Consider the following 55297-nt stretch of genomic DNA (forward strand, 5'->3'; position numbering starts at 1 on the left):
TATGGTCAGCGATCGCAATGACCGAGAGCCCGTTGCTCACTGCCGTTTGGACGATCGCAACTGGGGTAGCACTATTGTCTTGAACATCGTGCGACCCGCCAAAACTATGAATGTGAAGATCACCACGGAGAAACTGGGCTCCATTTGTTAGCGACCACACTTCATCAAAATATTCGGCGGGCATTAGTTTCTCCAACTATCTGTCTCAAAATCCCTTTAGTTATCGCCTTTTGAGCCAATTATTCAATTCCCCTTCCCTACAACTCCCCACCCATGCTTCCCTCCCGGGCATGACCCAGCAGAACCTCCCCACGCGCACCCGCGCCACGCCCGACCCTGTTTGTCTGGAGGCGCCCGAGGCCCGTCCCTCCGAGACGGACCCCGCAGCCCCCTCCCACCAGCCTCGCCGCGAGGACCCCGCCACGCGCGCCCGGTCGCGGGCCACCTCCTACGTCACCGCCCCGCCCTCGCCGGTCGATGCGGACGATCCGCTGCTCGACTTTGCGCCCGTCCCCCATGTCGCGCCGCGCAGGAACTCGATCACGCCGGACCGGCAGCGCAAGTTCATCGCCCACCTTGCCGCCACCGGCGTCGTCAAGCAGGCCGCGCTCCACATCGGGGCTAGCCTGGAGGCGCTCTACAAGCTGCGGCAGAAGCCCGGCGCCGAACAGTTTCGCGCGGCCTGGGACATGGCGGTGGATCGCGGCGTCTCCCGCCTGGAGGACTGCGCCCTCGCCCGCGCCATCGAGGGGGAGGAGCGGCTGGTGGTCTCTGCCGGCAAGGTGCTGGGCACCGAACGGCGGCACAACGAGGCGCTGGTAATGTTCTTCCTGCGCCAGCGCCGCGCGGACCGCTACGGCTCCGACGTGCGCCCCGGCCACCCGCTCTACGAACGCATTCGCCGAGAGGTGCTGGAAGAGGTCCGTCGCGAGGAGGAACTGGACGAGGAGAGCGTGCTGGAAAGCCTCAACGACAAGCTCGAACAGATGCGCCAGCGCGAGCTCGCGGTGCAGGCGATGCTGGAAGAGGATGAGGGGTATTGAGGGCGCGGCGCCGGGGCACGAGCGGGGGCACGAGCGGGGGCACGGGAGGGGGCACGGGAGGGCACGGGGGCGCGCGCAACAATGGGCTCCCCAACCGAGTCGTTTCGAACGCCAGCCGCGTCCCTGTTGGAATCAAACAACGGTGCGGCGCAGTCTTTCCAGCCCGGAGTGTATTGGAATTGCGGCGTGTTATTTTCGGTCTTTCTTTGTGCGGAAATTGCAATTGTGACCGCGTGCCTCAATTCGCACCCTTGGCGGTCATATAGAGCCGCGGTCGACCTTGTTCCGCAGACGCAAGGCGATGTGATCGACTCAGGAGCGAACTCGTCCCTCGTTTGAGGGGGTCGCGTCTGGCGGGAATAACTCTGCGGCCGATCATCTTTTTTGGGGAAAGGATGATCTCATGAAAAATCTGATGAAAGTAACGCTTGCGCTCGCCATTATGGGGACCGCCACGGGCGCTCCCCTGCATGCGCAGGACCGCGATCCCGGCGGCAGCCGGATCGTGGTGCAGTCCCAAACCGCCTTTGCCGAGCGGGTGGGCCATGAACTCAACAACCAGCTCTTCCGGATCCGCTACCCGGGCGACCATGCTGGCGTGGTGCGGGTCTATTTCACCGCCAACGGCCATGGCACGGCGGAGGATATCCGCGTGATCGAAAGCTCCGGCATGAGCTGGGTCGACCGGGCCGCGCTGCGGGCGGTCGGCAACATGGACCGGCTGGGGCAGGCCCCCGGCGGGCCGTCAAGCGGCCAGCCGGTGCTCGCCACCATCGTCTTTGCCAGGAGCGAAAGCGAGCTGCGTCGGCTTTCGCGCGACCTCGACGAAGGCCTCGACGCGATCCTGGCCTCGGGCGAGCTTGACCCGCGGGTCCTGGCGCTGACGCTGGCGGCGCCCGCGCGCAGCTGATCACGGATCGCAACACCGGATCTCCGGCACCCTGTCCCCGCGCTGCGGGCGGACGATGGGGTGCCGGAGTCATGTCCGGCGACTTTTTCGATGCGCGGAGGATTGAGCGGGCGATGATTTTGTCCTAGGCTCGGACAAAATCAATCTGGCCGAAAAAAGCCGACTGGGGAGAACCAATTCGATGTTCCGCAAATTCGCCACCATGCTCGCCGCCACTACGGCGCTGGCGCTGTCCGCTCCGGCTCTTGCGCAGGAACGTCCCGACGACCTGACCGAGCTGCCGCCGGTGCCCACCGATTACGAGCCCGACCGGCTGCCCTGGGGCGACTACGATTTCACCGGCACCTGGCCGATCGAGCCGATCAACAACGGCCACATCCTGTTCCAGCGTCCCGCCGCCTATGGCGACCGCTTCTGGGTGACCGACGAGGAATTCGAGCGCCGCCTCGCCGCCGCGCGCGGCAATGACGGCAACTTCACCCAGGCCAACGAAAGCGGCATCGGCGCCGGCGGCACCACCGGGCTGGAACAGTGGTTCCTCGACACCGACTGGGCCAAGTCCACCGCCATGCTGGTCTCGCCCGCCGACGGCCAGCTGCCCGATCTCACCCCGCATGCGCGCGAGCTGTTCGAGGCTGGCCGTTCGGGCTGGGTGCCGGGCCAGGGCTACGACTGGGTCGACGATTTCGATTCGTGGGACCGCTGCGTGTCGCGCGGCTTCCCCGCCTCGATGTACCCGTTCCGCTACAACAACGGCATCCGCGTGTTCCAGTCGCCGGGCTACGTCACCATCATGCTGGAAATGCTCGGCACCCGCGTGGTGAAGATCTACGACAGCGAGGAAGAGGCCCGCGCCGCCAAGTGGGACGAGCGGACCGAGGCCTGGATGGGCAACTCGCGCGGCTGGTGGGACGGCCGCACGCTGGTGATCGAGACGACCAACATCGTCTCCGGCGATAGCGCGACCGAGAACGTCTACGAACGCTCGGCCAGCCCGCTCAACATGGCGACGCAGTTCACCGGCACGACGACCGTGCCCGCCTTCAACACCGTGCCGATGAGCACCGAGGCGATGACGGTCGAACGGCTGACCATGACCGGTCCCAACACCATCATCCACGAGCTGACCTATTCGGACCCGCAGGTCTACGTGGAGCCGTGGACCACGCGCCTCGCCTGGGTGCGCGACGATGACTACCAGTTCTTCGAATACGCCTGTCACGAGGGCAACTACATGCCGCGCGACTACATCAGCGCCAGCCGCGCGCAGCAGGAACGCATCGCGCAGGGCCTGGAAGAGCCGGTGACCGCCGAGAACGACGACCGCAGCCGCTTCGCCCAGCCGTTCGACCACGATCCGGGCACCGGCCCGCGTCCGGGCTTCGGCGGCCCGCCCCCGCCGCCCCCGTCGGATGACGAGGCGGACCCGGCAGAAGGCTGATGCGCACGGGGCTTCGCCTCGCCGCGGCGCTGGCACTGGCCGCGCCGCTGGCGGGCTGCGACGGCTCCGTGTTCATGTCGCCCGAGGAACGGCTGGACGAGGAAATCGCTGCCGATCCCGCCCTGGCGCAGCTTTACAGCACGCTCGAGGAGGAGTTCCCCGAGGACTACTCCGCCCTGCGCCAGACGCTGCTCGATTCGTTGGAGACCGACCGCAGCGGGCAGTCCGGCTATTACGGCGCGCAGAGCTTCATGTTGCAGTTCATGAGCCGCAACCTGCACCACTTCGCCGCATCGCCGCAGGAACACCTGTTCGAAGTGCGCGAGCATTCCATCCGGGCGATGGAGATGGTGGCCAGCGAAGGCCAAGGCATGTGCGCCCGCTACACCATGTCCGGGCTGGCCCATGACGACGTCCTCTCTTCCCGGACCGAGATGCAGCTGTCGCGACTGACCGTCGCCCAGGTGCGGGCCATGGCGGCCGGACGCGACCACCCGGTCAAACGCGGCGAAGCCACCGAAGCCGACTGGGACGCCTATGCCCGGAAATTGCAGGAAAACGGCATGACTGCAGAGGAAGTCGACGCCTTCTTCTACGGCGGCGCTGGCCTGCTGGGCCTCTCCGAAGCCGCCCAGTGCCGCCTGGGACGGGCGATCTACAACGCGCTCGCAGACCTGCCGGACGACGTCTCCGAACGGCTGTCCGCCGTCATCCTGTTACCCGCCGCCTGATCCCGGCCTGCGGGCCAAACAAGCAGGGCGAGGATCGCTCCCCGCCCTTGCCCGTCAGTTTGTCAATGGCCGATCAGCCGTTGGGCCGAAGATGGATCACTCGATGCCCCAGCTATCGGAGGCGCGCGGCTCCATGCCTTCGGTGATGGTCAGCGTGTAGGCGCCGGCCGAGCCACCGAAGCCCTGGGCGCGGATGCGCAGCATGTCGAGCAGGCCGGGATTGTCGGCAATCGGGCCGAGGTCGATCGGCAGCAGCGAGTTGAGGTCGCCCGCGCCATCGTCGTCGGCGTCGATCACGGCGAAGCCCAGCGGCGTGTCGTAGCCGATTTCCACATAGGGATCGATCGAACCGCCGAAGTCGGCATCGCCGCCACCGGCCGAGGTCATGCGGATGGTAATCTCACCATTGCCCGAAGCGATTGCAGCCCGGGCAGCATCGTTCAGCTGGTAGTCGATATGCGTCAGGCCCAGGCTGTCGTCGCCAGCCCAGCCGGAGACCAGCTCGCCGCTGGCCTCGTCATCGATGCCGATCATCTGGAGCGGCAGCTGCGCCGTGGCAGCACGCTGCGAACGGACGCGCAGCCGGTAGTCGCCCGTTGTGTCGCCATAGCTGGTGGCGACAATGGTATAGGTGCCGCTTTCCTCGAAGGTGTGGCGCAACAGCGAGTTGAGGCTGTCGCCGCCATCGTCGTTGGAGGCAATGGTCTCGCCAGCGGCATCGCGCAGCTCGAGATAGGGATCGAGATCGTCGCCTTCGGCGATCATGGCGATCTCGACCATCTGGCCCGCTTCGCCCATGAAGGTGTAGAGGTTTTCCGAACCGCAGATGGAGCCGCGTTCGCTCGCCCCGTAAGTGATGGCCATGCCGCCGCTCGAGGTGCAGTTGCTGATCGACAGGCGCAGGTCGAAGGAACCGCCGTATTCGTCACCGTTCTCTGCCCAGTCAGCGGAGTAGCTGTCGACTTCGATGACGATGCGCCGCGAAGCCTCACCGCTGATCGTAACGCGCGAGTTCAGGCCTTCGCCGCCGTCGTCGTCTTCGGCAATGGTCTCGCCGCTGTCGGCGTCACGGACGCGCACCACCGGATCGAGATCGCCGGAGGCAAGCACGTCGATCACCAGCGAACCTTCGGCCGGGGTGGTGACGTAAAACACGGCCGGTTCGCCCGCGACGCGGCCCTGGAAGACGCGCACGTCGCTGGCTTCGTTGTCGAGGTCGCGCACCTGCGCCAGCGCAGGCGTTGCCAGCAGCGCGGAAGCGCTCGCCAGAAGCATGGAGTAACGGATGGACTTGAGCATTTATGGAATCCCCCTGTGGATATTCAGTCGGTTGGATCGTAACCTTTTCAACTGTAACTGCCCTGTGGCAGCACATCTGGCGTAACGCGTCAAAGCTTAATCGGGCCTAATGTGGCCATTCATCTGCCAGCAGTCCCCACATCCACGTGTCGGCCCAACCGATGTGCGTCTTCATGGTGTGGCGCAGGTGCCCTTCGCGGGTGAAACCGAGCCGATCGAGCAAGGCATTGGAGCGGCGGTTGCGCGGATCGACATCGGCGAAGACGCGGTGGAAGCCCTCCACCCGGAACAGGTGGGTGATGAGCGCGGTCACGCATTCGCGTGCTATCCCCTGACCTTCATTGCCGGGCACCAGGATATAGCCGATCTCCGCGACCTGCTCGACGTTGCTGCTGGCGACCATGCGGAATACCGGCGCACCTCCAGCATGCGGTTCGCATATCCACGTCCGCCCGCCCCATTCGCCACCGCTGTCGAACAGGTAATCGCGAAACTCGCCGCGATCACCGAACGGACCGCGCGACCAGTAGCGCATTTGCTCTTCGTCGGAGAAGGCCGGCCACAAGGCGCTTTCGTCACCCTGCTGCAACGGGCGGCAGGTAAAGCGCGGCGTGGTCAGCGTGGGTGTGTCAGCCATTGCCCGTAAGGTGGGCGACCAGCGCCTTCACCTTTTTCTGCCGCCACTGCGGGCGCGGAGCGAGCAGCCAGTACGACCGGCGGCAATCCTCGGGTTCGCCGATAGCCTCCAGCCGTCCGTCGGCGAGGGCTTCGGACACCAGCGGCAGCGGCAACCATGCGCGCCCCAGGCCGGCGATGGCCGAAGACAGCACCTGCCCGGCATTGCCGACGTGCAGCGCAATACGGGCGCCTTCGGGCGGCTCGTAGGTGGGCCAGGAGATCCAGCTTTCGGGAGCCCCCGGCGCGGCCACGCAAACCTTGCATCCGCCGACCAGCTTTTCGCCCTCGAGCTCGTCCGGACCCTCGACCAACCGGATGGCAAGGTCGAGGTTGGCCTCGGTGAAGTCGGCGTTTTCGTCCGCGGTCAGGTGCACCGTGACGTCGGGATTGTCCTTTCGGAATGCCGCGAGGCGCGGGGCGAGCCACTGGGCATAGAATTCGCGCGGACAGGCAATGGCGTAGTTCGACGAGCTCTGCCCGGCCTGCATGGCCTGCACGCTTTCCTCGAACTTGAGGAAGCCGTCACGCAGCGAATCGAGGCCCGCTTCGGCCTCTCCCGTCAGCTCCAGCCCCTTCGAGGTGCGGCGGAACAGCACCACGCCCAGCACGTCTTCCAGCGCACGGATCTGCTGGCCGACGGCGGCAGGCGTCACCGCCAGTTCGTCTGCGGCGCGTGTGAACGAGAGGTGCCGCGCGGCGGCATCGAATACGCGCAAGGCGTTCAGGGGCAGGTGCGTTCGTTTCATGGTGCTTGGAGGTGCACTTAGGGAGGCGAGCGGCTGGCGGCAAGATTCTTGCACAACAGCTTGACCGCACCCCCGCCGGCAGACAGTTTCACCTGTAACAGGGAATCCTTGGAGTCATTGATGATCCGCATGTTCGCCGGCCTCTTGGCCGCTATTGTCCTCCCCGTGCTGGCTCTGACCGCTCCGGCACAGGCGCAAAGCTTCATCGACGGCACTTTCGACCCCGCGATTCCCACGTTGGAAGAGGCGGTCGGCCACCCCACCGGAGCGCAGATCAGCCGCCCTGAACAGGTGATCGCCTACATGCAGGCGCTGGCCGAGGCGGCGCCCGAACGTGTGCGGCTGGTGGAATATGCGCAGAGCTGGGAGGGGCGTCCGCTGGTCTATGCGGTGATCTCCAGCGCAGCGAACATGGCGCGGATCGAGGCCGTGCAGGCGGACATGCAGCGCATTGCCGCCGGCGGCGCGCCCGCCGCGGATTCGCTGCCGGTGACCTGGCTTTCCTACGGCGTGCACGGGGACGAGATCAGCAGCTCCGACGCCGCGCTGGCGCTGGCTTACCACCTGCTGGCCGCGCAGGGGGACGAGCTTGTCGACACCATCCTCGGCAATAGCGTGGTCATCATCGATCCCATGCAGAACCCCGACGGTCGCGCGCGCTTCACCAACAGCTACTACGCGCAGCTGGGCATCGCGCCTTCGGGCGACCGCTATACCGCCGGGCACGACCAGCCGTGGCCGGGCGGGCGCTACAACCACTACCTGTTCGACATGAACCGCGACTGGTTCGCGCTGACCCAGCCGGAAACGCAGGGCAAGGTCGCCGCCGTGCGCGACTGGCAGCCGGTGGTCTATGTCGACGCGCACGAGATGGGCGGCGATTCGACCTACTTCTTCCCGCCGAGCGCGGACCCGTTCAATCCCTACATCACGCCAGACCAGCAGGCGAAGCAGCACGTGCTGGGCCGCAATATCGGCGCCTGGCTGGACCGGCTGGGACAGCCCTATTTCACCCGCGAGGTCTTCGACGCCTTCTACCCCGGCTACGGCGACACCTGGCCGACGCTGAACGGATCAATCGCCATGACCTTCGAGCAATCGTCGTCGCGCGGGCTCGTCTGGGATCGCAGCAACGGCGAGGTGCTGACCTACGCCGACACCGTGCGCAACCACTTCGTCTCGACGCTGGCAACGGCGGAGACAGTGGCGCGCAATGCCGACATGTTCCTCAATGACTATGCCGCCTACCGCCGTACCGCCGCGCAGGGCGATGCGGGCAGCGGCTGGTTCGTGATCGACCTGGCGGACCGCCGCTGGAACGCCGAGCAACTGGCCCGCCGGCTGGCGCACCAGGGTGCGCGCGTGGGGCGTGTGGACGGCCCGGTCAGCGCCTGCGGGCGGAGCTACCCGCGCGGCTACCTCTCGGTCTCCATGCGCCAGCCCACCGCGCGGCTGATCCGCAGCCTGCTGGACCGCGACGTGGAACTGCCCGCCGACTTCATCGACTCGCAGGAAGAACGCCGCGCCAGCGACCTGCCGCACGAGATCTATGACACCACCGCCTGGTCGGTCGGCCTGATGAGCGGGCTGGACGTCGCCGAATGCGCCAATGCCGCACAGGGCACGCTGATCGCGGCAGATGAGCCGGTGCCCTCGCTGGCCAGCGCCGACGGAGCCTTTGGCGTGGCCGTGCCGTGGACCGACAGCGGGCAGGTCCAGCTGGTGGTAGAGGCGCTGAAGCGCGGCCTTGTCGGCCGGGCAACCGACACCGCCTTCACTGTCGATGGCCGCACCTTCCCGCGCGGTACCGTGGTCTTCTCCCACGGCGACAACCCCGACATGGACAATGCCCTCACCACCCTCGCCGCCGCCATCGGGGCCGAGACCGCGCCGCTCGACAGCGGCTGGGTCGAGGACGGGCCGAACCTCGGCAGCGAGAGCTTCGTGCGGCTGGCCGCGCCGCGTATCGCCATGGTCTGGGAAGACGGCGTCTCGCCGCTGTCGGCGGGCGCCACGCGTTACGTGATCGAGCAGCGCTTCGGCTTGCCCGTCGCCCCGATCCGCAGCGGCACCGTGGCGCGCGCGCAGCTGGACGACTGGGACGTGATCGTGGTGCCCGACGTCTACACCCTGCCCTCCTCCGCCCGCTCAGCCCTCGTCACCTATGTGCGCGGCGGCGGGGTGCTGGTGGCCTATGGCGACGCCCTGGCGAGCTTCGCCAGCGGCGACGACGCGCTGTTCTCCACCAGCCGCGAAACCGTGCTGGGCGGCGATCCCGACGAAGAAGAGGCGGGGGACACCGTGGCCGGCACGGCGATCGAAAGCGAATCGGAATACCGCGAAGCCATCGTCGATCCCTCGCGCCGTCCCGACACCCTGCCGGGCGCGCTGCTGAACACGGTGGTCGACGGCGAGAGCTTCCTCGCTGCCGGTTACGACGGCAATCCGCCCACCGTCTTCGCCGACGGATCGCTGATCCTGACCCCGCTCAACCTGACTAACGGCACCAACGTGGTGCGCTACGCCGGGCCGGACGAGTTGGTCGCGTCAGGTTATGTCTGGGACGAGAACCGCCGCCAGATGGCCTACAAGCCCTACATGATCGCCGAACAGACTGGCCGCGGCCTCGCCATCGGCTTCGTGCACGACCCGACCGTGCGCGGTTACCTCGACGGGCTGGACCTGCTGCTGGCGAACGCGGTGATTATCGCACCCGCCAGGGTGCGCTGATTACCCCTCCTGCTCCGCCGGAGCAGCGAGGGTAAAGTGGGGAATGGCGACTTCGAACAGCGTGCCGTCGGCATGGGTGAAGGTGTAGTGGCCTTCCATCGCGCCCATGTTGGTGGTGAGTTCGCAGCCGGACACGTAGTCGTGCGTCTGTCCGGGCTGGAGCACCGGAGTCTCGCCTACAACGCCCTCGCCATCGACGAGGTTCACCATCCCGTTCGAATCGCTGATGCGCCAGTGGCGCGTCTTCAGCTGGATCGTCTCGTCGCGACCGTTCTCGATACGGATATGGTAGACCCAGAACCAGCGCCCGGCCCCCACACGCGACTGTTCGGGCATGAAATTCACCGACACGCGCACGGTAACCCCGGCGGTGATCGCGACATGCTGGAACAGCGAAGAGATGGCGGCCTGAGTCATTACCCGCGCAGCGTAACGGGATTCCGTCCCGTCACAAGGGGACTCTCGCATCAGTCCGCCGGATTGTGCCGCGCGAGGAAGTCGACCAAGGCATCGTACCAGGCCTGCCGATCCTCATCGCTGGTGAAACCGTGGCCGGATTCCTCCAGCGACAGGGTCTCCAATTCGACTTCGGCATCATCGGCCCGGTCTTCCATCAGTTCGAACTGATCGTACGGCACGCGGCTGTCGCGTTCGCCATGAGCCAGCAACACAGGCCTCGTCAGCCGCCCCACCTGCACGGCAGGCGAGATATCATCGAGGTCGAAGTCAGTCTGGTCCCCGTCGTAGCGTTCCGTGTGCCGCCTGCGGGAACGGCCGTAAAGGTAGTCCCGATTGTGCGCGAGCTGCCGTTCCCAGTGCATGACTCCGGCGAAACTCGCGGCACAGCGATAGATTTCCGGATTGCGGATTACGCCCCAAACAGCGGCAAATCCGCCATAGCTGGCCCCGACGATACAGACCCGCTCGGGATCGACCGTGCCGTCTGCCACAAGGTGGGCCACAGCGTCGTCGAGGTCGTCCTGCATCAGGCGGCCGACCTGTCCGTCCCCCAAGCGTTCGAACGCCTCTCCATAGCCACCGGAACCGCGGAAATTGGGCTGGATCACGGCATAGCCACGGTTGGCCAGCAGCTGCACCGTATCATCGTAGCGGTCGGTGTCGCGAATGCCGTAAGGGCCGCCATGCGGATAGACGACCAGTGGCAGACTCCGTGCCTCGCGTCCGCGCGGCAAAGCAAGGTAGGCATGGATCGAGGTGCCGTCACGCGCGTCGTATCGGATCGATCTCGGCTCCACCAACAGTTCTGCGGCGACTTGCGGTCGGATTTCCCCGAACAGGTCAAGCTGCCGGTCCTGCGGGCTGAAAACATAGAGCGCACCCGGGTCTGCCGACCCCGATTGCACCACCAGCATGCGGCTGCGATCCTCGCTCCAGTCGAGAATCGTCACCTCGCTGCCCGGCAAGGCCTCGGTCAACCGTGCTCGCCAGCGACCGACCTGTGGATCCAGCCAGACGCGGCGACGGCTGTCGCCGGAGAAGGTGACGGCAATCGGCTCGCGGTTCTCATCGAACGTGACCGCATCGACGTCCTCGTCGGGCGAACTGAAGATGACTTCTCCGGGCTCAAACCGGCTGAAGTCGAAGGCGATCAGTGCATAGCGATCTTGTCCTTCCGGGATCGCCAGCGCGTAGCCCGTGTCGCTGCCGGCGCGCAGTCCGAGGAAATCCCAGTAGGCCAGCGCGCCCTCGTCGTCGCGCCGCACTCGGACAACCGTTTCCCAGTCCGCTTCGGCATCGCGGCGATAGCGCAGGCCAACCCTGCCCCGGGTGCGGCTGGCGATACCGATCCGGATCACGCCCGTCTCGTCGGCGATCCAGGAGGAAACGGCACTGTCTCGCCTTTCCACCAGCTCTCCGGGAATGGTTTCCTCGGCATCGGAGTTCAAATCGAAGCGCCAGACGTCAGGCGGCGCGAACAGGTTCTCGGAAATGGAGACCAGCACGTATTCACCATCGCGATTGTAATGGATGACGTTGTCACCATCGAAGCCCATGCGGGGAACGGCGAGCATGCGCATCCGGCGGGGTTCGAAATCGAAGGCCACCAGCCGGCTGTATGGCAGGCCATAGGTGGGATCGTTGCCGGTCATGGAAATCAGCAGGCGATCGTTGCCCAACCAACGGAACCACTTAAAGTTGTCGGGATTGCCCAGCCCCATACCATCGACCAGCTCCAGCGTGCTGCTGTCGAACACGCTGATGTACTGCCGTTCGTCCCGGATGGCCGACAGGGCGAAGCGCGAGCCGTCGGGCGAAAGCTGCGCGTCATACAATTGGGACTGCGCGGCAAAGGCGCTGGTGGGAATTTCCTCGGGTATCTCGTCGGCGGCGCGCGGCTCGATCAAGGTCTCGGCCTGTGCCTCCACCTGGGCCGCTGCCGGGAAGCCTTGGGCCAGCAAGACCGCCACAATGCCAAAGGCAAACCGCCTGAAACCCGCCACGCTCATAGGTCCCTCCCAAAACGAAGGAAGCTTAGCGCAAACAGAAGCTTGGGCAATATGCCCGGCCTATCAGAGGCCCACTTTCCCCAGCGCCTGGTCGAGATCCTCGATCAGGTCGGCCACGTCTTCCAGGCCCACGTTGATGCGCAGCATGCCATCCTCGATACCTGCTTCCGCGCGGCCCTCGACGCCCATGTTGTAGTGCGTGGTGCTGGCCGGGTGGCACATCAGCGACTTCGAATCGCCGATGTTGTTGGAAATGTCGATCAGCTCCAGCGCGTTGCACAGCGCCATCGCCTGCTCCTGCCCCTTGGGGGCAATGAACGAGAATATCGGGCCGGCGGCGACCATCTGCCGCTGGCACAGCTCGTGTTGCGGATGGCTCGGCAAGCCGGGATGCAGCACGCGCAGGCCGCGCTCCTCGAGGAACTGGGCCACCTGCAACGCGCTCGCGCTCTGCGCGGGCGCGCGCAGCGACAGGGTTTCGAGGCCCTTGAGCACCACCCAGGCGTTGAACGGCGCGCAGATCGGCCCGGTGTTGCGCTGGAAGGGGGAAAGCTTCTCCTCGATCCACTGCTTCGAAGCGCAGACGGCCCCCGCCATGACGCGGCCCTGTCCGTCCATCAGCTTGGTGGCCGAATAGGCGACCACGTCGGCGCCGAAGTCGATCGGCTTCTGCAGCACCGAAGTGGCAAAGGCATTGTCGACCACGGTTGTGATGCCCTTCGACCGGGCGAGGCTGCAGACGAATTCAAGGTCCACCAGGTCCATCGTCGGGTTGGCGGGCGTCTCGAAGAAGAAGGCCTTGGTGTTGGGCTGCACGGCGGCTTCCCAGGCGGCATTGTCCGTGCCGTCCACCACCGTGTGGGTGATGCCGAAGCGGTTGAGCACGTTGTCGAGGATCCAGCGGCACGAGCCGAAGGCCGCGCGCCCCGCGACCACGTGATCGCCGGCCGACAGCATGCACAGCAGCGCAGAGGTCATGGCCGCCATGCCGCTCGCCTGCGCCAGGCAGGCCTCGGCGGCTTCCATGGCGGCGATGCGATGCTGCAGCATCTCGACCGTCGGGTTCTTGAAGCGCGAGTACTGCATCCCCTCGGCCTCGCCGGCAAAGCGCGCGGCGACTTCCTCGGCGCTGTCGTAGGAATAGCCCGAGGTGAGGAACAACGCCTCGCTGGTTTCGCCGAACTGGCTGCGTGCGGTGCCCGCGCGCACGGCCTGCGTGGCAGGACGCCATTTCGCGGTGACGGAAGGATCGGATCCGGTGGTTTTCTTCATTGCCGTGCCGATCTACGGACAGCCTTTCGTCACGGCAAGCGGTGAAACGCGGGAACAGGACCAAGCAGGCAAAACGCCATCAGGACACCGGTCAACGACCATGGATGGATACACGGCGGCGCTGCGCCGATGTTCGTCGGTGCCTTTGGCGACACGTTGGTCCAGTGGTTTGCACGGTCTGGCGGCTAAGGGCGGCATCCTGGACCGGACCTATTGCTTACCGGCGCGGCGGCGCTAAACCCCGGCCTGCATGAGCGTTCCGCCAGACCAATCCCGCGACCCGATCCTGTGGAATTCCGCCATTGCCCTGGCCTTCCTCGTGCTGTGCCTGGTGCGTATCGGCGTGCCCAGCGAAGCCTACTTCGACGAGGTGCACTACCTGCCCGCCGCGCGCGCCGTGCTGGATCTCGACTGGGCGACCAATATCGAGCACCCACCGCTGGCCAAGCAGCTGATCGCCCTCGGGATTGCGCTGTTCGGCGACAATCCCTTCGGCTGGCGGATCATGTCGGTGCTATTCGGCACGCTGGCGCTGTTCGCCACCATGCGCGGCATGTGGTTCGCCAGCCAGACCCGCGCCGCCAGCCTGCTGACGGGGCTGTTCGTGGCGACCAATTTCCTGCTCTTCGTCCACGCGCGCATCGCCATGCTCGACGTGTTCATGGTGGGCTTCCTGATGCTGGCGCTGTGGATGTGCGCGGGCGCGGTGCGCGAGAACGAGACGGCGCGCTGGCGGCTGGCCATTGCGGGCCTGGCGCTGGGTGCGGCCATGGCGAGCAAGTGGAACGCCATCCCCCTCGCCGTGCTGCCGGGGCTGACCTTCCTTGCCGCGCGCCTCTACGCCGGACGCCGCCGCCCGGTGCGCTCGGTGCGCGGATGGCCCGTGGGCGGCATGAGCCTGTGGGAAGCGGCAATCTGGCTCGGCGTGGTGCCGCTGCTGGTCTATGCCGCCACCTTCTGGCCCTTCCTCTTCTGGCAGGTGCATTCCGGCCAGCCGGAGGGGCTGGTCGACCTGCACCGCACCATGCTGGCCATGCAGACGCAGGTGCCCGAACCGCATCCCTACCAGAGCCAGTGGTGGGACTGGGTCATCAACAGCCGGGCCATCTGGTATCTTTACGAGCCGATCGACGGCGCCCAGCGCGGGATCATGCTGATCGGCAACCCGTCGACCATGTGGTTCGGCCTGTTCGCCCTCGCCTGGTGCGCCTGGGCGGGCTGGAAACAGCGGCGCAGTGACTGCATCGCGCTGGTGGTGCTCTATGTCGCCAGCCTCGCCCTGTGGGTGGTCGCTCCCAAGGCGGTGCAGTTCTACTTCCACTATTTCCTCGCCGGCATGGCGCTGAGCGCGGCACTGGCGCTGGCCGTCGAACGCCTGTGGCAGCGCGGCGAGCGGATGGTGCCCTTGGCCATCTGCCTGGGCGCGGTCGGCTTCTTCGCCTTCTGGTACCCGATCCTGACCGCCGCCCCGCTGGGGGACGATCAGGACTTCCTGATGTGGGCCTGGACCGGCGGCTGGCGGTAACCTCCCAAACGACAACGGCCGGCCCCTTTCGGGACCGGCCGCCTTTGTCTTGGAGTGTCGTTGTCGTTTAGGCGACAGCGCGGCCCGAGCCACGCGGACCAGCCACGAGCCACACGATGAAGCCGATGACCGGCAGCACGATGATGCCCAGTGACCACAGCGCCTTGGCGGGCAGCGAAGAGCCGCTCACGAGCACGTTGTAGATTGCGTAGATGTCCAGCAGCAGGACAAGAAGTCCAAGGATTTCCATGATTTGCTCCTAACCTTTAGACGCCGGGGGGTGTGCGTCCTTCTTGAACCTAGGAACGGGTGGAAATCGGGATTGGTTCCGATTTTGTCGATCCGCAGGCGCGGACAGGCGGCCTAGCGGCGGAAACGGCCCCAGACGAACTTGCTCGACAGGGCGTAGTTCCAGACCGAGGCAATCGCCACGCCGACCAGCGCCGCGCCCCACCAGACGAGGCCCTTCTGCTCCAGCAGCGTCGCCACCGCGACATTGGCGAAGGCACCCGCCGCGCAGGCGCCGCAGAACTTCAGCCAGCCCCAGAACATGTCCTGCGCGCCCGACAGCTTCTTGTCGCGGTAGGTCAGCAGGTTGTTGAGCCAGAAGTTGAAAGTCATGGCCACCATGGTGGCAGTCGCCTGGGCGAGGCCGAAGCCGACCTCGTCGGGCCAGTAGATCGCCGCCAGCACGGCCATGTGGACGAAGACGCCCAGCCCGCCGACCACGCCGAACAGGGCAAAGCGCACCGGCACCCAGCGGCCCAGGTAGCGTTCGATCAGGCCAGCTGCGAAATCCAGCACCACGCCGTGGTCCAGCTTGCTTTCGCCGGTCAGGCGTTCGGCGAACTTCAAGGGGAATTCCTTCACTTTGAGGCGCGGCTCGGCAGTAGCGAGGATGTCGAGCATGATCTTGAAACCGATGCCGGAGAGGTTCTCGGCCTGCTTGCGCAGCTGGTCGGTGCGGAGCAGGAAGAATCCGCTCATGGCGTCGGTCAGCTCGGTGCCGGTCAGCTTGCGGGCCAGCGCATTGGCCACGCGGCTGCCCTTCTCGCGGCCCTTGCTCGACAGGCCATCGGCATTGCCGCCCACGGCAAAGCGGCTGGCATAGGCAAGGTCGTATTCGCCCGATTTCACCGCTTCGAGCATGTCCTTCAGCAGCGCGGGATCGTGCTGGTGGTCGGCATCCATCACCGCGACGAAAGGCGCAGCAGTGGCGCACATGCCCTCGATCGCGGCGCTGGCGAGGCCGCGGCGGCCGATGCGCTGGATCACGCGGATACGCGGATCGGTCTGCCCGATGCGGCGGGCTTCCTCGGCAGTGCCATCGTGCGAATTGTCGTCGACGAAGACGGCTTCCCAGCCCGAGGGGCCAAGCGCCTGCTCCAGCCGTTCGACCATCGGCGCGATATTGCCGCGCTCGTTGAGCGTCGGCAGCACGACAGCCAGCTCCAGCGGACGGGTAGCGGCATTCGCGCGGGTCTGAAGGTCGTCGAGGCTCATGTCCATGCAGGCGGGTTACGGCGTAATATTAACCATAAGGTTACCGCCGCACCACTTACAGCCGCGCCAGTACCGCGTCGCCGACTTCCGTGGTGCCTGCCGAACCGCCAAGATCCGCGCCCGTCACGCCGTCTTGCAGCGCCTTGCCGACGGCGGCTTCGATGCGCGCGGCCTCGGCTTCGAGGCCCAGCGAGTGGCGCAGCAGCATGGCCAGCGAGAGGATCATGGCCATCGGATTGGCCTTGCCCTGCCCGGCGATATCGGGCGCGGAGCCGTGGATCGGTTCGTACATGCCGAAGCTGCCGAATTCGGTCTGCCGTTCGCCAAGCGCGGCGCTGGCGAGCAGGCCGATCGAGCCGACGCACATGCTCGCCTGGTCGGACAGGATATCGCCGAACAGGTTGCCGGTGACGACGACGTCGAACTGGCCGGGATTGCGCACCAGCTGCATGGCGGCATTGTCGACATACATGTGGCTGAGCTCGACATCGGGGTATTCCGCGTGGGTTTCGATCACCACGTCGCGCCACAGCTGGCTGGTTTCGAGGACATTGGCCTTGTCGACGCTGCACAGCTTGCCCCTGCGGCCCTGCGCGGCGCGGAAGGCGACATGGGCGATGCGGCGCACCTCGTCCTCGGCGTAGGACATGAAGTCGTAGCCCTGCCGCCGCCCGTCATCGAGCACGCGCATGGCCTTTTCGCCAAAGTAGACGTCGCCGTTGAGCTCGCGCACGATCAGCAGGTCGATCTGGCTGGCAACTTCGGGACGCAGTGCGGACATGTCCTCCAGCCCCGGGAACATGGTGGCGGGGCGCAGGTTGGCGAACAGGCCCAGCTGGCTGCGCAGGCCGAGGATGGCCTGCTCGGGACGCAGGTGGCGCTCGAGGTTGTCGCAGGCGGGATCACCCACCGCTCCGAACAGCACGGCATCGGCGGCCTTGGCCATTTCCAGCGTTTCGGGCGGCAGCGGGTGGCCGTGCGTACGATAGGCCGTACCGCCCACGTCGCCTGCGAACAGCACCAGGCCAGGCAGGCCCAGCGCGTCGAGGACGCGGCGCGCCTCGGTCATGATTTCGGGTCCGATCCCGTCACCGGGGAATAGTGCGATTTTCATCAGTCTTCTTCTTCAGGCCATCCGTCCAAGCAGTTCGCGCAAGCGCTGCCGCGCGGCCATAACGCCTCCGGCGCGGTCGGCAAGCAGGTAGTGGTCCAGCGAAGGGCCGATGGCGTCCATCGCCTCCAGTACCTGCTCCATGTTGCCTTCGGGCCGCTGGTCTGCCCCGCCATAGCCCATCTCGCGCATCAGCAGGATCTCGTAGCCGACCAGCGCCCCGGCCCAGCCCCGTGCGGACGGCGCGTGGCAGATCGCCGTCAGAGCGCCCCCGAGCGCCTCGTAGAGTGGCGGATAGGGCTGGCGTTCGGGCAAGACGGCGGCTGTCAGCGCGGTAAGCCAGCCGATGGCGGCAGCGGGCAGCGGCTCGGCCAGCCACGGCCCGCGGCTCTCGGTGAGCTCGACCTTGGCGAAGGGCAGTTGGCTGTCCGACTTGGCGGACAGCTGCACCTCCACCGCGTTGCCGGGGATCATTACCGGCCGCAGGTTGCGCCCGCGCCCGCCCGCGACATAGCCCGCGACCAGTCCGAACTCGTCGGTCAGGAACCGCGCAACCACGGCCGTCTCGCCATGCTGGCGGGCGGCAACGAGGATGGCGGGGGCGCGGACATGCATGGCCAAGGCTCTGCAAGCTGGCGGCTTTACAAGCAATGGGTTATGTTGCCCGCGACAACAATCTGGGGAGAGGTACATGCGGAAGGGATGGGCAATTGCCGCCGGACTGGCGCTGGCTGCAACATCGATGACAACACCGGCCGCACTGGCGCAGGACGGAGCGCCGGTGGATCAACAGGTCGAGCTACTGTCGGAAATGTGGGCGATGGCTGGCATCTGCTCGCAATATGGCCGCTATGTCGTGCGCACCGACGACCTTGCAGACCGGCTGAACGACGAAATCGCTGCGGTCGATCCGGACCGGCAGAGCGCGATCATCAACCGCAAGGAAGACAAGCTCGAAGAGATCACCGCGACGATGAACGGGCTGCTGGAAATGCCTCCCGGCGGACGCCGCGAACGGGCGATCGAGGAGAACCAGATGGCGCTGATGACGCGCTGCCAGCGGCTCGCCAACCACGACCTGGCAAGCGAATTCTTCGATAGCCGGATCTAGCGGCGGGGTTAGCCCTGCTTGGCTTCCAGCGCGGCGATCCGCGCTTCGAGGTCGTCGACCTTCTCGCGCGCCTTGGCGGCCATGTCCTTCACCGCGTCGAATTCCTCGCGGCTGACGAAGTCGAGCCCGCCCATGGCTTCCTTCATGCGTTCGCGCGCGCCATCACGCGCTTCACGCGTCATGCCTGCCAGCGTACCTGCGGCGGAGTTGGCGACCTTGACGAAGTCGGAGATGATCTTGTTTTCGCTTTGCATGGGTAAAGAATGGTGGCGGGAGCGCGGGAAGGCAAGCGAGATTGTTTGTTTTTCGCAGCCGCGGAGGCGGCTGCGAAGAACTAAAGCTCTATCCTCTGAATTGCTCCGCTCTCCTCGACCTCGCTGGCGTCCGGATTGGCTTGCAGGAACTGGTAGTTGAGCAAGGTCGCGAACAGCACCCAGGCGAGATAGGGCAGCAGCAGCACGCCCGCCCATTTGCGCACCTTGAAGAACAGCACCACGGTGATCAGCAGCACCACGTCCAGCGCGACGATGATGATCTGCGCCAGCATGATGTCATGCATCGCGAAGAAGGCGGGCGACCAGGCGAGGTTGAGCGCGAGCTGGACGATGAAAAAGAAGACCGCCCAGCCGCGCCGGCGCGATCCCCAGGCCGCGCAGACCATGGCGAAGGACAGGCCCATCATGAAATAGAGCGCCGTCCAGACGATGCCGAAGGTGGCCGGCGGCGGGAACAGGTCGGGCTTTTCCAGCGCCTGGAACCACGGACTGCCCGCGCCGCTACCGCTCAGCTGGCCGGACAGGAAGCCCAGCAGCATCACCAGGGGCACGAGGAACAGTGCCCAGCGTATCAGGCTGGCGCGCAATTGCGCGGGACTGGCGAGGCGGTTCATCGGGAAAGCAACTCCGTGATTCGTCTTGGCAAACAATCTGACGGCGGCCTGTTCTACTGGCAAGCGTCCCGAAGTCCTAATGCGCCGAGTAGATTGTCAGCCCCCGCGGCCGAAGCCGCGAGAGGCGCTGACGAGGAACTCGACATTGCCCTCGGTGCCGGTGATCGGGCTTTCGGTCAGGCCCTCGATGGTCCAGCCGCCCTCCTCCAGCCAGGCGCAGACCTCGTCGCAGACGCGCTGGCGCAGTTCGGGTTCGCGGACGATACCGCCCTTGCCGACCTCGTTCTTGGCAACCTCGAACTGCGGCTTGATCAGCGCCACCAGGCGGCATTGCGGCGCAGCCAGCGCCAGCGGCACTTCCAGTACCTTGGCGAGACCGATGAAGCTGGCATCGCAGACCACCCAGTTGCACGGACGGTCGATGATCTGAGGCGTCAGCGCGCGGGCATTGGTCTGCTCGAGCACGGTGATGCGCGGGTCCTGCCGCAGCTTCCAGGCCAGCTGGTTGGTGCCGACGTCGACGGCAAAGACATGCTCCGCCCCGTGGTGCAGCAGCACCTCGGTAAAGCCGCCGGTGGAGCTGCCGATATCCATGGCCACGGCGCCCTTGGGGTCGAGCCCGAAGTGCTCGATGGCATGGGCCAGCTTGACCCCGCCGCGCCCCACCCACGGATGATCGCGCCCGCGCACTTCGACCGCCCAGTCTTCAGGCACTTGCTGGCCGGGCTTGCCAATCCGTTCGAGCTTTCCCGGAGGCCCGCCGAAGACCAGCCCGGCCATCACCAGCGCCTGCGCGCGGGTGCGGCTTTCCGCTTCGCCGCGCTCCACGAGCAACTGGTCGATCCGGCGGCGAGATGGCTTGCGCTCGTTCATCGGCAAGGCGATAGAACCGGCAAAGGCAATCCGTCCAGATGGATCGAATCCCCAAAGGATATAAACCCATGCAATTCCGCCATGTCCTGCTGGTATCCCTCGCAAGCGCCGCGCTGGCCTCCTGTGGCAGCAGCGACGACGCCGAAACATCCGATGAGCTCGCAGCGCCCGAACCGGTGCTGACCAGCGCACCCACCCCCACGGCCGCGCCCGATGGCACGGCGCTGGTGCCCGGCAGCTGGACGGTAAACCAGAGCGCGGAAGGCGGCTTCGCGGCCTTCGGGGAAGAAGGCGCCGAACCCGCCCTGCGCATCGATTGCGACCGCGCCAGCGGCGCAGTCACCCTCACCCTTGGCCGCGCCGCCAGCGCGGACGAGGCATGGCGCATCGACGCCGGCGGGGAAGCCGCGCGGATCGACATGATGCCGGTCGCTGGCGGTCTCACCGCCCAGATCGAAGGCAGCCTCGCCATCTTCCACGCCATGTCCAACGCGGGCGAAGTCGTGGTGCTCACCTCGCCGACAGGAGAACGCATGCAGTATCCCACCCACCCCGGCATCAGCCAGGTGCTCTACACATGCAGTTGATCCGCCACTTTGCCGTCGCCGGTGCCGCAGGATCGCTCCTGCTGGCCCTGCCCGCCGCCTGCTCGCCCGCCGCACCCGAAGCGCCTGCCGCTCCCGGGCCGCAAGCCTCACAGGCCGAGGACCACAGCTGGATGGACGAGGCGCAGACGCCGGGCGACTGGCGCTACGTCGCCGAGACCACCGAGACGGCGGCCATTTTCGGGACGGGCCAAGAAGACGGCGTCCAGTTGATCATCGCCTGCGACATCCTCGCCAGCCGCGTCAGCATCAGCCGCATTGGCGCAAGCGAGGGCGAGACCTCGATGATCATCCGCACCGAAACGCAGACCGGCGCCCTGCTGGCCGAGCCTGCCGTCAGCTTTGCCCCGCTGCTGCTGGCCCATGTCGATGCGCGCGATCCGCTGCTGGATGCCATCGCCTTCTCCAAGGGCCGTTTCGCCGTGGAAGTGGGCGGCACCGAGCCGATCTACGTCCCGGCCTATCCGGAAATCACCCGGGTGATCGAGGATTGCAGAAGTTAGGATTGGTTGTTTTTCGCTCGCACTTCCGTGCGAGCGTCCTCGCTAGACGCGCTGCGCGCCCGCTGCGGGCGGGCGGTCGCCCTTGCGGACCTCAGGGCCGTGCCCCACGACACGTCAGCTAGCTGGCACTGATCTCGTGCGCGACCAGTGCACGACCGAGCACGCGCGCGACCCGCAGGTGCCCCGCAACGGAGCGCAGCGTAGTGGAGGGATCAGCGCCGAGGACGAAGGCGCGGAGGCGCCTTCGAAAAACAAAAAAAGGAGCCCATGGCTCCCTCCCAACGCAGACGGGATATTCTGACTGTGAAAAAGAATTAATCAAGGCTTGTTTTAACCGGTTCAGCGATTCACAACAGGCATCAAGACCAGCAACACATGCGGGTCTTGGACGCCGGTGAAACGGCAGTTCTGGCTTTACAGCGCGAAAGGAGGTGATCCGATGTCTCATGGTTCAGCAGGGAGGTCGGAAACGACCCGTGCGGAGCATATTCGGTAGTCTTCAAATCGCCGAGTAAGGCTTCGTTGGCGGTGTAACGACCGCTGACCATGCGAAGGCCAGTTCCACGAAAGGGTGGGACTGGCCTTCTCATTTTGTGGGCTGCCGCCTCGGGGCCAGAATTGACTCGGCATGGTGGACAGGGTGATCCATAAACCCGACATGACCGAGGCCAGACCCGACAAACTCCTCTTGCGCCGCCTCGGCCAGCACCTGCGCCGCCAGGACTGGTTCGCGGTGACAGTCGAGTTCGTTGTCGTGGTCGTCGGTGTGTTCCTCGGCCTGCAGGTGAACAACTGGAACGTGGAAGCCCAGGAGCGCCGCGACGAAAGGGCAATCCTCGAACGGCTGCATGAAGAGACCGGCAACCTGCTCGAGGTCGTGCGTGCGGAACGCGCCAGCCTGCAAACCAAGGTTGATGCGCTGCACAGCGTGCAACCGGTCATCTTCTCAATGGAGCCGGTGCGGCCGCTTACGGCTGTCGAATGCGAAGTACTTGCCTACTCGCACGTCTACCGGAAACCCTCCGACGAACTGCCGATCCTTGACGAGATGATGGACACCGGCCGCTTCGACCGCTTGCAGGATCCAGAGGTTCGGCAGATGCTGCGATCCTATATCCTGTTTCGCGAACGCCAGCGTTCCAACCACGAAGAGCGGACGAACGAGCTCTACCGCCTCTATAGCCGTCATCCCGACGCGATCAGCATGACCGTGGTTCCCGCAGACGCAGACCATTCGGCAACTGCTGCGGTACCGAGCAATGAAGCTTACGAATGGCGTCCCGTGTGCGATGTCGGAAGCATGCTCGCGAACCAGCAGTTTCTCAACGAAACCTTCGACAACATGGGGCGCAACAGCATTTTCCTGTCCTCCTATGCCGAGCGCGAGGAAATGCTCACCAGGTTGCAGCAACACCTGGCTGAATTGGTCGGATCCTGACCCGGCCCAATTGGCCCGCCCTCAATATTCCGGATCGAAAGCCAGTCCGATCTCGTCCACGTAGACCAGCAGCTCGTCGATATCGGGGTGATCCGACATGATCGGCTTGTCGCCCACCAGCGAGCGTGGCGGCTGGCTGACCGGGTAGTCGTAGGCCAGCACCATGATGACGCGGCACGGCCCGATGCGCTCGAATTCGCCGCCGCGGAAGTCGCTGACATTGCCGCCGGCATCCCAGCCGAAACCGTAGAATTCGAACGGTGCGCCGTTGATCCCCTGCACCCGCGTGATCGAATCCCCGTTGCGCAGGTTGCGCACGGACCACAGCGACGGCGCATTGGCGCGGACGAAGTCGACCCGGTCGCGCCGCTCGCTGGTGAAGGCCACCTCGATGCGGCGTTCCGGGTCCTCGGGCCAGAGGATGACACCCGGCAGGGTCTCGCCTTCCGGTCCCGCCAGTTCGGCCACCTGCACGGAATCACCATAACGCGCGCGCAGGGTTTCTACCGTGTCTTCGCTGCCGACCGGATAGGTGCAGGTGAGTTCGGTATCCGGACGCTCGGCAGAGGTGGGGGCTGGCGCAGGAACTGGCGCGACCATTGCGGGTACCGGCATGGCCTCGGGCGTTTCCCCAGCAAGCGCCTCCTCCTCAGGCAAATCAGCAATGATCGGCTCCGCCATTTCGCATCCTGCCAGCAGCAGGGCCAGTGCCAGGCCATAAGTCTTCGTCGCAAGCATGGTCATGGCAGGGGAATAACCGGGCGAAAAACCTGCAACCATGCCAATACTATGGTCGCCCGGCGCGACATCCTCTTGCCTCGTCACGCGCCCGCTACTAATCGCCGGGACCTATGCAATTCGAACACCTGCCCCACCCTGCCCCCGTCGCCGCTGCCGACCGCGAGGCGCTGATTGCCGATCCCGGTTTCGGCAAGGTCTTTACCGACCACATGGCCATGGTCGATTACGACACCGGAGAAGGCTGGCACTCGGCCACCATCGGACCCTGTGCGCCCATCCCGCTGCATCCCGCATCCAGCGTGCTGCACTATGCGCAGGAGATCTTCGAAGGGCTGAAGGCCTACCGCCTGTCCGACGGGTCGATGGCGCTGTTCCGGCCCGACGCCAACGCCCGGCGCTTCAACGCCAGCGCGCGGCGGCTGGCCATGCCCGAGCTGCCCGAGGACGTGTTCATCGACGCCTGCAAGCAGGTGGTGCTGAAGGATGCCGACTGGTTCCCCCCGATCGAAGGCGGCTCGCTGTACATCCGCCCCTTCATGTTCGCCAACGAACACTTCCTCGGCGTGCGTCCGGCGACCAAGTACAAGTTCCTCGTGATCCTCTCGCCCGCCGGCAACTACTTCAAGTCGGGCGCCCCGGCGGTATCGGTCTGGGTCAGCGAATATACCCGCGCGGCCCCCGGCGGCACGGGCGAGGCCAAGTGCGGCGGCAACTATGCCGCCAGCCTTGTCCCGACCGGCGAAGCCTTTGAAAAGGGGCACGACCAGGTCGTGTTCCTCGACGCGGCAGAACACAAGTGGATCGAGGAACTGGGCGGCATGAACCTGTTCTTCGTGTTCGATGACGGCTCCATGATCACCCCGCCGCTGGGCGGCACGATCCTGCCCGGTATCACCCGCGACAGTCTGATGACCCTCGCCCGCGAGCAGGGCCTCGACGTGCGCGAGGAGCGCTATTCGCTGGACCAGTGGCGCGAGGATGCAGGAAGCGGCAAGCTGGTCGAGACCTTCGCCTGCGGCACGGCAGCCGTGGTGACGGCAGTCGGCAAGGTGGCTGGCCGCGATGGCGAGTTCAGCATCGGCACCGGCGGCCCCGGCCAGATGACCAGCAAGCTGCGCGAACAGCTCGTCGGCATCCAGCGCGGCACGGTGGAGGACAAGCACGGCTGGGTCGTGCGACTGTGAGGCGGCTGCGTTTTTTCCGCGCCATCGCGCTGGTCGAAGGCGTCACCACGCTGGCGCTGTTCCTGGTCGCCATGCCGATGAAGTACTGGATGGGCGATGACAGCCTGATCCGCCCGGTCGGCATGACCCACGGCGTGGCCTGGCTGGCCTATATCGCCGGGATGATCGCCCTGCTGCCGGGCAACGGCTTCTCGTTCCTCGACTATCTGCGCACCTTCATCGCCGGGCTGTTTCCCTTCGGCACCTTCCTCAACGATCCGCTCGTGCGGCGGCGGCGGGATGCGCTCGCGCTGGCCTAGCCCCATGTGGCGAGCGGCGCTCGCCTATGGTGCGCTGATCGCGCTGCTTTCACTGCTGCTTGCCTGGCTCGACTGGCGGCATGTCACCCGCATGTGGTCGACCGAGGCCTATGTGCTGGCGATCGCGGTGATCTTCGCCGCGCTGGGCCTGTGGCTGGGCGTCCGCCTGACGCCGCGTCGCCGCCCCGCCACGTTCGTCCGCAACGAACGCGCCCTTGCCAGCCTCGGCATCTCCCCGCGCGAGACCGAGGTGCTCGACCTGCTGGCGCAAGGGGCGGCGAACAAGGTGATCGCACGCAGGCTCGACATCTCTCCCAACACGGTGAAGACCCATGTCGCCCGCCTGTTCGAGAAGCTGGGCGCGAGCAACCGGACAGAGGCCATCGCCAAGGCACGCGAGTTGCGATTGCTGCCGTAAGTTCGGGTTATTTTGCCCAAATCACCCATCTGGGCGATAGTGCCGGCAAGGGGCCGGTGGCAGCCATGTGCCACCACCAAGGGAGGCAATCCATGACCCAGACACGCTTGATACTTACCTACGGAGTTATCGCAGGCCTCGTTCTCGAGCTTGTTTTCCTCAGCTCATTCATCGCCGGAGCCCCTTCGACCGAATGGGGCATGGTTGTCGGCTACCTCACCATGTTTATCGCGCTCGGCATCGCCTTCGTCGGAGTGAAACGATATCGCGACGTGGAGCTTGGCGGCGTGATCCGCTTTTGGCCCGCCTTCTGGCTCGCGCTCGGCATGACCATGGTCGCATCGCTGTTCTACGTGCTGGGATGGGAAGCCTACCTCGCCATCAGCGACAGCAACTTCATCGCCGACTACATGGCCGGCTACGTCGATGACTTGCGCGCTGCAGGCGCCAGCGCGGCGGAAATCGCGGCGGCCGAGGCAGAGTCGGCGGAACTGGTCGAGAAGTACTCGAATCCGTTCTACCGGATGCCGCTTACCTGGACCGAGATCGCACCTGTGGTGCTGGTCGTGCCGCTGGTGAGCGCCGCCCTGCTGCGCAATCCGCGCTTCTTGCCCAAGACCGCGTAATCGCACATGCTCACCCCGACGCATATGGGGTGAGAAGCGCATGGCGGCCCGCAAGGTCCAGATTTACCTGCCCGAAGATCGCATCCGGCAGCTGGAGACCATCCTGGCGCGGCACAGCCGCCGGTTCTGGCGCGAGACGGTCCCGGGCGGACAGGAGAAGTACACCTGCCTCGTCCAGCAGCGCTATACCGAGCGGCTGCTGGACGACCTGGAAAAGAGCTTCGCCAAGGTCCCCGGCTTCACCGCCCATGTCGAATTGCTCGAGGCGGTCATACCCTCGATCGAAGAGACGCCTGAATCCGAGTTGCCACTGCCGGAGGGCCTGGCCCCGCCGAGCGCGCTCGAACGCTATTTCAGCCGCGACCGGCTGAGCACGGACGAGATCTACGACGACATCGAGGCGAGCCTGCAACTCACCCCGTCGTACCTGCTCACCGCAACGCTTTCCGCCGTGATTGCCGGCCTCGGCATGCGCAGCGGACAGACTGCGGTGGTGATCGGGGCGATGATCATCGCCCCGCTGCTGGGCCCGACAGTGGGCATGGCGCTGGCAGCAACGGTGGGCAACCTGAAGCTGGGCCTGCGCGCCGCGCGGACACTGGCGATCGGCTGCCTGGCTTGCGTGGCGGCGGGATGGGTGCTGGGCCTGTTTCTGGAAATCGATCCGCTGGTGGACGAATTGCGCAATCGCACGCTGGTGCAACTCGCCGACGTCGCCCTGGCACTGGCTTGCGGTGCAGCAGGCGTGCTGGCCTTCAGCCGCGGTGCGTCGGCCGCACTGGTTGGCGTGATGATCGCGGTTGCGCTGGTGCCGCCACTGGCAGCGACGGGCATTTACTTCGGAGCCGGGCTCGTGGCAGCGGGCGGCAATGCCCTCTTCCTGTTCATGGTGAACCTGGTCTGCGTCAACGTGGCCGGGATCGCCACCTTCCTGCTGCAGGGCCTGCCGCCCAAGAACTGGCGCATGACCGGCACCATACTGGCCGTATGGGGCACGCTGCTGATCCTGCTGGTGTCGATGATGGCCGGGCGGATCTTCTTCGGCCTGGGTTCGTGGGATACGGTCTGGCAGTATCTCGGCAAGTAGTCACAGCGCAATGGCAACAGGCGCATCGCCCGGCTGCCATGGCTTTTCGCGCTGCATCACCGTCCTGAACAGCGGCGATTCCAGGTGGCCTGCAAGCCATTTGTGGACGTGCGGCAAGTCCTGCGCGTCGAACCATTGCCGATCATGGTTGGCGAATTGCCGGACGAAGGGAAAGATCGCGGCATCGGCCAGCCCGCGCCTGTCTCCGCACAATTGCCCCTGCCCGCCGATACGCGCATCCAGCCGTTGCAGGAACTCCAGACCCGCCGCTCGATGGGGCAGCGGGTCGCAGTCGTCGTAGCGGTTGGGATACTTGTAGCGGTCGAGCGCGCGCTTGAAGGGACCATCGCTCTGCGCGACCAGCGCCGGATCGTCGCGCTCCAGCCAGCCTTCGGGGTCGTTCCTCGCCAGCGCCCAGCGCATGACTTCCAGGCTTTCCTCGATCACCAGGCCATCACCTGGACCATCTGCCAGCACCAGCACCGGCACCGTACCCTTGGGCGAGGCTTCCAGCATGGCCTGCGGCTTGTCCGCCAGCTTGACCTCGCGCAGCTCGCAGGCCGTCCCGCTCACCACCAGCGCCAGCCGCGCGCGCATGGCATAGGGGCAGCGGCGAAAGCTGTAGAGGATGCGGTCAGTCGTCGTCATCGTCCTTCGAGGCGTGCGAGGGCAGTACCGCGCCCACGTGGGCACGCCCCGCCACAGCCGCAAGTTCTTCCTGCTTCTGGCGTTCGCGATAGGCGGCGCGCTGTTCGTCGGTGCGCTCTTCGTAGCAGGCGGGGCAGCTGACGCCTTCCTCGTAGAGCGGGGACGCCATGTCGTCCGCGCTCACCGGGCGGCGGCAGGCGAAGCACAGGCCATAGCTGCCCAAAGCCAGCCCGTGGCCCACGCTCACGCGCTGGTCGAACACGAAACACTCGCCGCGCCACATGCTTTGCTCTTCGGGCACGGTCTCAAGGTATTTCAGGATGCCGCCGTTGAGGTGGAATACCTCTTCCACCCCCTCCGCCCTGAGGAAGGCCGTGGACTTCTCGCAGCGGATGCCGCCGGTGCAGAACATCGCGACCTTCGGCTGCTTGCCCTCCCCCAGCAGACGTTCGCGCTCGGTGCGGAACCAGTCGGGGAAGTCGCGGAAGCTGGGCGTCTTGGGGTCGATGGCGCGCGCGAAGGTGCCGATGGCCACTTCGTAATCGTTGCGCGTGTCGATCACGATGGTGTCGGGATCGGCGATCAGGCCGTTCCAGTCCTGCGGATCGACATAGGTGCCCGCATTGTGCGCCGGATCGAGGTCGCCCTGCCCCATGGTGACGATCTCGCGCTTCAGCCGCACCTTCATGCGGTGGAAGGGCATCTCAACGGCGCCAGAGAACTTCACCTCGATTTGCTCGCAACCGGGCAGGAGGCGAATGTGATCCAGTACCCGCGCGATCCCGTCGTGCGACCCGGCGATGGTGCCGTTGATGCCTTCTCTCGCCAGCAGCAGCGTACCCCGGATATGGTTCTTCCGGCATGCTGCCAGCAGCGGCTCACGCAGGGCGGCCGGATCGTCAAAGGTGGCGAAACGGTAGAGCGCGGCAACGCGGATGGGCGCATTGCTGATCGGGGATGGGCTGCTCATGCGCCGCCCTTTAGCGCCCCGTTGGCAGCGGGGCCAGAGAGCGTTTGGCGCCAATGTGGGCCGCCTTGAACCCTGTCCAGCGCCATGACCGGGGCGCCAGCTGGCCTGCGGCTTTGCGGCCTGTCGATGATCCGACGCCAAGTCCTTGCAAATGTGCAGCGGATTTGCGACTCCGCGCCTAAGCAGTTGGTCCTCATGCTCGGGGGCATGGCAGGGAATACTGATCCAATATGGCGTCTCAAGAGCTTACGCAGGAACGCAAATCGACCCGCTGGAAGCGAAAACTGCGAGAGTTTTTCGGGGCTTGGGGTGTCTTCGTCCAGGGTTTCGTCGAGCATCCGGTGATGGTCGGCTCGATCATTCCTTCCTCCGGCTTCACGATCAGGAAGATGCTCGGCCCCGTCGACTGGGACCGCTGCCGGCTGTTCGTCGAATATGGTCCCGGCGTCGGCACCTTCTGCCGCCCGGTGCTCGACCAGTTGCGGCGTGACGGCACGCTGATCGTGATCGATACCAACAAGCTGTTCATCGACTACCTCAATCGCACCATCCACGACAGCCGCTTCATCGCCGTTCATGGATCGGCAGAAGATGTGGAAGAGATCATTCGCGAGCATGGTCACGACCAGGCGGATTACATCCTTTCGGGCCTGCCATTCTCCACCCTCCCGGACGGCATGGGCGGCCGCATCGCCGCCGCCACCCAACGTGCGATCAGCCCGGGCGGCGCCTTCCTGACCTACCAGTTCAGCAAGACGGCCCACGACCTGTCGGAACAGCACTTCGACCGGGTCGAAAGTGGCTTCGAATGGCTGAATATCCTTCCCTGCCACCTGGCATGGGGCTGGAAGGACAAGGCCTAGCAGGCGAGAAGCCCCCTGTGCACGGTGTCTCGCCTCGAGGCCCGGCTATCGCCCTTCCATCGTCACGACAATCTTGCCCTTGGCGTGCCCCGCTTCGAGCACGGCCATGGCTTCGCCAATCCGATCGAACGGGAAGGTGCTGTCGATCACCGGGCGCAGCTTGCCCTCGCTCGCCATGGCGGCGAGTTCGGCCAGTTCTGCCCCGCTGGGGTGCATGAACAGGTAGCGGTAGTCGACGCCTGCCTTCCTTGCCTGCATGCGGAATGTGAAGCTGGCCACCCAGAACAGCGCGGCGAGGCCGAACCCGCGCCCAAGGTCCAGCCGGGCGGTGCGTGGTTCGGGCATCCCGGCGACCGAGACCACGCGGCCGCCCCGTTTCACGATTCCGAAAGCGCGGCTAAGCGTCTCGCCACCGATCAGGTCGAAGGCTCCGTCGACCGGCTCGATCACGTCTTCGAACTTGTACCGGGTGTAGTCGACCACTTCGTCCGCGCCGAGGCTTTCGACCAGCTCGCGACCGCGCGGGCTGGCGGTGGTGACCACATGCGCGCCGAGTGCCTTGGCAATCTGGATCGCGAAAGTGCCCACCCCGCCCGCGCCGCCGGTGATGAGGACGCGGAAACCCGGCCCGACGCCCAGCTCGTCGCGCAGTGCCTGTAGCGCGGTCAGTCCCGCGAGCGGCACTGCCGCAGCCTGCACGAAGTCCAGCTCCTCCGGAATGGCAGCGAGGTGCTCTTCGGCAACCACGGCATATTCCGCGAAAGCCCCCATCCGTTCCTTGCCGACGCGCGCGAAGACCCGCTGGCCCACGGCAAAGCGTCCCGCCCCGGCGCCGCACGCCTCGACCGTACCCGCCAGCTCGTTGCCCATGACAGTGGGCAGCGGATAGCGCTGGACGACCTTGAGCATGCCCTCGCGCGTCTTGAAGTCGACCGGATTGAGCCCTGCCGCGGCCACCCGCACCAGCACTTCGCCGGGACCGGGTTCAGGCCGTGCAACGTCCTGCAAGGCGGCCTTGTCCGCTCCGCCGTAGCCGGAAAGGACGAAGGCCTTCATGTCAGATGCTGTCCGGATAGATCGGCCGGATATCGACCGGGATGTGGTCCATCTCGGCAATCACCGCCTCGGCGTGTTCGTCGAGGTGGGCATACTGTTCGAAGAAGGCAATCGTACCGTCGTAGTCGCCGGTCGCCTGCAGCATCAGTTCGGTGCGCAGCAGTTCGGTGATGCCGGACACCAGCCGATCCTCGTCGATCACGAAGTGGCCGGCGTCCTCGTCCCAGGCGTAGGCGCCGTATTCGAGCAGATAGCCGTACTGCGCCGCCGCGCCCTTGCCGTGCGCCTCCTCGATGCCGAAACGCATCGAGCGGAACAGGCCCGCGACATAGGTCGCCAGCAGTTCGCTCTTCTCGCTTTCGGGCAGTTCGCCGCGCTCCATCATGTAGAGCAGGTTGTAGATGCCCATGACATCGGCCTTGCTCTCTTCCAGCGCCGAATACTGCTCGCGCAGTTCCTCGTTCACCGTCGTCTCGCGGCCGTCGATGGTGATCGTGCCCGGGCCCAGCGAGTGGCTGAGTTCGTGGAACAGGGTGAACAGCTGCATGTACTTGCGGCTGACCAGCGCGGCCTGTTCCTGCGACAGCACCACGTCGGCGATGGGATCGAGGATCATGTCGAACTTGGCGCCCAGCACGTTGGCGAGGATCACCTTCTTCGCGCCCTTGGCTTCGCGCACGCGCTCGTCATTGGGCAGGTTGAAGGCGATGGTCTGCACGCCGGGCACGTTGTCGCCGCCGCCGTGGACCTGGTCCGCCACCGCGATGGGGCTTTCGAAGCCGCGGGCGAAATTGTGGTGCTCCTCCGGGATCGGCAGGTTGCCCTCCATGTCGCGCAGGTAGCCGACATAGCGATCCAGCGCGGCGCTTTCCTCGGGATTGCGCAGGGTGACGAAGGACTCGAAGGCGGTCTTGGTGCCGTAGAGGCGATCAGTGTAGACCTCGTAGGGGCCGATGGCGATCTCGATGGGGGTATCTTCGAGGTCCATCCAGGCCATTTCGCTTTCGAAATAGTCGTCGGTCAGGAAGCTCTCGGCGCGCAGGGTGAGGAAGCGCTTGAGGCTCTCGTTGGTGGTGATCTCGGCGGCCTCGCGCAGCAGCGCGGCGGCGGGTTCGAGGAACTCGGCATATTCGACCGAGTAGGGAATGGCGACGAAGCCGTCGCCTTCACGGCGCACAACCGTATAGGGGCTCATCAGCGCCTCGGCCTCGTCCGGGTGGGCCTCCAGGTAGGCGTCGAATTCCTCGCGCGTCAGGTCGGCAGGATAGAAGCCCGCGCCTTCGGGCCATTCGGTGTCGCCGTAGAACGGGTGGTTGTCCGCGACCGAATCCCATGGGCCGAAATGGCGGTCGAACATGTCGAGCATGTCGGCATCGCCGCCCGCTTCGATCTCGGCGCGCAGTTCGGGCAGGTTCGCCCCGCGCTGGCGCAGGTAGATCTCGTCCATGTAACCCGATGCTTCGATCAGCAGGTTGACCACCTGCTTCTCCTCGTCGGTGAGGTAGCTCGTGTCGGGCGCCATCTCGACATCCGCAATCGAGGCGCGGCTGGCGAGCATGTCGTATTCGCCGCTGACCTCTTCGGTATCGGCCGTGCAGGCCGTGATCAGGGCAATCGGGGCAGTGGCAAGCGAAAGAGCGATAAGTGCGCGGCGCATGGGAAATCCTTTGTCAGTCCGCAAAACGATCTAGCGAAGCCGGAAAGTCCTGTCTAACGCGTAAGAATATGAGTGCGCCCGATCAGAAAATTGTCGAAGATTGTGCCGGAGACCGGCTCGACTTGCTGCTTTCCAGCTATGAACGACTTGTAGGCCAACCGCTGGCTGCAAGTAGTGACGAGCTGTGGCACAACCCCGCCGCAGTTGTGGCCCACGGCACCGAAGACGATCCGCTGTTCTGCTACGGCAATGCTTGCGCGCTCACCCTGTTCAAGATGCGCGCCGGAGCCTTTGTCGGCATGCCCTCGCAGCAGTCCGCCGAACCCGAACACCAGGACGAACGCGCCGCCATGCTGGCCAGGCTGGAAGCGGATGACGTGGTGACCGGCTATTCCGGCGTGCGGATCGCTGCCGACGGCTCGCGCTTCCGCATCAACGACGCGGTGATCTGGAATATCCGCGACGAGAATGGCGGTTTGCATGGCCAGGCCGCCTGGTTCGAGGACATGGATTTCCTGGACTGAGTGACGGCGGCTCAGCCGTCGAGGTCGCGCCACTGCCAGTTGACCGCTTCGCCGGCATCGGCAGCGGTCATCTCGCTGGCTTCTTCCCATGCCTGTGCGGCCAGCACGTCGAGCAGCATGGTCTCCAGCGGGTTCACGCCGGTTGCGGCCTCTTCCACCACGCGGCGCGGGTAGAGGAAGACATTGCGCGTCGCCGTGCCCTGTTCCGGAACCGTGACCGAAGCGAACTGGAGTGCGCCCTCGACCTGCTCCACGGCGATGCGGTGTTCGCCTGCCGCGACGTCGGCGAAGCTGTAGCGGCCATCGGTATCGGTCTGCGTGACGAGGCCCAGTTCGGGCACTTCGACCGTGGCCCCGGCTACCGGCTGGGCCACCGAATCGCGCACGACGCCCGACAACTCGCCAGCATGAGCGGTGACAGGGAGAGCCACGCCGAAAAGCGTTGGGGCCAGGCAGGATGCAAGAAGGGCGGTGCGCGACATGGCTACCTGCCCAACAGCAGCAATATGACGGGTTGAAGACTCGATTACAGTCCCGCGTCATCCATGTGACACGGCGCAGGGTCTTACGAACCCGCTTGTGGCCGCAGACCAATGGGCTAAACAGTCAGGCCAAGGATTATTCAGGGATTTCCATGCTGATCGGGATCGATCTGGGCACCACCAACAGTGCCGTTGCCATCTGGCGTGACGGGGACGCCGACCTCATCGAAAACGCACTGTCCAAGGTGCTGACGCCCTCTGCCGTATCGGTCGACAAGGGCGGGCAGTCATGGGTCGGGCAAGCCGCGCTGGACCGGCTGGCGACGCAGCCGTCGGAAACGGCCACCAGCTTTAAGCGCTATATCGGCACCGAACACATCACCGCGCTGGGCAGCAAGCGCGGCAAGTGGCGCGCGGAAGACCTCTCGGCCATGGTGCTGCGCGCGCTGGTGGACGACGTGGAAGCCGCCACGGGCACGCGCCCGACCGAGGCGGTGATCACCGTGCCCGCCTATTTCAACGACAAGCAGCGCAAGGCCACCCGCCGCGCGGGCGAGCTGGCAGGGCTGGAAGTGCGCCGCCTGATCAACGAACCCACCGCCGCCGCCCTCGCCTTCGGCCTGCAGGACCGCGGCGACCGCGAACCCTTCCTCGTCTTCGACCTTGGCGGCGGCACCTTCGACGTCTCCATCGTGGAGATGTTCGACGGCATCGTGGAAGTGCGTGCCAGCGCGGGCGACAACCGGCTGGGCGGCGACGACTTCAATTCCATGCTGGTGAAGATCGCCCGGCCCGCGCTGGGCGACGAGGCCGAAAGCGCCCTGCAGCACATGGCCGCCGACAAGCGCGAAGCCCTGCTGACGCTGGCAGCAGAGAAATGCCGCCGCGCGCTGACGGAGTCCGATGCCGCCAAGTTCAGTCTCACCCTGAACGGCCAGCCGTTCGAGACCTCGGTCACCACCGAGGCTTTCGAGGAAGCCTGTGCCCCGCTGATCGCGCGCCTGCGCGAGCCGGTGGTGCGCGCCATGCGCGACTGCGGCATCCAGTCGGACGAACTGAGCGATATCGTGCTGGTGGGCGGCGCCACCCGCATGCCGGTGGTGCGCAAGGCGATCACCCGCATGTTCGGCCGCTTCCCCAATGCCAATGTCCACCCCGACCACGCCGTGGCGCTGGGCGCGGCGATCCAGGCCGGGCTGCTCGCCAGCGGCGAAGGGCTGGAGGAAATCCGCATTTCCGACGTTGCCCCCTTCACCATGGGCATCAACGTCGCCGAGCGTGACCGCACCGGACGCATCCACGACGGGCTGTTCTCGCCCATCATCCAGCGCAACACCCCCGTGCCGGTCAGCCGCGAGCAGAGCTTTTCCACCATGCACGAAAACCAGCCGAGCGTGAAACTGGAGGTCTACCAGGGCGAAGCCCGGCTGGTGCGCGACAACGTGCTGCTGGGCGAGCTGGATATCCCGGTGCCCAAGGGACCGGCGGGCAAGGAAGTGCGCGTGCGCTTCACCTACGACAGCAGCGGCCTGCTGGAAGTCGACGCCCATGTGCCCGAGACCGACCTGCGCAAGAACCTGGTGATCGCCGACGAGGAAGACCGCAAGGACAAGGCAAGCTTCGAGAAGCGCCGCAAGGAGCTGGAAAAGCTCAAGGTCCACCCGCGCGACGAGGCCGAGAATGTCGCCCTGGTGGCGCGCGCGGAGCGCATGTACGAAAGCTTCTCCGGCCCCATGCGCGACCAGATCGGGCAGATGATCCTGCAGTTCGAATCGGTGATCGAGGCGCAGGAACCGCGCGCCATCGCCGAGGCGCGCGATCAGTTCGCCGCCGTGCTCGACGAAATCGACGGCCACAGCCCGCTATGACCGCCCGCTTCCCCTGGGGCGCGCTGGGGATCGAGCCGACCAATGACCGCAAGGCCATCCGCTCCGCCTATGCCGCCAAGCTGAAGGCCATCAACCCGGACGAGGACGTCGCCGGGTTTACCCGGCTGCGCCAGGCCCGCGAGGAAGCCCTGTGGCTGGCCAAGGAAGGCCGCGCCGAGGAAGGCGGGTTTGAAGCCGAAGATTTCTTCGGCGACGCCCAGATCTTGGGGGCCGTTGATCTCAATGAAGTCACTTCGTCCGATGCCGGACCTGCCGCCCCTGTGCCCCCGCTCGACGACACCGATGCCGGTGTCAGGGAGCCGCACGACCCCAAGCCCGGCCGCTTCCTCGAAATCCTCTTCCCCGGCGGAGAATTCACCGAAGACCCGCTGACGGCGGAGGAGTACGAGGAAGCCGCCGGGCTGATGCAGGCGATCTTTGCCGATGCGCAGGGCGCCGTAATCGACAAGCAGGGCGGGATCGAGGACTGGCTGGCGCATTACCTCGCCAGCGGCTGGCCGCGCACCGGCCCGCTGGTGGAAGATGCCGTGGCCGCCTTCGGCTGGGACCGCGACGCCGGACGCATCGACGAATATGCCCCCGTGGCCTTCCTCAACGCCCGATTGCACGCGCTGACCTTCCTCAAGGAGCTGGAGCAGCCCGACCACGAGTGGCACCACGCCTATGTCGAATTGCGCAAGCCGGGGCCGCGATCGAAGCTGCCGTGGCAGGGTGCCAACATCAAGCACGTGACCGACCTGCTGGTCTACATGCGCGAGAACTACCCCGAGCTGGAAGCATACCTCGATGGCGAGCGGGTGGCCTCCTACGTCGAGCCGGACGAGGTGGGCAGCCCGTGGAAATGGGCCTTGCTGGTGGTGATCGGGCTGGTCTTCCTGTTCCGCATCGGCGCGGCGATTTCCGACAGCTCACCCCAAGCTACCTATAGCGCGCCGCCCATCGTCACCAGCCAGGCTATCCCGGCGGGCTGGAGCGAGGCGCAGCAGCAGGAGGTGATCGACGTGCTGTTCGGCCCGGCTGTCGACCTGTCCACGGTGCAGATACAGGCACCTGCCTTTGCCGAGGAGCTGATGCGCCTGGAGGATATGGGTCTTTCCGCCGACAACGCCTTGTCACTCGCGCGCAGTGACCTACGCCGCCGTGTCCTGCAGGCGGCCGCCAACGCGGAGTTTGGCGACCTGGTGTCGATCAAGCAGCATGAGCTGAACCTGATCCGCTGGCTGCGTGACAATGAAGGGGTAGAGGCCTGTGCCGCTCCCGGCATTTGGTACGGCGGGCAGGATGCCTTCGAAGGCGATGCCGAGCTGACTGTCGAAGGGCGCGATCTCGCGCGGCAGGTGCTCATGGCGCGCCTGCTGCAGGACGATCCGCCCGACTTCCCGTTGAGGGCATCGATCCCGGGTAATGTCGTGCAGGAAGTGATGGACCGCGCCGGTCTCTCGCAAGCGCAGTTCGACCAGGCCGCCCAGAACCAGGGCGACGCGGCAACCAGGTGCGCCTACCGCGTGGCACTGCTCGAAACGATCCTCCGGCGTCCGGGCACGGTCTCGGCAGACCTGCTGCGGATCGGCTGAAGCGCTGCCTCGCTAATTCACCCGCGGTGCCGGCCCCGGTGCCTCGGCCAGCTTGGCGGTCAACTTGTACCCGGCCCGGCGCGGGAACTTCACCATCAGCATCACCAGCAGGCCCACGCCGTGCAGGCCCAGCACCAGCATGAACATCGTCGGCAGGCCGCCAAGGCTGTCAGACAGACTGAACACCCAGGCCCCGATCGAAATGCCGAAGTTGGAACAGGCCATGTAAAGCGTGAACTGCGTCGCCGCGACCTTGGGATTGCTCAGCCGCATGGAGATCGGCAGCGCCGCCACGGTGATCAGGATGTCGAGCGCGTACCACGTGTAAACGAAGTAGATGAAGACGCGGGTATCACCCCACATGTCCTGCATCAGCAGCATGGATGCGCTGAAGGCCATGTAGAGCGCGAAGAAGGTGATGGTGGTGCGCTTGGCGCCGAACCGGTCGCCCAGCCAGCCGCCCAGCGCCAGGCCGATGACACCGGCGAGCAGCTGTGCCGTCCCCGCCGTCGAGGTGATCGCCGCCTCGTCCCAGCCGACGTCGTTCGCGCCGATCATCGGCATGACGGCGTTGAACATGCCGTAGTGGAACCCGCGCACCAGGAGCACCGGCAGCCATAGCAGGCTGACTGGCAGCAGCATCGACTTGAAGGTGTTCTTGAGGATCGGCAGCCATGCCCCGAGATGGATTTCGCGATTTCGCTGGTGCACCTTTCCCTCGCCCCAGGGCAGGCGTCGCTCGCCAGGCCGTTCACGCAGGAACAGCACGTAGGCCGTGATGATCGCGATAAAGCTCGCCGCCAGCAGATAGCCCGCCGCAGGGCCCATCGTGGCAATGGCAAGGCCGGTAATTCCCGTGGCAGCGGCAATACCGATATATTGCCCGCCGAACATCATCCCGCTGGCGCGGGCGCGTTCGTCCTCCTCCATGATGTCGACAGCGAGGCCGTCCACGGCCACGTCCTGGAAGGTGGTGGCCATGTTGACGGCAAAGCCTGCCAGCCCCAGCAGCAGCACATCCTTCACGCCCGGCTGGACGAAGGCACAGACCAGCAGCAACGCGATCATCACGCATTGCGCCCCTGCGATCCAGGCGCGGCGGCGGCCCATGGCGAGGAAGGTGTAGCGGTCCATGATGAAGCCGTTCACCAGCTTCAGCGTCCACGGCAGCGCGGTCAGTCCGAGGACGTAGCCGACGTCGGCCGCCGACGCACCGTTGGCGGCCATCCAGGCCGGGATCGCGGTCCAGAACAGCCCGATGGGCACGCCCTGCGCGACATAGAGGATAAACAGCGTGAACAGGCGCAACTTGCGCGATTCCGCCAGAATGAAGCTGCCGTCCGACTGTGTGCCCGCGATAAGACCCCCCTGTCTCGCGATTGGCACGACCCGCATCGGGTTATGCCCGCGCGAAAGGCCTTTGGCAATCTGGGTCTGCGGTGACTATTCGGCGGCTTCCGGAAATCCTGTAACGGCATATGGAACCTCGATCCGCGGAGGCTCACCGCTGCGGCTGATCGCATCCATTACCCTGGCGCAGAAATAGGGCCGCGAGGGCTGGTTATCGATATCTGCCCACCGCACCGGGAAGGCATCGATTTCCTGCCCCTCCCGCAGCACGCAGAAGGTACGGTCCGATTCTTCCTCGAGGTCCTCGATGTGGACCGACACGGTGCCATCCTCGTTCTCGTCGGCGGCGACGCTGCGCAGCACGAACAGGCGCGGATCGCGGTCGCCCGCAAAACCGCGCCAGGTGTCCCGCGCATTCTCGAATCGCAGGGTCATGTCGGCCAGTTCGTCGAGCTCGTGTGGATCGAGGTCCAGCGGCGTCAGGTCTTCCAGCTCTTCCGCGCGAACGGGATCGTGCAGGCGAATGTAGTCCTCGAAATTGCGAAAGGAGAGAATGTGCAGCAGCTGCTCGAAGGTGGTGCGCCCCGCGAACTCGCTGTTTTCCGTGATGTCGACCGGTTCGAAGGCGCGCTCCTCGGCCGACGTATCCTCGAGGCGCAGTCGCGTTACCGGTGGGCCGCCCGCCGGCGCATAGACCACCGGCACGATGTAGTGCGCATCCAGCGTGTAATGGCACAGCCCGCCCAGCATCGGGAGGATGTTCGGGTTGCGCTCCATCTCGGCATAGAGCCACTCGTACTGCAGCACGCAGGAGCCGAACCGGCCCGTAACCTCCTCCCAGCGCGGCGGGTGCCGGGCGTGTTCGTCGGCCTCGTTGTGGTAGTTGATCACCAGCATGTGCGCACCGCGCAGCGCCGCCTCGGCATCGGGATAGAACCCGTTCTGCGTCGCATAGCGGCCGAAGGCGTGCAGCCCGTAGACAGTGATGCAGCGACCAGCCAGTTGGCGGAAATCCGCCTCCAGCTGCGCGATGGTCACCCGCTCCGCGTTGGCGGGGGTGCAGGCCTCGACAGGTTCGCCCTCACCCTCCTGCGCCTGTGCCGGGAAAGTGACCGGGGCGGCGGCCAACATCGCGAGCAGGACGACTGCCGCGCGCCTCATACCGGGACCGCCTCAATCACGCTGTGCCCCGCCGGGTTGCGCGTCATGCGGTCGAGCCGGTAGCCGCTGGCCGCGAACAGCGCCTCGAACTCCGCAAGCCGCCGTTCGCGGCCGGTGTCCCAGATCATCATGGCAATGTCGGTTGATTGCGCCTCGTTTGGCGTCGGCACGTCCGATACGATATGGTCAATCACCGCCAGCCTGCCGCCCGGCACAATGGCCTTGCGGATGGTGGAAAGAATGTGCCGGCACTCTTCGTCATTCCAGTCGTGAAGGATTTGCTTGAGCGTGTAGAGATCGGCGGTTGGAACCTCTTCGAAGAAACTACCACCGACGACTTCGACGCGATCTGCCAGCGGTGATTCCGCGACTTGCGCGCGCGCGATTTCGGCTGTGGCCGGAAGATCAAAAAGAATACCGTTGGTGCCCGGATATTCCTCCAAGATCGCCAGCAATAGGTCCCCCATGCTGCCACCGATATCCACAACAGTCGAAAACGGTTCGAACCGGTGTTCGGCAAACAGGAAGCGCTGCACGCGCCGGGTCATCCACCCCATGAACCCACCAAAACTGGCGGCGGCATCGGGATTGCTGGAGAAGTACTCGAAGACAGGCTGTCCGAAGAAGTGTTCGAAGGGTGTGCCATCCCCTTTCAACGATTCATGCATCTTGCTGCCAGCCTTGGCGCCTAATTCCGTGCTCACAAGGTAGTCGCGCGCGTCGTGCATGACCTGCGTACGCGCGTTAGCGCTGTATGTGCCGTCCGCAGCCTTCTCGATAATTTCATGGGCGGTCAGATAATCGAGCAGACGCGCCAGCCGGTCGGCCGGCACCTGGCAACTTGCTGCCAGCACCGCAGTATCGGCAGGGCCTTCGAGCAAGCGGGATATCACCCCGGTCCGGTTCAACGCGTTGCAGGCAACCATGCACACCGCAGTGTTGTTCACGAGTTGAAACAGCGTGTCTGGATTCTCGAAATACTGGCCAAGTGCGCGAGCGTCCATAATTCCCCTCCCCCAGAAAGCGGCGGAAGTACCCGCCCGCAGAACGACCCCACTCGACGCTGCGCCATCTTACGAGCATTGTCGAACAGAATTGCCTGCTGCTAAAACCCCGCCTTCAGGCAGGTCAAACATTCCCTTGCTTGCCGTTCACACACGATCATTCCATCTAGCGGCCCAAGCATTTGCAACAGGAGCCACGGATGTCCGATCCAACCTACACTCCCCCCGCCGTCTGGCAGCCCACCGAAAGCGGCGGTGCCTTTTCCGGCATCAACCGCCCCACCGCGGGTGCGCGCCACGAAGCCGAGCTGCCTGTGGGCGAACATCCGTTCCAGCTCTATTCGCTTGGCACGCCCAACGGGGTGAAGGTGACGATCATGTTCGAAGAGCTGCTGGAAGCAGGCTTCGCGGGTGCCGAATACGACGCGTGGAAGATCAACATCGGCGCCGGCGACCAGTTCGGAAGCGGCTTCACCGCGCTCAACCCCAACGGCAAGATCCCCGCCCTGCAGGACCGTTCGGGCGAGACCCCGTTCCGCGTCTTCGAAGGCGGCGCGATCCTGATCCACCTGGCCGAAAAGTTCGACTACCTGCTGCCCAAGACCAACCCGGCCCGCGCCGAAACGCTGTCCTGGCTCAGCTGGCAGATCGGCACCGCGCCCTTCATCGGCGGCGGCTTCGGCCACTTCTACGAATATGCGCCGGAGAAGTACGAATATGCGATCAATCGCTATTCGATGGAAACCAAGCGCATCTTCGACGTCGCCAACAACCAGCTGGCCGAAACCCGCTTCCTGGCGGGTGACGAGATGACCATCGCCGACGTGGCCGCCTACCCGTGGCTGGGCAACCTCTACCACGGTGCCTACAGCGGTTCGGACAAGTTCCTGTCGCTGCACGAGAACGAGCACGTCGGTCGCTGGGTGAAGGAAATCGACGCCCGTCCGGCGGTGATCCGCGGCCGCCTGGTGAACACCAAGGCCATGCCCGAACGCCACTCGGCCGCCGATTTCGACGCAGTGGAAGACCGCAGCCTGTTCGATCCCGTCAGGAAACGTGCTGACGTGTAGTTTGTTTGCGATCCGACCTCCGTCGGATCGTCCTCGGTGCTATTCGCTCCGCTGCGCTACGCGGCACCTGCGGGTCGCGCGCTTGCGCTCGGTCGGTCGCCAGTCGCGACCGAGGTCAGCGCTAACCTGTTAGTCCCTTCCGAGAACGGGCCGCAGGCCCCCAAGGGCGACCGCCCGCCCGCAGCGGGCGCGCAGCGCAGCGGAGCGCGTCCAGCGAGGACGCTCACGCGGAGGCGTGAGCGGAAAGCAAGCAAAGCAGGCATTGCACCCCGCGTCTCGCCCGCTATATGAGCGCCGACTGCTGGGGCGTCGCCAAGTGGTAAGGCACCGCTTTTTGGTAGCGGCATTCGCAGGTTCGATCCCTGCCGCCCCAGCCAGTTACCTTCTCCCGATAGACTAAGGCCGCGCCAGCAGCGCTTCGCGCATGCCCTCGTCGGCCTGAGCCAGCACGCGCGTTTTCGCGAACGCTTCGGGGCAGTTCTCGGTAATCCAGTCGGTGATGCCTTCGCGGATATCGCAGCGCAGGTCGAACAGCGTGGGCGAATCCTTGGCGCTCATCAGCAGGCGCACTTCCTTGGCATCGCGCGTGGTTTCGGTCACCTGCACCACCTGCACGCGCCCGTCCCAGCGGGCGTTGGCCTTGACCTGCCGTTCGAATTCCTCGCGGATCGGGCCGACCTTGGCCGTGGGGTCGAGGTAGAGGAACACCGTGCCCAGCAGCTGGGCTGTGGTCTTGGTCCAGTTCTGGAACGGGGCCTCGAGAAACTTGGTGGTCGGCACGATCAGCCGCCGCTCGTCCCAGATCTTCACCACGACATAGGTGGTGCGGATATCCTCGATCCAGCCCCACTCGCCTTCGATGATCACCACGTCGTCGATATTGATGGGTTCGGTCGCGGCCATCTGCACACCCGCGATCAGTGACCGCAGCGCGGGTTGCGCGGCGGCACCTACGGCAAGGCCTGCGAGGCCAGCGGAGGCCACCAGCGTCAGCCCCACGTCACGCACACCGGGGATCGACAGCAGCATCAGTCCCACGGTGACGAAGACCACCACGAAGGTGGCCAGGCGGTTGAACATGGCAAGCTTGGTGCGCTTGCGCCGTGCTTCGAGGTTGTCGGCCACGCTGACATCCGCACTCAGCGCCATGGTCTCGACCAGCGCGTTGAGAATGGCGATCACCACCCAGCCAACCAGCGCGGGCATGACGAATCCGGCGACCTTCTGCCACACGGCTTCGAGCATGGGCAGCTCGCGCGCGGCGAGCACCACCGCAAGGGCCAGCAGGGCATAGCGCGTGGGCCGCGCCAGCCGCCGAAGCACGATATCGTCGGCCTTGCTGTCGCTGACCTTGGCCAGCCGCCGCAGCCCCCGGAACACCAGCCAGTGGACCACCAGCGCCAGGACAATCGCAGCCGATGCTATGGTCAGCGCCTGCATGAGCTGCGGCAGCAGTTCGCTGTTATCCTCGAACAAGGCAGTAATGGCGTCGGGCATCGGTGCTCCTCTTGGCGAGTATCCGGCTGCCTTTCGTGCGTCCCGCTCCCAAAGCGTCGCAACCAATCAATGGAGAGGGTAACGCGAAGTTCCGCCCAGCTCAAATCCGGGCTCAACTTTGCGGCTTGGGAGCGCTCCTGCGGGCCGCGATCACGAAGCCGGTAATGCTCACGAGGCTGCTGCCCAGCACCACCAGCGTCGCGCCCACTGCGCCGAACCCTTCGATCAGCCACGGCAGGGCGATCAGGCCGAGGGCCACGGGAACGGCACGGATCACGAAATTGGTGATCGCCTTGCCGCGCGCCACCAGCAGCGCCTCGAGGCTGGCTCCCGCCAGCTCCACCGAAGCTGCGGCCGCCAGGATAAGCATGGGCACGAAGGCGGCGAGGTATTCCTCGCCCGCGATGGCCATGATGATCCACTCGCCCGCGAAGTATCCCAGCGCGATGACGAAGACCCCGGTGATCACCGCGATACGGGTGATCTTGGTGACCAGCAGCTTGGCATTCTCCGGATTGCGCACGAGTTCCGGATAGACCGCCCGCAGCAGGGCCTGGGCGAGCTTGAGCAGGCCTTCGCCCAGCTGTGAGGCAACGCGGTAGATGCCCGCCAGCGCGGGGCCGCCCAGCACGCCGGTCAGCAGTACCAGCAATTGCCGGCTGGCCACGCTGAGCATGCCGGACAGGCTGGTGCCCGCGACGAAGGACCAGGCGCTTTCGCCCACCGCCTTGCGCTCGCGCGGCAGGCGGCTGAGGCTTATGCGGCCGAGGTGAATCGGCTCGGTCGTGGCCGCCAGCCGCCAGTACATGGCCGCCGTGGCGACCTCTGCCGTGCCCCAGACGATCAGGAAGCTCTGGATCGAAGGGTGCCAGAAGATCACGAAGACCGCACCGATCACGCGCACGATGGAGGTCGTCGCATCGGCCAGCGCGGCGCGCGCATAGCGGTCGTGCAGGCGCAAGAGGCCCGTGGGCGTCGAGCGGATCGACAGCAGCGAGGCGAGTGTGAACAGGAAGGTCGGGAAGCGCATGGCATCGGGCAGCAGCAGCCAGTCGCCCGCGAAGCCGAGTATCAGGCCCGCAAGCGTGGCGCCCACCAGCACGGTGGTGCCGTCGAGCGCGAGGGCGAAGCCGGTGGCGGTCTTGCGCTGATCCGCGTCCTGCCCCCAGCGAATGATCGATTGCCAGGTCTGGAAGCTGGTGAAACCGACGATCAGCTGCGCGAAGGTGAAGGCGATCACGAACAGGCCGAACCGCTCCGGCCCCAGTTCGCGCGTTGCCAGCGCCAGGTAGACAAGGCTGAGCACGGCGTTCACCGCGCGCGCGCTCATCAGCCAACCGGTATTCTGGAGCGCACGACGCAACATCAGCCGCCCCTGCCCCAGTCCGGCAAGAATTGCAAAAACCACGGGCCCAAGTCACAGTCGGCCTCCACAGGAGAGCGACAATGGCGATACCCACCGCGCGGCTGGCATTCATGAAGCTGCACACCGGCGACCTCGAGGCGGCGACCGCCTTCTGGCAGGCGGCCTTCGGCTTTACCGTCACCAATTCCTACGACGTCGAGGCCTTCCGCGAGAACATCATGGCCCTGCCGGGGCAAATGGAAAGCGGGCCGCAGCTGATGCTGGTGGAGCCCAAGCCGCGGGCACCGCAGCCGGTGGGTCCGGGCCACGGACCGCTGGGGCTGGTGGTGGTCGATATTGCCGCCAGCCAGGCCCACGCCATCGCCAGCGGAGCGGAAGAGATCATGCCGCCCACCGACGTCGGCGGCGTGATCGTATCCTTGCTCAGGGCGCCCGAAGGCCACGAGATCGAGCTGGTCCAGCCGCTCGTCTAGCTGGCGCGCTTTCCGGCGCGCCCGCCGATCACCCCGCCGTTGACCACGCCCAGCGTGAACACCAGCGCGGCGATGATCAGCGCCGGGATCGCGGTGAGGCCGAGGATCACGTCGAGCGACAACCGCTCCTCCAGCGCGATGCCGCCGAGGATCGGGAAGACGATCCCGCCCAGGCGGCCGGTCGCCCCTGCCCAGCCGATCCCGGAGGACCGCATTTCGGGCGGGTAACTGAGCGTCGCGAGGTTGTTGATCCCGGTCTGCCCGCCGACCTGGGCGAAGTTCCACACCACGATCGCGGTGACGAAGGCAATCGCCACTTCCGGCGGGATATGGCCGAGCGAGAAGATCGCGATGGCATCGATGATGAAGTAGCTGGCAATCAGCCAGTAGGGGTTCATCCGGTCCATCAGCCAGCCCATCACCAGCGTGCCCGAAGCGCCGCCGATGTAGCCGATCACCATGTAGAAGGCGAAAGTCTCCAGCGGCATGCCGGTGAATTCGTACATGTAGGTGGCCATGTAGTTCGCCAGCACGGCGATATTGCCGAGGCTGAAGAAGCACAGCGAGAACAGCAGGATCGTCTGCATGCGGTAGCGCGGGCCGAACATGGCGAGCGGGCCGAACTTCGACACCTCTTCCTGGTCACCCAGGTAGAAGGACGTGCCGGGGGCAAGCTGCAAGTTGGGATCACGCTGTTGCAGGGTCTGGGCAACAGTGGGGTCGTTCGGATTGCGGTTCACGCGGAAGGACAGGCTCTCCGGGACCAGCAGCAGCAGGAGCATTGCTGCCAGCGGCACGACGCCGCCGACGATGAAGAAGCCTTCCCAGCCGAGGTCGTCGAGGAACCAGCTCACCATCACCCCGCTGCCGAGGTTGCCGCCCGAGAAGCACACCAGCGCGATTGCCATGAACAGCGCGCGCTTGCGCTTGGGGGTCGCCTCCGAAAGAAAGGCCAGGCCCACGGGCAGCATGGCGGAGAAGAAGATGCCAGAGATGCCACGCAGCCAGGTGAGCATTTCGAAACTGGTCGACCATGCCGCCCACAGCGACAGGCTGCCGAAACCGAGCAGGCACAGCGCCAGCACCGGCTTGCGCCCGATCTTGTCTGCCAGCGGCGGCATGACCAGCGCGCCGGCGAACATGCCGATCTGCTGGTATTTCACCACCGGGTTCATGTCGACCGAAGTGCCGCCCAGCCCTTCGGCAATGGCGGGCAGGATCTTGCCGAGGAAGTACATGTCGAAGCCGTCGAGGAACAGCACGACCGAGACGATCACCAGCGTCGCGATATGGCGCGGCCTGATGGGCTGGTCGTCAATGAACTGGGCCACGTCAAAGCGTGGGCCTTCAACCGGTTGCGTGGCCATGTCCTCTCCCTTGGCGGAGAGCTTGACCATGTAGGAGTTGATCCGTCAATACGCTGGTTGCAGCGGTTCCTGTGGATGGTTGGGGACAAGGATCAGCTCGCCCGCCTCGATGCGCACTTCGGCCAGTCGGCTGAGCAGGTTCATGCCGATGACATTGGTCTCGCCCAGCCCCGGCGCGATCACCGCGTCCAGCCCGCGCGCCGCGACATTGCCGAAGCGCAGCTCGTCGATATTGGTCATGTCGGCGGAGACCGCACCGTTGGCAGTCTGCAGGCGGATTGGCAGCCCGCCCTGCCGCGCCTCGAGTCCAGCCAGGGCCGCCGTCCGGTCCGAAACGGCAGTCAGCGTGGCGCCGGTGTCGACCATGAACAGCGTGCGGTGGCCGTTCACGTCGGCCTCCAGCCAGAAGTGCCCGTCGGCCGCCATCGGAACGCGGGTTTCGCCTCCCTCCACCACCTGCTCGGGATAGCCGATCTGGGGAATGGCCATGGAAAAGCGCGGATCGAAGCGAGAAAGCTGCAATACCACCAGCAGCAGGACACCGATAAGTGTCAGCGTGCTGGCATAACGCAGGGTTCGGCCCAGCGCGGGCAGGCGCGAAATCACGATCGATCCGAGCACCCCCAGCACCATGGCCCCGACGGCGAGCATCAACAGGCCCGACTGCGAAAACTGGCTGATCGAATGGCCCAGCTGGTCGAAGACGGGTGAGAGGTCCATGGGCAGCTATATAGCGCCAGTTCCGGCAAAATGCGACATCATGGCGCGGCGCGCGCCACCGTTGCCTTGGCCAGGATCAACGAGAAGCGGTCCTGCGCGTCGGTCCACCGCGCTACGGGAGTCCAGTGTCCTGCCAGCAGCAGGGTATTGCCGCTGCGATAGTCGAACTTGTGACTGTTCTCGGTGTGGATGCTCTCGCCCTCCTGCATGACGAAGCTCTCGCCTGCGACTTCGAATTCCACGTCAGCTTGTGCCACGGCATGCATCTCGATCCGGGCATAGGTGTCGACCCAGCGCGCTTCGTGGCGAAACTGTTCGACCGGGATGGTGCCGCCCAGCTCGCGGTTGATCCGGCGCAGCAGGTTGAGGTTGAACTCGGCAGTAACGCCCGCCGCATCGTCGTAGGCGGCTTCCAGCACGGCCTCGTCCTTGATCAGGTCCATGCCGATCAGCAGCATGGCCTCTGTCCCAAGGGTGGCGCGCATCTCGCGCAACAGGTCCACCGCCGTGCGCGGCACCATGTTGCCGATGGTGGAGCCGGGGAAGAAGCCGAGCTTGGGCATGTCCGCCACCTCGGCAGGCAATTCCACGCGCTTGGTGAAGTCCGCCTCTACCGGGTGGACCGGCAGGCCGGGAAACTTGCCCGACAGTTCGGCTGCTGCCGCACGCAGGAAATCGCCGGCAATATCGAGCGGGACATAGGCCCCCGGGTCGATGGCCTTGAGCAGCAGGGGCGTCTTCACCGACGAGCCGCTGCCGAATTCGACCACGGCGCGACCCGCCCCGATCAGTTCGGCAAATTCCTCTCCGCGCGCTTCGAGGATCTCGGTCTCGGCGCGGGTCGGGTAATATTCGGGAATCTGCGTGATGTCCTCGAACAGCTGCGATCCGGCATCGTCGTAGAGCCAGCGCGCGGGAATCGCCTTCTGCCGCTGCGACAGGCCGGTGAGCACGTCGTCGCGAAAGGCCACGACGACCCCTTCCTCGTCGCGCTCGACGAGCTGGATACCTTCGTTCTGGGTCATCAGACGTCCTTTGCGAGGCGCAGTCCGGTGAACTGCCAACGCTGCTGGGGGTAGAAGAAATTGCGATAGCTCGCGCGCGAGTGGCCGCGCACCGTGGCGCAGCTGGCGCCTTTCAGCACCCATTGTCCGGCCATGAACTTGCCGTTGTACTCGCCCACCGCGCCTTCGGCAGGCTGGAAGCGCGGGTACGGCAGGTAGCCGGAGCGGGTGAACTGCCAGACGTCGCCGAATAGCTCACCTGTGCCGACAGGCTGCGGAGGAGCCGCTGCATCGAGCTGGTTACCGGCCCCGGCGCTGAACCGCTGCGCCGTATCGGCCGCGTCCTGGCCCCGGGCAACGGCTTCCCACTCGAACTCGGTCGGCAGGCGGCAACCTGCCCATGCGGCGAAGGCATCGGCTTCGTAATAGGAGATGTGGCTGACGGGAGCGTCAGGATCGCGCGGCTGCCAGCCGGCGTGGGTGAACTGCTCGTCCCCGCGCCAGTAGAGCGGCGCGGTGATCGTGCACCGTTCCAGCCAGGCCCAGGCGTCGGAAAGCCACAGGCGGTGGTCCGAATAGCCGCCGTCAGCGATGAAGGCATCCCATTCGCCGTTGGTCACCAGCCGGCGCGACAGGGCGAAGGGTTCCAGCAGCACGCGGTGGGCGGGGCCTTCGTTGTCGAAGGCAAAGCCATCCCCCTGGTGGCCGATCTTGGCGATACCGCCGGGATGTTCGATCCAACCGTCGTCCTGTGTCGCAGGCACGGCAGGTGCCCTGTCCCACATGGCCGGACCCAGCGGGTTCTTCGACAAGGCGTGCTTGATGTCGGTCAGCAGCAGTTCGATGTGCTGTTGCTCGTGGGCGATGCCCAGTTCGATCAGGTCGGCATGGCACGGATCGTCCATTAGAGCCTGCATGGCGTCATCGACATGGGCGCGCCAGTCCAGCACCTCGGCCAGCGTCGGGCGCGTCAGCAGGCCGCGGTTGCGGCGCAGGATGCGCTCGCCCTCGGCCTCGTAATAGGAGTTGAACAGGAACGGCCAGCGTTCGTCGTGCAGGCGGTAGCCGGGCGCGTGATCGCGCAGCAGGAAGGTCTCCCAGAACCACGTCGTGTGCGCCGCGTGCCACTTGGCGGGCGAGGCATCTTCCATCGACTGGATCGTGGCATCGGCCTCGCTGAGCGGTTCGAGCAGGCTTTCGGTCAGCTGCCGGGTTGCGGCAAAACGCTCCGCAAGGCTGGCATGGCCATGGTCATTAGTTGGGCGGCTACTGGCTTGGGGCAAGGCCCTCTCCCGTGATCGGTGTCTATCCGTCCTACGCATGAATGACGCATCGGGTTTCGGATTTAAAGCCCGATCAGGGCAATTTCGTCAGGCGGCCTGATTCACCCGGTTCCGCCCGCCTTCCTTGGCGTCATAGAGCGCGGCGTCGGCCCGGGCGAGCAGGCTCTCCGGCGTATCGCCCCTGCGAAAGTGCGCGATTCCGATGCTGATCGTGACCGCCGGCAAGGCCGCATTCTCGGTGCCGGTTTCCACCGATTCACGCAGCCGCTCGGCCAGCCGCGCAGCGGATTCGTCCGGCAGGGCGGGCAGCAGCCACACGAACTCCTCGCCACCGATCCGGCCCACGAGATCTCCCGCACGCGCTTGCCGGCGCGCCAGTTCGGCGACGCGGACCAGCACCTCGTCACCCGTCTGATGACCGTAAAGATCGTTCACCCGCTTGAAGTGGTCGATATCGAAAATAATCGCAGTGAGCGTTCCGCCGCGCTTCCCGGCCACATCCACCATGTTGCCCAGCCGCCCGAAGGTGCAGCGCCGGTTCGACAGGTTGGTCAGCGCATCGGTATTGGCCAGCTTCTGCGCTTCCGCCGCCAGCCGCACGGCCCGCCCGCGCGCCAGTTCGAGAGCCTCTTCACGGCGGATCTGCTCGGTTACGTCCATGGCCACGCCGAAAACGGCCACCCGGTGGCCCGCGTCGTCAAATTCGTTGAGCACCGACATCCGCAGGATGCGCTCCGGACCATCCGGCGGCTTGATCGGATAGTTGAAACTGTAGGTTTCGCGGGCATCGCGATTGGCAGCAATCGGGCCGAACAGCTGTTCGCCGCCATCGCGCAGCAGCCCGGTCAGATCGCCCGGATCAGGCGCCAGTGACCGCGGCAGGCCGTTCAGCTCGAGCATCCGGTGCGACCAGTCCTGTTTGCCGGTGACAAGGTCGAGCCGCCAGCGGCCGATGCCGGCGGTTTCCTCGGCAAGGTCGAAATGCACCAGGCTCTCGTGCATCCGCAGGTTGCGCTCGATCAGCGTGTCCTGCAGCTCCTCGCGCTTCAGGATCATGGCGGCGACCGGCAGGGCCGTGGCCAGCATGGTCAGCAGCCAGAACTGCAGCACCAGCGTCGCCTGTGCCGGCGGCAGGTCGAGCGCGGGCATGGGTGATTGCCCGCCAAGGCTGAGAATGGTGGCGACCAGGGCATAGGCGAGGATCACCAGTGCGCTGGCCATGGTGCCGAGACGCACCGTGGTCAGCACCATGGCCGCCACCAGCAGCGGCATCAGCGCGACATGCTGCACATGCAGGACAATTGCGGCCAAGGCGGCGCAGGCGAGGAGCGGCATGAGGAAGGACCGGTCGAATCCGAGCAGCCGCCCATTGACGCCGAAGCGGAGCAAGGGCCGCAGTCGCAGGAAGACCGGCGTCAGGGTCAGGATCCCCAGCACATTGGTGAGGAACCACCACGAAATGTCGGCAAAACTCTGTTCGGCACGGAAGGGCCAGGCCACGATCGCACCAACCAGCCCGCCGGCCAGGGCTGCGGCGAACAACCCGGCCACGTGCCAGGTCCCGCGTGGCACGTTGAAGCGCCCGCCAAGCACGGCAATACGGATACTGGCCACCACGACGGCCTGCAGCAGGCTGGCGACCGAGTAGGCAATGGCAGGCACGACCGGGCTGCCGGTAGACCAGATTGCCAGCGCCTGGGCCGGCAGCAGGACGGCGGCCAGCATGGGCCAGCGCTGGCGCGGAAGAGCGTGGAATGCCGCCACCGCCAGGGCAGCGGGGGCCCATAACAGCAGCACGGCACCGAAGCGGTCGCGCAAGGCCACGCTGGCCAGTGCAAGCACTGCCCAGACAAGGCCGATCAGCAACGGCTCGCGGATGCTCCGCACGAAACGCAAGGCGTTCTCCCAATGGATTTCCCATCGGGCGTACCGCAGATAAGTTAAGTTAACGCTCGCCGCGGCTTTAGGGAATTGCCCCTATTCGCCGTGCGTCGGGCAATCAGGCGGCGTCCTGCCGTGCTTCGCCCAGCTCGAGGTTGAGCATTTCGGCAAGCAGGAAGGCCAGCTCCAGCGACTGCGCGGCGTTGAGACGCGGGTCGCAATGCGTGTGGTAGCGATCGGCCAGGCCTTCGTCGGTGATGGCCACGGCGCCACCGGTGCACTCGGTCACGTCCTGCCCGGTCATCTCGACATGGATGCCGCCAGCGTGGGTGCCTTCCGCGCGGTGCACGGCAAAGAAGCCGCGCACTTCCGACAGGATGCGGTCGAACGGACGGGTCTTGTAGCCGCTCTCCGCCTTGATGACGTTGCCGTGCATCGGGTCGCAGGACCAGACCACCGGGTGGCCTTCGCGCTTGATCGCGCGCACCAGCGGCGGCAGGCCTTCCTCGACCTTGCCCGCGCCGAAACGGCTGATCAGGGTGATGCGGCCGGCCTCGCGTGCGGGATTGAGGATGTCGAGCATCTCCAGCAGCGCGTCGGGCTCCAGGCTGGGGCCGCACTTCACGCCGATGGGGTTGTTCACGCCGCGCAGGAATTCCACGTGGGCAGAGTCGATGAAGCGCGTGCGGTCACCGATCCACAACATGTGGGCCGAGGTGTCGTACCAGTCGCCGGTCAGCGAATCCTGCCGCGTCATGGCCTGTTCGTAAGGCAGCAGCAGGGCTTCGTGGCTGGTGTAGAAGGTGGCCGTCTTCAGCTGCGGCTGGGTTTCGATATCCACCCCGCAGGCTTCCATGAAGTCCAGCGCCTCGCCGATGCGGTCGGCAATGGACTTGTACTGGTCGGCCCAGGGGCTGCGGCCCATGAAATCCAGCGTCCACTGGTGCACCTGGCGCAGGTTGGCATAGCCGCCGCCCGCGAAGGCGCGCAGCAGGTTGAGCGTTGCCGCCGCCTGCGAATAGGCGCGCAGCATGCGCTGCGGATCGTTGGTGCGCGATTCGGGCGTGAACTCGATGCCGTTGACGTTGTCGCCGAAGTAGCTCGGCAGCGTCACGTCACCCTGCGTTTCCGTGTTCGAGCTGCGCGGCTTGGCGAACTGGCCGGCCATGCGGCCCACCTTCACCACCGGCAGCTTGCTGGCGAAGGTCAGCACGGCGGCCATCTGCAGGATCACGCGGAAAGTGTCGCGGATGTTGTCCGGGTGGAATTCGGCGAAGCTCTCCGCGCAGTCGCCGCCCTGCACGAGGAAGGCCTTGCCCGCCGTTACCTCGCCCAGCGCCGCCTTCAGGTTGCGCGCCTCACCGGCAAAGACCAGCGGCGGGAACCCGGCGAGTGCGCGCTCGGCTTCGGCCAGCGCGGCTGCGTCTTCGTATTCGGGCAGGTGCTTTGCGACAAAGCGATCCTGCTTCCAGCTCTCGGGGGTCCAGTTCTGTGCCACTGTAAATGCTCATCCATGCGCGCCCGTTCCCCGGCGGGCGATCTCACTACGATTTCGGGGAAGCGCTCCCCTACAGGCCCGGTCCCGGTGGCGCAAAGGTTACTTGCGTAACGGGCTTAGCGCCCCGCTGCTGCCGGCGGACTCTCCATGTTCTCCGGCAGGACGCTGAGCCGCCAACCTGGCCGCGCGGCAAGATACTGCTGCGCCAGCAGCTGGATCTCCGCGGGCGTGGTGTTGACGTAGTCGCTGTACAGTGAACGCAGGTAGAGCGCGCGGTTGGGGTCGATGGTCGATCCCTGCAGCTGGTTGAGCCAGAAGGTATGGCCCGTACTGCCACGCTCGATGTTCAGGCGCACAGGCTCCACCACGCGGGCCAGTTCGTCATCCGTCGGGCCGCTTTCGGCGAGGTCGGCAACGATGGTTTCGGCCATGTCGAAGAACACCGGAACCAGCGCCGGATCGACCTGCGCCATGGCGAAGATTATCCCGCCGCTTTCGGTCTCGAGCGGCCAGGTGGACGACACGAACGGCGAATAGGCAGCACCGGCGCGTTCGCGTAGCCCGTCCAGCAGACGGATCGAGATGATCTGGCCGAGCAGGTCGAGCTTGCGGCTGCGCGGCAACTCTTGCGAACCTCCGCCCGTGGGCCAGGCGATCACGGCAGCGGCCTGGTCGGCGTCGCCGGCGTGAAGCAGTTCGACCGGACCGCTGCCGACGGCCGGGAACGCCATCGGTCGGTCCACTACGTCGGGCGACGGCACCATGCGCGGCGGCAGGGCGCCGAAAGTCCGCGAGAGCGCGGCAATGGCCGCATCGCGGTCGATATCGCCGAAAACGGCAACCTCGATCGGGCCCTGTTGCAGCAGGCGCGACCAGGTGCGGCGGAACCCTTCGGGCGTTGCCGCCTGCAGCTCTGCCGGCGTAGGCGTTGCGAAGCGCGGATCGCGGTCGCGCAGGAGCCAGTCGAGATCGCGGTTGAGCACGCCGTTCGGGTCGCGGTTGAAGGAATCGTAGCCAATGGCCGCCGCCGAGGCGGCGCGCTCCACCGGAGCCTCGTCCCAGCGCGGCATGGCGAGCTTGGCAGCGAACAGGTAGAGCTGGTTTTCCAGGTCTTCCTGCCGGGTCAGGCCCTGGAACACGAAGGCCCCGTCCTCGATGCGGAATTCGAAGCCCAGCTTGCTGCCTGCGGCAACGCGGTCGATCTCGTTCTGGCCGAGCGGGCCGAGGCCGGAACTGACGAGCGCCATCTGGCCCAGCTGGGCATAGACCGCCTCGTCGTCCTCGATCCCGCGCCAGCCGGTGCCGAAACGCACCCGCACGGTGACACGGCCCGGTTCGTTGTCGCGGCTGAACAGCATGGCACGCACACCATTGGCGAAGGTCAGTTGCTCGACATCGAGCACGCCCAGCGGCTCGCGCACGGTGGGCATCGAAGGCTGGCCGATCGGCGGCAGGTCGGCGAAGTTGATGGCTTCGGCATCCTGGCGGGCGTCGCCGTTGGCCATGGCGGGACGCTCCAGCGCGGCGCGCAGGGCCGCTTCGCTCGCGCCCTCGCCATCGGGCGACAGCATGACCGCGCGGATCACTTCGCCTTCGAACAGTGCCTGCGTGGCGGCAAAGACATCTTCCGGGGTGAACCGCTCGCTGAGCGAGTGGAACATGGCAAGGAAGGTTTCGGGGCTGGCCACGGCTTCGCGAATGTCGACTGCGCCGACCACGGTATCGGCCAGCGCCGAACCCGCCTGGATGCGCGACTGCTCGGCAAAGTCGGTATAGGCGACGTCGAACCCGGCCACGGCCTGGTCGATCTCGCCCTGGCTCGGCGGCGCCCGCAGCGCATCGGCGATCACGCCGCGCACGTCGGCCAGTGCCGCTTCCCAGTCCTCGCCATTGGGGGCCACGGTCACGAAAGTGCCGTCCACCGTGCGGCTCACCTTGTCGCGGCCCACCGAGGCGCCGAGAAAGCTGCCGCCTTCACGCGCGCGCTGCTCCAGCCGCCGGTTGATGATCGCCGCACCCACGTCCAGCAGCAGGTTGCGGCGGTTGTATTCCATGTTGTCGACGATCTGCACCCAAGGGCGCATGATGCCGTAGCTGAGCGTCCGCGGCAGGCCGGGTTCGACCACCACGGCCACTTCGCCAACGGGATTGTCGGGATCGGCGCCAGCGGGAGCCACGGGGTCACCGAAATCGGGCGTAGGAGTCAGCGGCCCCTCGCCTTCCCAGTCCGAGAAATAGCGTTCGACCGTCGCCGCGAGCACTTCCTCGTCGGCATCGCCGACCAGCACGACCACGGCGTTTTCAGGGCGATACCAGCGGCTGTGGAAGGCCTGAACGCCTTCTGCCGTGGCCCCCTGCAGGGTCTCCACCGTGCCGATGGGCATGCGTTCACCCAGCCGCTGTCCGGCGAAGAATGTGGAAGTGGTCGTTTCCTGCACCCGGCGTGCCGGGCCTGCACGCTCGCGTCGTTCGGCGAGCACGATAGGCACGTCGAGCGCGACATTTTCCGCGCTCAGCACCGGGTCAATCACCATGCCCGAGAACATCCGTACCGAATCGTCCATCGACTGGCGCGTGGCATTGGGCAGGTCCAGCTTGTAGACGGTCTGCGTCGGGCTGGTGGTGGCATTGGTATCGTAACCCAGCGCCGCGCCCATGCGCTGGAAGTGCGGGATCGCCTCGCCATTGCCGAAATAGCGGGATTCGCGGAACACGAGGTGCTCCAGCAG

At 65.8% G+C, this 55297-nt stretch carries 53 protein-coding genes and 1 tRNA gene (2 of these 54 only partly in view); 22 read left to right on the forward strand and 32 right to left on the reverse strand.

Annotated elements, in window-relative coordinates:
- Positions 1-184, reverse strand: the 5' end (the start) of a protein-coding gene (locus tag AAEO60_RS08590; RefSeq protein WP_341673236.1) for a TrlF family AAA-like ATPase. It extends 2504 nt beyond the left edge of the window; the window shows 184 of its 2688 coding nt (coding positions 1-184); the start codon lies at positions 182-184; its stop codon lies beyond the left edge, outside the window.
- A 46-nt stretch (positions 185-230) separates the two neighbouring features.
- On the opposite strand from AAEO60_RS08590, the gene AAEO60_RS08595 reads away from it, so the two are divergent.
- The 4 genes from AAEO60_RS08595 to AAEO60_RS08610 all read left to right on the forward strand — a co-directional run bounded on the left by AAEO60_RS08595 (position 231) and on the right by AAEO60_RS08610 (position 4125).
- Positions 231-1043, forward strand: coding sequence for a hypothetical protein (locus AAEO60_RS08595; RefSeq protein WP_341673237.1), 813 nt, complete (start codon positions 231-233; stop codon positions 1041-1043).
- 403 nt (positions 1044-1446) lie between these two features.
- Positions 1447-1953 (forward strand): energy transducer TonB family protein, encoded by a 507-nt coding sequence (locus AAEO60_RS08600; protein ID WP_341673238.1) that lies wholly within the window; start codon positions 1447-1449, stop codon positions 1951-1953.
- Between the two features lie 181 nt (positions 1954-2134).
- Positions 2135-3394, forward strand: a complete 1260-nt coding sequence (locus tag AAEO60_RS08605; protein WP_341673239.1) for a hypothetical protein — start codon at positions 2135-2137, stop codon at positions 3392-3394.
- Positions 3394-4125, forward strand: a complete 732-nt coding sequence (locus AAEO60_RS08610) for a hypothetical protein (protein WP_341673240.1) — start codon at positions 3394-3396, stop codon at positions 4123-4125. The genes AAEO60_RS08605 and AAEO60_RS08610 overlap by 1 nt, the downstream gene beginning before the upstream one ends.
- Before the next feature lie 96 nt (positions 4126-4221).
- On the opposite strand, the gene AAEO60_RS08615 is transcribed toward AAEO60_RS08610, so the two are convergent.
- The 3 genes from AAEO60_RS08615 to AAEO60_RS08625 form a co-directional block, all read right to left on the reverse strand.
- Positions 4222-5424 (reverse strand): PPC domain-containing protein, encoded by a 1203-nt coding sequence (locus AAEO60_RS08615; protein WP_341673241.1) that lies wholly within the window; start codon positions 5422-5424, stop codon positions 4222-4224.
- Between the two features lie 106 nt (positions 5425-5530).
- Positions 5531-6061, reverse strand: a complete 531-nt coding sequence (locus AAEO60_RS08620) for a GNAT family N-acetyltransferase (RefSeq protein WP_341673242.1) — start codon at positions 6059-6061, stop codon at positions 5531-5533.
- On the reverse strand, positions 6054-6848 hold the full coding sequence (locus tag AAEO60_RS08625) for a LysR substrate-binding domain-containing protein (protein WP_341673243.1): 795 nt from the start codon (positions 6846-6848) through the stop codon (positions 6054-6056). The genes AAEO60_RS08620 and AAEO60_RS08625 overlap by 8 nt, the downstream gene beginning before the upstream one ends.
- A 120-nt stretch (positions 6849-6968) precedes the next feature.
- On the opposite strand from AAEO60_RS08625, the gene AAEO60_RS08630 reads away from it, so the two are divergent.
- A complete protein-coding gene (locus tag AAEO60_RS08630) occupies positions 6969-9578 on the forward strand; it encodes a M14 family metallopeptidase (RefSeq protein WP_341673244.1) in 2610 nt (869 codons plus the stop codon).
- Here the strand turns inward: AAEO60_RS08630 and apaG are convergent, their stop codons facing one another.
- From apaG to AAEO60_RS08645, 3 genes are all read right to left on the reverse strand, one after another.
- Positions 9579-9980, reverse strand: coding sequence for a Co2+/Mg2+ efflux protein ApaG (gene apaG / locus AAEO60_RS08635; protein WP_341673563.1), 402 nt, complete (start codon positions 9978-9980; stop codon positions 9579-9581).
- 65 nt (positions 9981-10045) lie between these two features.
- Positions 10046-12007: an alpha/beta hydrolase family protein gene (locus tag AAEO60_RS08640; RefSeq protein WP_341673245.1), complete on the reverse strand. Its 1962-nt coding sequence runs from the start codon at positions 12005-12007 to the stop codon at positions 10046-10048.
- Positions 12008-12109: 102 nt separating this feature from the next.
- Positions 12110-13318 carry a trans-sulfuration enzyme family protein gene (locus AAEO60_RS08645; protein ID WP_341673246.1) on the reverse strand — a complete coding sequence of 403 codons (1209 nt, stop codon included), beginning with the start codon at positions 13316-13318 and terminating at the stop codon, positions 12110-12112.
- Positions 13319-13568: 250 nt separating this feature from the next.
- Between AAEO60_RS08645 and AAEO60_RS08650 the strand changes: the two genes are divergently transcribed.
- A complete protein-coding gene (locus AAEO60_RS08650; RefSeq protein ID WP_341673247.1) occupies positions 13569-14843 on the forward strand; it encodes a glycosyltransferase family 39 protein in 1275 nt (424 codons plus the stop codon).
- Positions 14844-14910: 67 nt separating this feature from the next.
- Here AAEO60_RS08650 and AAEO60_RS08655 read toward each other — a convergent pair whose 3' ends face one another.
- The 4 genes from AAEO60_RS08655 to recO form a co-directional block, all read right to left on the reverse strand.
- Positions 14911-15093 (reverse strand): PLD nuclease N-terminal domain-containing protein, encoded by a 183-nt coding sequence (locus tag AAEO60_RS08655; RefSeq protein ID WP_341673248.1) that lies wholly within the window; start codon positions 15091-15093, stop codon positions 14911-14913.
- Positions 15094-15206: 113 nt separating this feature from the next.
- On the reverse strand, positions 15207-16346 hold the full coding sequence (locus AAEO60_RS08660) for a glycosyltransferase family 2 protein (RefSeq protein ID WP_341673249.1): 1140 nt from the start codon (positions 16344-16346) through the stop codon (positions 15207-15209).
- A gap of 55 nt (positions 16347-16401) precedes the next feature.
- The gene (gene leuB / locus AAEO60_RS08665) at positions 16402-17460 is read right to left on the reverse strand and encodes a 3-isopropylmalate dehydrogenase (RefSeq protein ID WP_341673250.1); all 1059 of its coding nucleotides are present in this window, start codon (positions 17458-17460) and stop codon (positions 16402-16404) included.
- Between the two features lie 12 nt (positions 17461-17472).
- Positions 17473-18072, reverse strand: a complete 600-nt coding sequence (recO, locus tag AAEO60_RS08670) for a DNA repair protein RecO (RefSeq protein ID WP_341673251.1) — start codon at positions 18070-18072, stop codon at positions 17473-17475.
- Positions 18073-18148: 76 nt separating this feature from the next.
- Here recO and AAEO60_RS08675 point away from each other — a divergent pair, with 76 nt between their 5' ends.
- A complete protein-coding gene (locus tag AAEO60_RS08675) occupies positions 18149-18568 on the forward strand; it encodes a hypothetical protein (RefSeq protein ID WP_341673252.1) in 420 nt (139 codons plus the stop codon).
- Between the two features lie 8 nt (positions 18569-18576).
- Here the strand turns inward: AAEO60_RS08675 and AAEO60_RS08680 are convergent, their stop codons facing one another.
- From AAEO60_RS08680 to AAEO60_RS08690, 3 genes are all read right to left on the reverse strand, one after another.
- The gene (locus AAEO60_RS08680) at positions 18577-18822 is read right to left on the reverse strand and encodes an accessory factor UbiK family protein (RefSeq protein ID WP_341673253.1); all 246 of its coding nucleotides are present in this window, start codon (positions 18820-18822) and stop codon (positions 18577-18579) included.
- Between the two features lie 80 nt (positions 18823-18902).
- Positions 18903-19457 carry a TspO/MBR family protein gene (locus AAEO60_RS08685; RefSeq protein WP_341673254.1) on the reverse strand — a complete coding sequence of 185 codons (555 nt, stop codon included), beginning with the start codon at positions 19455-19457 and terminating at the stop codon, positions 18903-18905.
- A 96-nt stretch (positions 19458-19553) separates the two neighbouring features.
- Positions 19554-20330 (reverse strand): TlyA family RNA methyltransferase, encoded by a 777-nt coding sequence (locus AAEO60_RS08690; RefSeq protein ID WP_341673255.1) that lies wholly within the window; start codon positions 20328-20330, stop codon positions 19554-19556.
- A gap of 68 nt (positions 20331-20398) precedes the next feature.
- On the opposite strand from AAEO60_RS08690, the gene AAEO60_RS08695 reads away from it, so the two are divergent.
- The 3 genes from AAEO60_RS08695 (at position 20399) to AAEO60_RS08705 (ending at position 22876) form a co-directional block, all read left to right on the forward strand.
- Positions 20399-20917, forward strand: a complete 519-nt coding sequence (locus AAEO60_RS08695) for a hypothetical protein (RefSeq protein WP_341673256.1) — start codon at positions 20399-20401, stop codon at positions 20915-20917.
- On the forward strand, positions 20908-21438 hold the full coding sequence (locus AAEO60_RS08700; protein ID WP_341673257.1) for a hypothetical protein: 531 nt from the start codon (positions 20908-20910) through the stop codon (positions 21436-21438). Before AAEO60_RS08695 ends, AAEO60_RS08700 begins: the two co-directional genes overlap by 10 nt.
- Positions 21439-22066: 628 nt before the next feature.
- Entirely contained in the window at positions 22067-22876 is an 810-nt protein-coding gene (locus AAEO60_RS08705; RefSeq protein ID WP_341673258.1) for a hypothetical protein, read from the forward strand.
- 21 nt (positions 22877-22897) lie between these two features.
- Here AAEO60_RS08705 and AAEO60_RS08710 read toward each other — a convergent pair whose 3' ends face one another.
- Complete coding sequence (locus AAEO60_RS08710) at positions 22898-23620, reverse strand: hypothetical protein (protein ID WP_341673259.1); 723 nt, start codon at positions 23618-23620, stop codon at positions 22898-22900.
- Between the two features lie 107 nt (positions 23621-23727).
- Between AAEO60_RS08710 and AAEO60_RS08715 the strand changes: the two genes are divergently transcribed.
- The 5 genes from AAEO60_RS08715 (at position 23728) to AAEO60_RS08735 (ending at position 27231) form a co-directional block, all read left to right on the forward strand.
- A complete protein-coding gene (locus AAEO60_RS08715) occupies positions 23728-24801 on the forward strand; it encodes a branched-chain amino acid aminotransferase (protein ID WP_341673260.1) in 1074 nt (357 codons plus the stop codon).
- Entirely contained in the window at positions 24798-25100 is a 303-nt protein-coding gene (locus AAEO60_RS08720; RefSeq protein WP_341673261.1) for a DUF3817 domain-containing protein, read from the forward strand. Before AAEO60_RS08715 ends, AAEO60_RS08720 begins: the two co-directional genes overlap by 4 nt.
- A 4-nt stretch (positions 25101-25104) precedes the next feature.
- On the forward strand, positions 25105-25518 hold the full coding sequence (locus AAEO60_RS08725) for a helix-turn-helix transcriptional regulator (protein ID WP_341673262.1): 414 nt from the start codon (positions 25105-25107) through the stop codon (positions 25516-25518).
- Between the two features lie 92 nt (positions 25519-25610).
- A complete protein-coding gene (locus tag AAEO60_RS08730; RefSeq protein WP_341673263.1) occupies positions 25611-26144 on the forward strand; it encodes a DUF4199 domain-containing protein in 534 nt (177 codons plus the stop codon).
- 40 nt (positions 26145-26184) lie between these two features.
- Entirely contained in the window at positions 26185-27231 is a 1047-nt protein-coding gene (locus tag AAEO60_RS08735; RefSeq protein ID WP_341673264.1) for a TIGR00341 family protein, read from the forward strand.
- On the opposite strand, the gene AAEO60_RS08740 is transcribed toward AAEO60_RS08735, so the two are convergent.
- The gene (locus AAEO60_RS08740; RefSeq protein ID WP_341673265.1) at positions 27232-27879 is read right to left on the reverse strand and encodes a glutathione S-transferase; all 648 of its coding nucleotides are present in this window, start codon (positions 27877-27879) and stop codon (positions 27232-27234) included.
- Complete coding sequence (trhO, locus tag AAEO60_RS08745) at positions 27866-28849, reverse strand: oxygen-dependent tRNA uridine(34) hydroxylase TrhO (protein WP_341673266.1); 984 nt, start codon at positions 28847-28849, stop codon at positions 27866-27868. Before trhO ends, AAEO60_RS08740 begins: the two co-directional genes overlap by 14 nt.
- A gap of 230 nt (positions 28850-29079) precedes the next feature.
- Between trhO and AAEO60_RS08750 the strand changes: the two genes are divergently transcribed.
- Positions 29080-29712, forward strand: a complete 633-nt coding sequence (locus AAEO60_RS08750; RefSeq protein WP_341673267.1) for a class I SAM-dependent methyltransferase — start codon at positions 29080-29082, stop codon at positions 29710-29712.
- A gap of 45 nt (positions 29713-29757) precedes the next feature.
- Here the strand turns inward: AAEO60_RS08750 and AAEO60_RS08755 are convergent, their stop codons facing one another.
- Together AAEO60_RS08755 and AAEO60_RS08760 are read right to left on the reverse strand one after the other, a co-directional pair.
- On the reverse strand, positions 29758-30768 hold the full coding sequence (locus AAEO60_RS08755) for an NADP-dependent oxidoreductase (protein WP_341673268.1): 1011 nt from the start codon (positions 30766-30768) through the stop codon (positions 29758-29760).
- A 1-nt stretch (position 30769) separates the two neighbouring features.
- Positions 30770-32425 (reverse strand): dipeptidyl-peptidase 3 family protein, encoded by a 1656-nt coding sequence (locus AAEO60_RS08760; protein WP_341673269.1) that lies wholly within the window; start codon positions 32423-32425, stop codon positions 30770-30772.
- Positions 32426-32493: 68 nt separating this feature from the next.
- Here AAEO60_RS08760 and AAEO60_RS08765 point away from each other — a divergent pair, with 68 nt between their 5' ends.
- Positions 32494-32949, forward strand: a complete 456-nt coding sequence (locus AAEO60_RS08765; protein ID WP_341673270.1) for an MEKHLA domain-containing protein — start codon at positions 32494-32496, stop codon at positions 32947-32949.
- A gap of 11 nt (positions 32950-32960) precedes the next feature.
- On the opposite strand, the gene AAEO60_RS08770 is transcribed toward AAEO60_RS08765, so the two are convergent.
- Positions 32961-33380 (reverse strand): carboxypeptidase regulatory-like domain-containing protein, encoded by a 420-nt coding sequence (locus AAEO60_RS08770; RefSeq protein WP_341673271.1) that lies wholly within the window; start codon positions 33378-33380, stop codon positions 32961-32963.
- A gap of 203 nt (positions 33381-33583) precedes the next feature.
- On the opposite strand from AAEO60_RS08770, the gene AAEO60_RS08775 reads away from it, so the two are divergent.
- Complete coding sequence (locus AAEO60_RS08775; protein WP_341673272.1) at positions 33584-35299, forward strand: Hsp70 family protein; 1716 nt, start codon at positions 33584-33586, stop codon at positions 35297-35299.
- The gene (locus AAEO60_RS08780; RefSeq protein WP_341673273.1) at positions 35296-36894 is read left to right on the forward strand and encodes a hypothetical protein; all 1599 of its coding nucleotides are present in this window, start codon (positions 35296-35298) and stop codon (positions 36892-36894) included. Before AAEO60_RS08775 ends, AAEO60_RS08780 begins: the two co-directional genes overlap by 4 nt.
- 12 nt (positions 36895-36906) lie before the next feature.
- Here the strand turns inward: AAEO60_RS08780 and AAEO60_RS08785 are convergent, their stop codons facing one another.
- Genes AAEO60_RS08785 through AAEO60_RS08795 form a run of 3 tightly spaced genes read right to left on the reverse strand, consistent with a single transcriptional unit; the run spans position 36907 to position 40409 of the window.
- Complete coding sequence (locus AAEO60_RS08785; RefSeq protein ID WP_341673274.1) at positions 36907-38289, reverse strand: MFS transporter; 1383 nt, start codon at positions 38287-38289, stop codon at positions 36907-36909.
- 48 nt (positions 38290-38337) lie between these two features.
- Entirely contained in the window at positions 38338-39405 is a 1068-nt protein-coding gene (locus AAEO60_RS08790) for a hypothetical protein (RefSeq protein WP_341673275.1), read from the reverse strand.
- Positions 39402-40409, reverse strand: a complete 1008-nt coding sequence (locus tag AAEO60_RS08795) for a methyltransferase (RefSeq protein ID WP_341673276.1) — start codon at positions 40407-40409, stop codon at positions 39402-39404. The genes AAEO60_RS08790 and AAEO60_RS08795 overlap by 4 nt, the downstream gene beginning before the upstream one ends.
- A 200-nt stretch (positions 40410-40609) precedes the next feature.
- Here AAEO60_RS08795 and yghU point away from each other — a divergent pair, with 200 nt between their 5' ends.
- Both yghU and AAEO60_RS08805 read left to right on the forward strand, forming a co-directional pair.
- Positions 40610-41479, forward strand: a complete 870-nt coding sequence (gene yghU, locus AAEO60_RS08800) for a glutathione-dependent disulfide-bond oxidoreductase (protein WP_341673277.1) — start codon at positions 40610-40612, stop codon at positions 41477-41479.
- A 302-nt stretch (positions 41480-41781) separates the two neighbouring features.
- Positions 41782-41856 (forward strand) — tRNA-Gln (locus AAEO60_RS08805).
- 19 nt (positions 41857-41875) lie between these two features.
- Here the strand turns inward: AAEO60_RS08805 and AAEO60_RS08810 are convergent.
- Both AAEO60_RS08810 and AAEO60_RS08815 read right to left on the reverse strand, forming a co-directional pair.
- Complete coding sequence (locus tag AAEO60_RS08810) at positions 41876-42976, reverse strand: mechanosensitive ion channel family protein (protein WP_341673278.1); 1101 nt, start codon at positions 42974-42976, stop codon at positions 41876-41878.
- A gap of 112 nt (positions 42977-43088) precedes the next feature.
- Complete coding sequence (locus AAEO60_RS08815; RefSeq protein ID WP_341673279.1) at positions 43089-44342, reverse strand: lipopolysaccharide biosynthesis protein; 1254 nt, start codon at positions 44340-44342, stop codon at positions 43089-43091.
- An 80-nt stretch (positions 44343-44422) separates the two neighbouring features.
- On the opposite strand from AAEO60_RS08815, the gene AAEO60_RS08820 reads away from it, so the two are divergent.
- Complete coding sequence (locus AAEO60_RS08820) at positions 44423-44815, forward strand: VOC family protein (RefSeq protein ID WP_341673280.1); 393 nt, start codon at positions 44423-44425, stop codon at positions 44813-44815.
- Here AAEO60_RS08820 and AAEO60_RS08825 read toward each other — a convergent pair.
- The 7 genes from AAEO60_RS08825 to AAEO60_RS08855 form a co-directional block, all read right to left on the reverse strand.
- Entirely contained in the window at positions 44812-46212 is a 1401-nt protein-coding gene (locus AAEO60_RS08825; protein WP_341673281.1) for an MFS transporter, read from the reverse strand. The two genes, AAEO60_RS08820 and AAEO60_RS08825, sit on opposite strands and share 4 nt — an antisense overlap.
- 15 nt (positions 46213-46227) lie before the next feature.
- Positions 46228-46902 (reverse strand): retropepsin-like aspartic protease family protein, encoded by a 675-nt coding sequence (locus AAEO60_RS08830; protein WP_341673282.1) that lies wholly within the window; start codon positions 46900-46902, stop codon positions 46228-46230.
- Between the two features lie 38 nt (positions 46903-46940).
- Positions 46941-47927 carry an L-histidine N(alpha)-methyltransferase gene (egtD, locus tag AAEO60_RS08835; RefSeq protein ID WP_341673283.1) on the reverse strand — a complete coding sequence of 329 codons (987 nt, stop codon included), beginning with the start codon at positions 47925-47927 and terminating at the stop codon, positions 46941-46943.
- Positions 47927-49228 (reverse strand): ergothioneine biosynthesis protein EgtB, encoded by a 1302-nt coding sequence (egtB, locus tag AAEO60_RS08840; RefSeq protein WP_423970119.1) that lies wholly within the window; start codon positions 49226-49228, stop codon positions 47927-47929. Before egtB ends, egtD begins: the two co-directional genes overlap by 1 nt.
- Positions 49229-49276: 48 nt before the next feature.
- Positions 49277-51076, reverse strand: coding sequence for a sensor domain-containing diguanylate cyclase (locus AAEO60_RS08845; protein WP_341673564.1), 1800 nt, complete (start codon positions 51074-51076; stop codon positions 49277-49279).
- 112 nt (positions 51077-51188) lie between these two features.
- Complete coding sequence (locus AAEO60_RS08850; RefSeq protein ID WP_341673285.1) at positions 51189-52568, reverse strand: class II 3-deoxy-7-phosphoheptulonate synthase; 1380 nt, start codon at positions 52566-52568, stop codon at positions 51189-51191.
- 116 nt (positions 52569-52684) lie between these two features.
- On the reverse strand, positions 52685-55297 hold the 3' portion of the coding sequence (locus AAEO60_RS08855) for a M16 family metallopeptidase (protein ID WP_341673286.1). Its footprint extends 318 nt past the window's final position; 2613 of the gene's 2931 nt are visible here — the last part of the coding sequence; its start codon lies off the right edge, out of view — the gene reads right to left on this strand; it ends in the stop codon at positions 52685-52687.

The organism is Aurantiacibacter gilvus, from assembly GCF_038289935.1.
Lineage (GTDB): Bacteria > Pseudomonadota > Alphaproteobacteria > Sphingomonadales > Sphingomonadaceae > Alteraurantiacibacter > Alteraurantiacibacter gilvus.

Excerpts from the sequence above, each read along its gene's own strand:
- AAEO60_RS08610 (WP_341673240.1), top strand. The coding sequence starts at position 3,394 with ATGCGCACGGGGCTTCGCCTCGCCGCGGCGCTGGCACTGGCCGCGCCG.
- AAEO60_RS08785 (WP_341673274.1), bottom strand. The coding sequence starts at position 38,289 with ATGCGGGTCGTGCCAATCGCGAGACAGGGGGGTCTTATCGCGGGCACA.
- AAEO60_RS08605 (WP_341673239.1), top strand. The coding sequence starts at position 2,135 with ATGTTCCGCAAATTCGCCACCATGCTCGCCGCCACTACGGCGCTGGCG.
- AAEO60_RS08600 (WP_341673238.1), top strand. The coding sequence starts at position 1,447 with ATGAAAAATCTGATGAAAGTAACGCTTGCGCTCGCCATTATGGGGACC.
- AAEO60_RS08650 (WP_341673247.1), top strand. The coding sequence starts at position 13,569 with ATGAGCGTTCCGCCAGACCAATCCCGCGACCCGATCCTGTGGAATTCC.
- AAEO60_RS08615 (WP_341673241.1), bottom strand. The coding sequence starts at position 5,424 with ATGCTCAAGTCCATCCGTTACTCCATGCTTCTGGCGAGCGCTTCCGCG.
- AAEO60_RS08765 (WP_341673270.1), top strand. The coding sequence starts at position 32,494 with ATGAGTGCGCCCGATCAGAAAATTGTCGAAGATTGTGCCGGAGACCGG.
- trhO (WP_341673266.1), bottom strand. The coding sequence starts at position 28,849 with ATGAGCAGCCCATCCCCGATCAGCAATGCGCCCATCCGCGTTGCCGCG.
- AAEO60_RS08750 (WP_341673267.1), top strand. The coding sequence starts at position 29,080 with ATGGCGTCTCAAGAGCTTACGCAGGAACGCAAATCGACCCGCTGGAAG.
- AAEO60_RS08675 (WP_341673252.1), top strand. The coding sequence starts at position 18,149 with ATGCGGAAGGGATGGGCAATTGCCGCCGGACTGGCGCTGGCTGCAACA.
- egtD (WP_341673283.1), bottom strand. The coding sequence starts at position 47,927 with ATGACCCAGAACGAAGGTATCCAGCTCGTCGAGCGCGACGAGGAAGGG.
- AAEO60_RS08820 (WP_341673280.1), top strand. The coding sequence starts at position 44,423 with ATGGCGATACCCACCGCGCGGCTGGCATTCATGAAGCTGCACACCGGC.
- AAEO60_RS08735 (WP_341673264.1), top strand. The coding sequence starts at position 26,185 with ATGGCGGCCCGCAAGGTCCAGATTTACCTGCCCGAAGATCGCATCCGG.
- AAEO60_RS08790 (WP_341673275.1), bottom strand. The coding sequence starts at position 39,405 with ATGAGGCGCGCGGCAGTCGTCCTGCTCGCGATGTTGGCCGCCGCCCCG.
- AAEO60_RS08755 (WP_341673268.1), bottom strand. The coding sequence starts at position 30,768 with ATGAAGGCCTTCGTCCTTTCCGGCTACGGCGGAGCGGACAAGGCCGCC.
- AAEO60_RS08830 (WP_341673282.1), bottom strand. The coding sequence starts at position 46,902 with ATGGACCTCTCACCCGTCTTCGACCAGCTGGGCCATTCGATCAGCCAG.
- AAEO60_RS08660 (WP_341673249.1), bottom strand. The coding sequence starts at position 16,346 with ATGAGCCTCGACGACCTTCAGACCCGCGCGAATGCCGCTACCCGTCCG.
- AAEO60_RS08825 (WP_341673281.1), bottom strand. The coding sequence starts at position 46,212 with ATGGTCAAGCTCTCCGCCAAGGGAGAGGACATGGCCACGCAACCGGTT.
- AAEO60_RS08705 (WP_341673258.1), top strand. The coding sequence starts at position 22,067 with ATGGTGGACAGGGTGATCCATAAACCCGACATGACCGAGGCCAGACCC.
- AAEO60_RS08680 (WP_341673253.1), bottom strand. The coding sequence starts at position 18,822 with ATGCAAAGCGAAAACAAGATCATCTCCGACTTCGTCAAGGTCGCCAAC.
- recO (WP_341673251.1), bottom strand. The coding sequence starts at position 18,072 with ATGCATGTCCGCGCCCCCGCCATCCTCGTTGCCGCCCGCCAGCATGGC.
- AAEO60_RS08730 (WP_341673263.1), top strand. The coding sequence starts at position 25,611 with ATGACCCAGACACGCTTGATACTTACCTACGGAGTTATCGCAGGCCTC.
- leuB (WP_341673250.1), bottom strand. The coding sequence starts at position 17,460 with ATGAAAATCGCACTATTCCCCGGTGACGGGATCGGACCCGAAATCATG.
- AAEO60_RS08700 (WP_341673257.1), top strand. The coding sequence starts at position 20,908 with ATGCAGTTGATCCGCCACTTTGCCGTCGCCGGTGCCGCAGGATCGCTC.
- AAEO60_RS08815 (WP_341673279.1), bottom strand. The coding sequence starts at position 44,342 with ATGTTGCGTCGTGCGCTCCAGAATACCGGTTGGCTGATGAGCGCGCGC.
- AAEO60_RS08620 (WP_341673242.1), bottom strand. The coding sequence starts at position 6,061 with ATGGCTGACACACCCACGCTGACCACGCCGCGCTTTACCTGCCGCCCG.
- AAEO60_RS08760 (WP_341673269.1), bottom strand. The coding sequence starts at position 32,425 with ATGCGCCGCGCACTTATCGCTCTTTCGCTTGCCACTGCCCCGATTGCC.
- AAEO60_RS08710 (WP_341673259.1), bottom strand. The coding sequence starts at position 23,620 with ATGACCATGCTTGCGACGAAGACTTATGGCCTGGCACTGGCCCTGCTG.
- AAEO60_RS08655 (WP_341673248.1), bottom strand. The coding sequence starts at position 15,093 with ATGGAAATCCTTGGACTTCTTGTCCTGCTGCTGGACATCTACGCAATC.
- AAEO60_RS08685 (WP_341673254.1), bottom strand. The coding sequence starts at position 19,457 with ATGAACCGCCTCGCCAGTCCCGCGCAATTGCGCGCCAGCCTGATACGC.
- yghU (WP_341673277.1), top strand. The coding sequence starts at position 40,610 with ATGTCCGATCCAACCTACACTCCCCCCGCCGTCTGGCAGCCCACCGAA.
- AAEO60_RS08715 (WP_341673260.1), top strand. The coding sequence starts at position 23,728 with ATGCAATTCGAACACCTGCCCCACCCTGCCCCCGTCGCCGCTGCCGAC.
- AAEO60_RS08775 (WP_341673272.1), top strand. The coding sequence starts at position 33,584 with ATGCTGATCGGGATCGATCTGGGCACCACCAACAGTGCCGTTGCCATC.
- AAEO60_RS08690 (WP_341673255.1), bottom strand. The coding sequence starts at position 20,330 with ATGAACGAGCGCAAGCCATCTCGCCGCCGGATCGACCAGTTGCTCGTG.
- AAEO60_RS08695 (WP_341673256.1), top strand. The coding sequence starts at position 20,399 with ATGCAATTCCGCCATGTCCTGCTGGTATCCCTCGCAAGCGCCGCGCTG.
- AAEO60_RS08645 (WP_341673246.1), bottom strand. The coding sequence starts at position 13,318 with ATGAAGAAAACCACCGGATCCGATCCTTCCGTCACCGCGAAATGGCGT.
- AAEO60_RS08780 (WP_341673273.1), top strand. The coding sequence starts at position 35,296 with ATGACCGCCCGCTTCCCCTGGGGCGCGCTGGGGATCGAGCCGACCAAT.
- AAEO60_RS08795 (WP_341673276.1), bottom strand. The coding sequence starts at position 40,409 with ATGGACGCTCGCGCACTTGGCCAGTATTTCGAGAATCCAGACACGCTG.
- AAEO60_RS08725 (WP_341673262.1), top strand. The coding sequence starts at position 25,105 with ATGTGGCGAGCGGCGCTCGCCTATGGTGCGCTGATCGCGCTGCTTTCA.
- AAEO60_RS08630 (WP_341673244.1), top strand. The coding sequence starts at position 6,969 with ATGATCCGCATGTTCGCCGGCCTCTTGGCCGCTATTGTCCTCCCCGTG.
- egtB (WP_423970119.1), bottom strand. The coding sequence starts at position 49,228 with ATGCGTAGGACGGATAGACACCGATCACGGGAGAGGGCCTTGCCCCAA.
- AAEO60_RS08810 (WP_341673278.1), bottom strand. The coding sequence starts at position 42,976 with ATGCCCGACGCCATTACTGCCTTGTTCGAGGATAACAGCGAACTGCTG.
- AAEO60_RS08740 (WP_341673265.1), bottom strand. The coding sequence starts at position 27,879 with ATGACGACGACTGACCGCATCCTCTACAGCTTTCGCCGCTGCCCCTAT.
- AAEO60_RS08625 (WP_341673243.1), bottom strand. The coding sequence starts at position 6,848 with ATGAAACGAACGCACCTGCCCCTGAACGCCTTGCGCGTATTCGATGCC.